The sequence below is a fragment of the Paenarthrobacter sp. Z7-10 genome, assembly GCF_026932795.1.
Taxonomy (GTDB): Bacteria; Actinomycetota; Actinomycetes; order Actinomycetales; family Micrococcaceae; genus Arthrobacter_M.
Genome location: NZ_JADPVH010000007.1, coordinates 1 through 57,671, shown reverse-complemented (window position 1 = coordinate 57,671; position 57,671 = coordinate 1). Strand labels below are relative to the sequence as shown.

General features: G+C 65.1%; 45 protein-coding genes, 1 tRNA gene and 2 pseudogenes (1 of these 48 running past the window's edge). 32 read left to right on the top strand and 16 right to left on the bottom strand.

The genetic code is table 11. The features are described from left to right. On the top strand, nucleotides 1–619 hold the 3' portion of the coding sequence (locus IV498_RS03730; protein WP_269045206.1) for an endonuclease domain-containing protein. It extends 212 nt beyond the left edge of the window; 619 of the gene's 831 nt are visible here — the last part of the coding sequence; its start codon lies off the left edge, out of view; it ends in the stop codon at nucleotides 617–619. 131 nt (nucleotides 620–750) lie between these two features. On the opposite strand, the gene IV498_RS03725 is transcribed toward IV498_RS03730, so the two are convergent. Further along, on the bottom strand, nucleotides 751–1,176 hold the full coding sequence (locus IV498_RS03725; protein ID WP_269045205.1) for a hypothetical protein: 426 nt from the start codon (nucleotides 1,174–1,176) through the stop codon (nucleotides 751–753). Nucleotides 1,177–1,214: 38 nt separating this feature from the next. Continuing rightward, nucleotides 1,215–1,859 (bottom strand): trimeric intracellular cation channel family protein, encoded by a 645-nt coding sequence (locus tag IV498_RS03720; RefSeq protein WP_269045204.1) that lies wholly within the window; start codon nucleotides 1,857–1,859, stop codon nucleotides 1,215–1,217. Between the two features lie 186 nt (nucleotides 1,860–2,045). Here IV498_RS03720 and IV498_RS03715 point away from each other — a divergent pair, with 186 nt between their 5' ends. The 13 genes and pseudogenes from IV498_RS03715 (at nucleotide 2,046) to IV498_RS03655 (ending at nucleotide 17,011) form a co-directional block, all read left to right on the top strand. Next, nucleotides 2,046–2,954 (top strand): ABC transporter ATP-binding protein, encoded by a 909-nt coding sequence (locus tag IV498_RS03715; protein WP_269045203.1) that lies wholly within the window; start codon nucleotides 2,046–2,048, stop codon nucleotides 2,952–2,954. 2 nt (nucleotides 2,955–2,956) lie between these two features. Next, a complete protein-coding gene (locus IV498_RS03710) occupies nucleotides 2,957–4,249 on the top strand; it encodes an ABC transporter permease (protein WP_269045202.1) in 1,293 nt (430 codons plus the stop codon). Beyond that, on the top strand, nucleotides 4,246–4,977 hold the full coding sequence (locus IV498_RS03705) for a sirohydrochlorin chelatase (RefSeq protein WP_269045201.1): 732 nt from the start codon (nucleotides 4,246–4,248) through the stop codon (nucleotides 4,975–4,977). The genes IV498_RS03710 and IV498_RS03705 overlap by 4 nt, the downstream gene beginning before the upstream one ends. Nucleotides 4,978–5,075: 98 nt before the next feature. Beyond that, nucleotides 5,076–5,756: a 4-carboxy-4-hydroxy-2-oxoadipate aldolase/oxaloacetate decarboxylase gene (gene ligK, locus IV498_RS03700; RefSeq protein ID WP_269045200.1), complete on the top strand. Its 681-nt coding sequence runs from the start codon at nucleotides 5,076–5,078 to the stop codon at nucleotides 5,754–5,756. A 124-nt stretch (nucleotides 5,757–5,880) separates the two neighbouring features. Next, on the top strand, nucleotides 5,881–7,677 hold the full coding sequence (locus IV498_RS03695; protein WP_330059152.1) for a nitrite/sulfite reductase: 1,797 nt from the start codon (nucleotides 5,881–5,883) through the stop codon (nucleotides 7,675–7,677). After that, nucleotides 7,641–8,437 (top strand): annotated as a pseudogene (locus tag IV498_RS03690) (phosphoadenylyl-sulfate reductase). The gene IV498_RS03695 and the pseudogene IV498_RS03690 overlap by 37 nt, the downstream one beginning before the upstream one ends. Further along, nucleotides 8,434–9,546, top strand: a complete 1,113-nt coding sequence (gene cysD, locus IV498_RS03685) for a sulfate adenylyltransferase subunit CysD (RefSeq protein WP_269045199.1) — start codon at nucleotides 8,434–8,436, stop codon at nucleotides 9,544–9,546. The pseudogene IV498_RS03690 and the gene cysD overlap by 4 nt, the downstream one beginning before the upstream one ends. Then, the gene (locus IV498_RS03680) at nucleotides 9,546–10,928 is read left to right on the top strand and encodes a sulfate adenylyltransferase subunit 1 (protein ID WP_269045198.1); all 1,383 of its coding nucleotides are present in this window, start codon (nucleotides 9,546–9,548) and stop codon (nucleotides 10,926–10,928) included. The genes cysD and IV498_RS03680 overlap by 1 nt, the downstream gene beginning before the upstream one ends. Before the next feature lie 168 nt (nucleotides 10,929–11,096). Beyond that, the gene (locus IV498_RS03675) at nucleotides 11,097–12,263 is read left to right on the top strand and encodes an ABC transporter substrate-binding protein (RefSeq protein WP_269045197.1); all 1,167 of its coding nucleotides are present in this window, start codon (nucleotides 11,097–11,099) and stop codon (nucleotides 12,261–12,263) included. 92 nt (nucleotides 12,264–12,355) lie between these two features. After that, entirely contained in the window at nucleotides 12,356–13,075 is a 720-nt protein-coding gene (locus IV498_RS03670) for an ABC transporter ATP-binding protein (RefSeq protein WP_442951272.1), read from the top strand. Further along, a complete protein-coding gene (locus IV498_RS03665; RefSeq protein WP_269045196.1) occupies nucleotides 13,065–13,967 on the top strand; it encodes an ABC transporter permease in 903 nt (300 codons plus the stop codon). The genes IV498_RS03670 and IV498_RS03665 overlap by 11 nt, the downstream gene beginning before the upstream one ends. A 161-nt stretch (nucleotides 13,968–14,128) precedes the next feature. Next, nucleotides 14,129–15,439: a uroporphyrinogen-III C-methyltransferase gene (cobA, locus tag IV498_RS03660; protein WP_269045195.1), complete on the top strand. Its 1,311-nt coding sequence runs from the start codon at nucleotides 14,129–14,131 to the stop codon at nucleotides 15,437–15,439. 81 nt (nucleotides 15,440–15,520) lie between these two features. Continuing rightward, nucleotides 15,521–17,011: an FAD-dependent oxidoreductase gene (locus tag IV498_RS03655; RefSeq protein WP_269045194.1), complete on the top strand. Its 1,491-nt coding sequence runs from the start codon at nucleotides 15,521–15,523 to the stop codon at nucleotides 17,009–17,011. A gap of 17 nt (nucleotides 17,012–17,028) precedes the next feature. On the opposite strand, the gene IV498_RS03650 is transcribed toward IV498_RS03655, so the two are convergent. Then, entirely contained in the window at nucleotides 17,029–17,565 is a 537-nt protein-coding gene (locus IV498_RS03650; RefSeq protein ID WP_269045193.1) for a GNAT family N-acetyltransferase, read from the bottom strand. 137 nt (nucleotides 17,566–17,702) lie between these two features. Between IV498_RS03650 and IV498_RS03645 the strand changes: the two genes are divergently transcribed. Further along, nucleotides 17,703–17,999 carry a hypothetical protein gene (locus tag IV498_RS03645; protein ID WP_269045192.1) on the top strand — a complete coding sequence of 99 codons (297 nt, stop codon included), beginning with the start codon at nucleotides 17,703–17,705 and terminating at the stop codon, nucleotides 17,997–17,999. Between the two features lie 114 nt (nucleotides 18,000–18,113). Further along, on the top strand, nucleotides 18,114–19,115 hold the full coding sequence (locus IV498_RS03640; RefSeq protein ID WP_269045191.1) for a DNA topoisomerase IB: 1,002 nt from the start codon (nucleotides 18,114–18,116) through the stop codon (nucleotides 19,113–19,115). 26 nt (nucleotides 19,116–19,141) lie between these two features. Here IV498_RS03640 and IV498_RS03635 read toward each other — a convergent pair whose 3' ends face one another. The 7 genes from IV498_RS03635 to IV498_RS03605 all read right to left on the bottom strand — a co-directional run bounded on the left by IV498_RS03635 (nucleotide 19,142) and on the right by IV498_RS03605 (nucleotide 33,415). Further along, nucleotides 19,142–19,975, bottom strand: coding sequence for a 4'-phosphopantetheinyl transferase family protein (locus IV498_RS03635; protein WP_269045190.1), 834 nt, complete (start codon nucleotides 19,973–19,975; stop codon nucleotides 19,142–19,144). Continuing rightward, nucleotides 19,972–20,772 carry an ABC transporter permease gene (locus tag IV498_RS03630; RefSeq protein ID WP_269045189.1) on the bottom strand — a complete coding sequence of 267 codons (801 nt, stop codon included), beginning with the start codon at nucleotides 20,770–20,772 and terminating at the stop codon, nucleotides 19,972–19,974. The genes IV498_RS03635 and IV498_RS03630 overlap by 4 nt, the downstream gene beginning before the upstream one ends. Then, nucleotides 20,769–21,767, bottom strand: coding sequence for an ATP-binding cassette domain-containing protein (locus IV498_RS03625; protein ID WP_269045188.1), 999 nt, complete (start codon nucleotides 21,765–21,767; stop codon nucleotides 20,769–20,771). Before IV498_RS03625 ends, IV498_RS03630 begins: the two co-directional genes overlap by 4 nt. Further along, nucleotides 21,767–21,976 carry an MbtH family protein gene (locus IV498_RS03620; RefSeq protein ID WP_269045187.1) on the bottom strand — a complete coding sequence of 70 codons (210 nt, stop codon included), beginning with the start codon at nucleotides 21,974–21,976 and terminating at the stop codon, nucleotides 21,767–21,769. The genes IV498_RS03625 and IV498_RS03620 overlap by 1 nt, the downstream gene beginning before the upstream one ends. Before the next feature lie 72 nt (nucleotides 21,977–22,048). After that, nucleotides 22,049–26,143: a non-ribosomal peptide synthetase gene (locus IV498_RS03615; protein ID WP_269045232.1), complete on the bottom strand. Its 4,095-nt coding sequence runs from the start codon at nucleotides 26,141–26,143 to the stop codon at nucleotides 22,049–22,051. Next, entirely contained in the window at nucleotides 26,122–32,880 is a 6,759-nt protein-coding gene (locus IV498_RS03610) for a non-ribosomal peptide synthetase (protein ID WP_269045186.1), read from the bottom strand. The genes IV498_RS03615 and IV498_RS03610 overlap by 22 nt, the downstream gene beginning before the upstream one ends. A gap of 211 nt (nucleotides 32,881–33,091) precedes the next feature. Next, nucleotides 33,092–33,415: a hypothetical protein gene (locus tag IV498_RS03605; RefSeq protein WP_269045185.1), complete on the bottom strand. Its 324-nt coding sequence runs from the start codon at nucleotides 33,413–33,415 to the stop codon at nucleotides 33,092–33,094. A gap of 325 nt (nucleotides 33,416–33,740) precedes the next feature. Here IV498_RS03605 and IV498_RS03600 point away from each other — a divergent pair, with 325 nt between their 5' ends. Genes IV498_RS03600 through IV498_RS03590 form a run of 3 tightly spaced genes read left to right on the top strand, consistent with a single transcriptional unit; the run spans nucleotide 33,741 to nucleotide 37,458 of the window. Then, nucleotides 33,741–34,748, top strand: a complete 1,008-nt coding sequence (locus IV498_RS03600; protein WP_269045184.1) for a nitrilase-related carbon-nitrogen hydrolase — start codon at nucleotides 33,741–33,743, stop codon at nucleotides 34,746–34,748. A gap of 11 nt (nucleotides 34,749–34,759) precedes the next feature. Next, nucleotides 34,760–35,791 carry an agmatine deiminase family protein gene (locus IV498_RS03595; protein WP_269045183.1) on the top strand — a complete coding sequence of 344 codons (1,032 nt, stop codon included), beginning with the start codon at nucleotides 34,760–34,762 and terminating at the stop codon, nucleotides 35,789–35,791. Nucleotides 35,792–35,817: 26 nt separating this feature from the next. Next, the gene (locus IV498_RS03590) at nucleotides 35,818–37,458 is read left to right on the top strand and encodes an APC family permease (RefSeq protein ID WP_269045182.1); all 1,641 of its coding nucleotides are present in this window, start codon (nucleotides 35,818–35,820) and stop codon (nucleotides 37,456–37,458) included. Between the two features lie 144 nt (nucleotides 37,459–37,602). On the opposite strand, the gene IV498_RS03585 is transcribed toward IV498_RS03590, so the two are convergent. Beyond that, nucleotides 37,603–39,198, bottom strand: coding sequence for a PucR family transcriptional regulator (locus IV498_RS03585; protein ID WP_269045181.1), 1,596 nt, complete (start codon nucleotides 39,196–39,198; stop codon nucleotides 37,603–37,605). Nucleotides 39,199–39,344: 146 nt separating this feature from the next. On the opposite strand from IV498_RS03585, the gene IV498_RS03580 reads away from it, so the two are divergent. From IV498_RS03580 to IV498_RS03565, 4 genes are all read left to right on the top strand, one after another. Next, complete coding sequence (locus IV498_RS03580) at nucleotides 39,345–40,775, top strand: aminobutyraldehyde dehydrogenase (RefSeq protein WP_269045180.1); 1,431 nt, start codon at nucleotides 39,345–39,347, stop codon at nucleotides 40,773–40,775. A 286-nt stretch (nucleotides 40,776–41,061) separates the two neighbouring features. Beyond that, the gene (gene gabT / locus IV498_RS03575; RefSeq protein WP_269045179.1) at nucleotides 41,062–42,423 is read left to right on the top strand and encodes a 4-aminobutyrate--2-oxoglutarate transaminase; all 1,362 of its coding nucleotides are present in this window, start codon (nucleotides 41,062–41,064) and stop codon (nucleotides 42,421–42,423) included. 139 nt (nucleotides 42,424–42,562) lie between these two features. After that, nucleotides 42,563–43,435, top strand: coding sequence for a universal stress protein (locus tag IV498_RS03570; RefSeq protein ID WP_269045178.1), 873 nt, complete (start codon nucleotides 42,563–42,565; stop codon nucleotides 43,433–43,435). A 279-nt stretch (nucleotides 43,436–43,714) separates the two neighbouring features. Continuing rightward, entirely contained in the window at nucleotides 43,715–45,046 is a 1,332-nt protein-coding gene (locus IV498_RS03565) for a hypothetical protein (protein ID WP_269045177.1), read from the top strand. A gap of 43 nt (nucleotides 45,047–45,089) precedes the next feature. Here IV498_RS03565 and rarD read toward each other — a convergent pair whose 3' ends face one another. Further along, a complete protein-coding gene (gene rarD, locus IV498_RS03560) occupies nucleotides 45,090–46,070 on the bottom strand; it encodes an EamA family transporter RarD (RefSeq protein ID WP_269045176.1) in 981 nt (326 codons plus the stop codon). A 339-nt stretch (nucleotides 46,071–46,409) separates the two neighbouring features. On the opposite strand from rarD, the gene IV498_RS03555 reads away from it, so the two are divergent. Continuing rightward, nucleotides 46,410–47,948: an FAD-dependent oxidoreductase gene (locus tag IV498_RS03555; protein WP_269045175.1), complete on the top strand. Its 1,539-nt coding sequence runs from the start codon at nucleotides 46,410–46,412 to the stop codon at nucleotides 47,946–47,948. A 200-nt stretch (nucleotides 47,949–48,148) separates the two neighbouring features. On the opposite strand, the gene IV498_RS03550 is transcribed toward IV498_RS03555, so the two are convergent. Then, on the bottom strand, nucleotides 48,149–49,627 hold the full coding sequence (locus IV498_RS03550; protein WP_269045174.1) for a catalase: 1,479 nt from the start codon (nucleotides 49,625–49,627) through the stop codon (nucleotides 48,149–48,151). Nucleotides 49,628–49,672: 45 nt separating this feature from the next. Further along, nucleotides 49,673–50,140 (bottom strand): Fur family transcriptional regulator, encoded by a 468-nt coding sequence (locus IV498_RS03545; protein WP_269045173.1) that lies wholly within the window; start codon nucleotides 50,138–50,140, stop codon nucleotides 49,673–49,675. 78 nt (nucleotides 50,141–50,218) lie between these two features. Between IV498_RS03545 and IV498_RS03540 the strand changes: the two genes are divergently transcribed. From IV498_RS03540 to IV498_RS03525, 4 genes are all read left to right on the top strand, one after another. Beyond that, complete coding sequence (locus tag IV498_RS03540) at nucleotides 50,219–51,490, top strand: MFS transporter (protein ID WP_269045172.1); 1,272 nt, start codon at nucleotides 50,219–50,221, stop codon at nucleotides 51,488–51,490. A gap of 82 nt (nucleotides 51,491–51,572) precedes the next feature. Further along, a complete protein-coding gene (locus IV498_RS03535; protein ID WP_269045171.1) occupies nucleotides 51,573–52,292 on the top strand; it encodes a histidine phosphatase family protein in 720 nt (239 codons plus the stop codon). Continuing rightward, nucleotides 52,279–53,556, top strand: a complete 1,278-nt coding sequence (locus IV498_RS03530) for a sensor histidine kinase (RefSeq protein ID WP_269045170.1) — start codon at nucleotides 52,279–52,281, stop codon at nucleotides 53,554–53,556. The genes IV498_RS03535 and IV498_RS03530 overlap by 14 nt, the downstream gene beginning before the upstream one ends. Then, complete coding sequence (locus IV498_RS03525; RefSeq protein ID WP_269045169.1) at nucleotides 53,553–54,296, top strand: response regulator; 744 nt, start codon at nucleotides 53,553–53,555, stop codon at nucleotides 54,294–54,296. Before IV498_RS03530 ends, IV498_RS03525 begins: the two co-directional genes overlap by 4 nt. A gap of 74 nt (nucleotides 54,297–54,370) precedes the next feature. Here the strand turns inward: IV498_RS03525 and IV498_RS03520 are convergent, their stop codons facing one another. Next, entirely contained in the window at nucleotides 54,371–55,153 is a 783-nt protein-coding gene (locus IV498_RS03520) for a VOC family protein (RefSeq protein WP_269045168.1), read from the bottom strand. Nucleotides 55,154–55,235: 82 nt separating this feature from the next. Beyond that, nucleotides 55,236–55,724, bottom strand: coding sequence for a YajQ family cyclic di-GMP-binding protein (locus IV498_RS03515; RefSeq protein ID WP_269045167.1), 489 nt, complete (start codon nucleotides 55,722–55,724; stop codon nucleotides 55,236–55,238). A gap of 206 nt (nucleotides 55,725–55,930) precedes the next feature. On the opposite strand from IV498_RS03515, the gene IV498_RS03510 reads away from it, so the two are divergent. From IV498_RS03510 to IV498_RS03495, 4 genes and pseudogenes are all read left to right on the top strand, one after another. Continuing rightward, on the top strand, nucleotides 55,931–56,197 hold the full coding sequence (locus tag IV498_RS03510) for a hypothetical protein (protein ID WP_269045166.1): 267 nt from the start codon (nucleotides 55,931–55,933) through the stop codon (nucleotides 56,195–56,197). 172 nt (nucleotides 56,198–56,369) lie between these two features. Continuing rightward, a tRNA-Tyr gene (locus tag IV498_RS03505) sits at nucleotides 56,370–56,451 on the top strand. Nucleotides 56,452–56,696: 245 nt separating this feature from the next. Next, complete coding sequence (locus IV498_RS03500; RefSeq protein WP_269045165.1) at nucleotides 56,697–57,320, top strand: sunset domain-containing protein; 624 nt, start codon at nucleotides 56,697–56,699, stop codon at nucleotides 57,318–57,320. Nucleotides 57,321–57,466: 146 nt separating this feature from the next. Continuing rightward, a pseudogene (locus tag IV498_RS03495) lies at nucleotides 57,467–57,671 on the top strand (hypothetical protein); the annotation flags it as partial.

Here is a 57,671-nt window from a genome sequence, read left to right as displayed (position 1 = left end):
GCCTTATTACCAGCTTTGGTGCCTGCACGGTCATGCCGAACTTCACCTTTCCTGCCGCAACGGCCTGCCCCGGCCTTCCGCGGTGACGCATCGAAAGCTCCTGTTGCCGCCGAACCGGATCCAGCCGATAGCCGCCCTGGCCGACGTTCTGCTCGATGCTCTGCATTGCCTGCCCCGCTTCGAAGCACTGGCCATGGTGCAGTGCGCCGTCGGACGCGGGGATATCAATAAAGCATTCCTGCGCGGCCATCTGGCAGGGAACCGGAATGGCGGCGCCCGTGCAGTGCTGGACCTTGTGGGGCGGCGTGCCGACTCTCTGCTGGAACCAATTGCCCGGGTGCTGTTCCGGGAGGCTGGCTTTTGGACCGAATGCTATGTGCGGATCGACGGGGTGGGGGAGGTCGATTTCCTGCTGGAGGGCTATCTGGTCGTGGAGATCGACGGCGGCACGCACTTTGAGCCCCGGAGCATTAAGAAGGACCGGCGGCGGGACAACATGGCGGTCGTCGGCGGCTACCTGGTCCTGCGCTATTTCTATGACGACGTTGTCCACCATCCGCAGCGGATGACGGCTGAGGTTGCCGCCGTGCTCCAAAGAGGCCGGGGATGGCGTCCGTGACCAATTGTGGGGTGAAGAACTTGGCTCTTGGAACTGACCATCTTTGGCCGCGGTGTGACTTATCCACGCGGCGTGTTGCCCGATTTGCCGGTGTGTCGCCAGGAAAACTGGTCAGAAGTTGGCTCGGGACGCTAGTCGTCGTCGTCGTCCGAGAAGACCCAATCGAACATGTCGAAGACGAACTCGCTGAACGTGCCCTCTTCGCTGACCCAGCTGCCCTTGGCATTGTTCCGCCGCCACACGATCGGATCCGGAACCGCGAGCTGATCAGCACGGAATCCCCAAGTGAAAGCCTCGTCCTCGTCCTCCAGGAACAGCAAATAACCGTCCTGAAGCTCCAGCTCCTCCGGGTCCCAGAAGTAGTGGTAGGCCTCCATCAGTTCCTCGCAGTTGCCCACGGCATGCAGAAACTCGCGCAGCACCTGCGGCACCCGCAGCTGGTGTTCGGCCAGGATTGCGTCCAGCTCCGCCAGCTCAATGCCGTCGGACTCCTGCCACGGTTCCTCAAGATATTCGGGCACGAGACCGCGGAATTTGTCCAGGAACATGTCGCTCATGCAGGGCTCCAAATCGGTGGGGGATCGCAAAGACAATCCTAGTCGCGGATGGCGGCGGTTCGTGTCCAGCCGCGCGCCGCCAGCGGAGCGTGCCAGCGCTGCCGCCACGCCAGCACGCGCAGGCCAAACACGACGACGGCGGTGGTTGTTCCGGTGAGCAGGTTTAGGGCACCGGCGCCCCACAAGAGCGTGGTCAGGCCGGCACCGAGAAAAGCCGGAATGGCGTAGAGGTCCTTCGAATCGAAGAGCTGCGGCACCTCGTTGGCGGTGATGTCCCGCAGCAGGCCCCCGCCTACCGCCGTGGTGACGCCGAGCAGGATGGCAGTGACAGGATTCATTCCGGCAGTCAGCGCTTTAAGCGTGCCGGTGACGCAGAACAGGGCAAGTCCGCCTGCGTCGAATAAGGTCAGCAGCCGGCCGCCGCGCTCGGCATACTGGAACAGGAAGTACACCAGCACCGCAGCCACGACGGGCGGCACCACGTAGAGCGGCTGCGAGAACGCGGCAGGCACCCCGGCATTGATAATGACGTCCCGGACCACGCCGCCGCCCAGGCCCACCATGGATCCAAGCAGCAGAGAGCCAATAATGTCGAAGCCGCGGCGTGCGGCCAGCAGGCTGCCGGACACGGCGAAAAAGAAGACGCCGAGAAGGTCCAGAGTCAGTGAGATATTCCAATCCATGGCCTGTGCTCCGATTCCTCCAGGGAACCGTGGTTGGTTCGCTGCAAGCCTACGGCGCGCGCCGGCTGCGGCGCAGATCCGGCGGCTTCCGGGTGCCCTCGCTAAGCTGGGCCAATGACATCGGTGCGGACAGGTACTTCGGTACAGACCCAGGGCGAACCACTGGTGCACATTGAAGGCTTCCGGATGGACTTTGGCGCTCAGACGGTTATCCGGGATTTGTCCTTCGATGTTCACCGCGGAGAGACGTTCGGCTTCCTGGGCAGCAACGGCTCGGGCAAGACGACGACGATCCGGGCACTGCTGGGCATCTATCGTCCCACCGCGGGCACTCTGCACATTGATGGCAGGGTCTTTTCGGATACCTATGGCGCCAGACTGGGGTATCTGCCGGAGGAACGCGGCCTGTACAAAAAGGAATCCGTCCTTGATGTCATGGTGTATTTCGGGCGGCTCAAGGGCCTGACGGCACAGGCAGCCAAGGAATATTCCTGTGGATATCTGGACCGGGTGGATCTCGCGGACAAGGCCACCGTGCGGCTCGACAAGCTCTCCGGCGGCCAGCAGCAAAAAATCCAGTTGGGCGTGACCATTATGAACGACCCAGAGCTGCTGATCCTGGATGAACCCACCAAGGGGTTTGATCCGGTGAACCGGAGGCTGCTGATGGACATCATCGAGGATCGGAAGAAAGCCGGCGCAACCGTGGTGATGGTGACACACCAGATGGAGGAGGTTGAGCGCCTCTGCGACCGCATCGTGCTGCTGAAGGACGGCGAGGCGGAGGCCTACGGCACCATCGACGAAGTCCAGAACCAGTATGGTGGGCGCACCGTGCGGCTGCGCTACGCCGGAACGGTTCCGCCGTCGTCGGCGTATGACGTGGTGCTGCGCGAAACGAATTACGCCGAGCTGGCCCTGCACGACGGCGTTGATGAGGCCGACGTCCTGCGCTCGCTGATTGAGGCCAGCGTCACGGTCCGCGGTTTTGTTGCCGCCAAAAGATCGCTCGAGGACATTTTCATCCAAGTTTACGGTGAGGCGGACCATGCGGCCGGATCCGCACCGGTTCCTGCCGGAACGAAAGGGAACTAGTCATGGGCCGGCACAATCTGCGCACCGTGGTGTCCTTCGAATTCCTGCGCACGGTCAAAAAGCGCCGGTTCTGGATTGCCACCCTGGCCATTCCGATCATCCTGGGCATCGTCTTTGGCCTGGTGTACCTGAGTAACTCCGCCACCAGCAGCACCGCCGACGCCCAGAAGAACGACAAGCTGGCATTCAGCTATTCGGACTCCTCGCACCTGATCAGCCCCGAGCTCGCCGCCTCCTTCGGCGGAACCGCGGCGCCGGATCCAGTGGCGGCCATCGCCGCCGTTAAGGACGGCAAACTCGACGCGTTCTTCGCCTATCCCCAGGACCCGACGCAGGACACCGTCGCCGTGTACGGCAAGGACAAGGGCATTTTCAAGAACGGCGCCTACGATGCCGTCGCCAAGCAGCTGCTGGTGCTGTCCGCGCAGCAGAAAGTCGGATCGCCGCAACTGGCGGCACTGATCCAAGGGGACTTCCAGACCGACACCAAAACCTACAAGGACGGTGCGGAGTCCGGTGGCCTGGGGACGGTGGTGCCGCCGCTGCTGTGCCTGGTGGTCTTTTATGTCACAATCATCCTGCTGGCCAACCAGATGCTCTCCTCCACGCTGGAGGAAAAGGAAAACAGGGTCACTGAAATGATCCTGACCACCCTCAATCCCACCACTTTGGTGGTGGGAAAGGTCATTTCGCTGTTCCTGGTGGGCCTGCTGCAGATGCTGGTTTTCAGCACACCGACGGTCCTCGGCTACCTGCTTTTCCGGAGCAAACTCAATATTCCGGACTTTGACCTGTCGCACCTGACGCTGCAGCCGGGACCGATGATTGTGGGCGTGCTGCTGCTGGTGGGGGGATTCATCCTGTTCACCGGGGTGCTGGTGGCGATCGGTGCCGTGATGCCCTCGGTCAAGGAGGCCGGAACCGTATTCGGACCCATCATGGCGCTGATCTTCGTACCGTTCTACATCGTCAGCCTGGTGATCAGCGATCCGCAGGCCATCATCGTGCAGATTTTTACCTATTTTCCGATGTCCGCACCTGTCACGGCCATGCTGCGCAATGCCTTTGGATCGCTGAGCCCGGTGGAATCAATCGTGGTGATCGTGGAGCTCTTTGTGCTGGGCTTCATCGCGCTGCGCCTTGCCGTGCATCTGTTCCGCTACGGCTCCATTGAATACTCGCGCAAGCTTTCGCTGCGGACGGCGTTTGGCAAGAACCGCCACGTTCCGGCGGCCGCTGCTGCAGCCGGTTCTGCCCGGATGGCCGCCAACAGCAACAGCCAGCCCGTCCGATGAGCCCGACGACGGCCCCGGTCCTCATTGCGTGCGCCCACGGCACCCGCAGCGGGGACGGCCAGCAGCGTCTCTTCCAACTCCGGGCGGCGGTTGCCGCCCAGCAGCCGGGTCTGAACGTGCTGGAGGCTTATGTTGACGTTCAGCACCCGGCATTGACCGAGGTGATCGCAGCCCTACCCGCGGGTACCCCCGCCGTCGTCGTGCCCTTGCTGCTCTCCGTCGGCTACCACGTTCAAGTGGACATCGCGCGCGCGGTCGCCAGCCGGCCAGAGCTGAAAGCGGCGGCGCCGCTGGGCCCGGATCCGCAGCTGGCGCGGCTGCTTCACGATCGCCTGCTGGCCGCTGGTTTGGAAGCGGACGACGGCGTCGTGCTGGCCGCCGCTGGATCTTCCGTCCCGGACGCGGATGAGGACGTCCGGGAGATGGCCCGACTGTTGGGCAGCCTCATTCCGAACCGGATCGGAATCGGGTACGGAGCCAGCGCCGAACCCGCTGTGCCGGACGCCGTTGCCGGGCTGCGGGCGGAAGGGTTCGCGCGGGTCGTTATTGCCAGCTACCTCCTTGCGCCGGGATTCTTCCACCAGCAGCTGCTCAAGGCCGGTGGGGACGCCGTTGCCGGGCCGCTGCTGCAGGCGGGCCAAAAAGGCCCAGACCAACCGGCCGGGGGCGGGTCGTCCGCTCTGGCGGAGTTGGTTGTGGAGCGCTACCGAGCAGCCCTGGCCCGGTAGGAACCGGCCGGCAGGGAAGTCCTCGGCTTAAGGAATCCTGCCTCGGCACGCTTTCTGAAGCAGCAGGGCCGCTGACCAACTAAAGGAGGAAGACGCTGATGCAGGAACTTGGAGTTGTCTACCGCAGTATTAACCGTCCCGCACGCGCGCACGTCGAAGCGCTGGCGGAGTTTGGCGTCAGCACCATTCATGAGGCAATGGGGCTGGGCCTGATGCGCCCCTACATTCGGCCGGTGTACTCTGGCGCCAGGTTCTGCGGCACCGCCGTGACAGTGCTGCTCCAGCCAGGAGATAACTGGATGCTGCATGTGGCAGCCGAGCAGCTGGAACCCGGCGACATCCTCGTCGCCGCCTGCACTACCGAGTGCGAGGACGGATTCTTCGGGGAGCTGCTGGCGACGTCGGTCAGCGCCCGCGGCGGCGTGGGTCTTGTCATCGACGGGGGGTGCCGCGACGTGACAGCACTGGAAGAGATGGACTTTCCGGTCTTCAGCCGCGCGATCAATGCCAAGGGAACCATCAAGGCGACGCTGGGATCGGTCAATGTTCCCGTCATTTGCGCGAACGCGCTGGTTAATCCTGGTGACGTGGTGATCGCGGACGTTGACGGCGTCGTCGTCGTGCCAGCCGACCGTGCCGGCACGGTGGCCGAGGCGGCACGCGTGCGGGCAGCCAATGAGGAGGGCAAGCGGCGCAGGTTCGCCGCGGGCGAGCTTGGCCTGGACATGTATTCCATGCGCGAACCGCTCGAGGCTGCGGGACTGCGGTACATCGATTAGGGAACAGCCCGGTCGGGTGACTGTCCGCGCGCGCCAGATGAGTCATGTGACGATTTGTTGCCGCAGGTGACCTTGGGTTTCGCTTCCGCCGCGGTGGACGCGCTGGCCGCCCTAGTCTCTAGACATGACGAAGACAGCTCTAGCCGGAGCGACCTCAGAGTCCATCCGAAACCATGTCACCGACGCCAGCGAAGCTGACCGGAACCCGGACCACATTCCGTCCCGGAACGCCGTGCGCGCCTCCCGGCCGGCGGCCAAGCCGCACGGTCAGTGGAAGGTGGACGGCACTGCCCCGCTGAACGCCAACGAGGTGTGGAAACAGGAGGACGGCGGACTTAGCTGCCGGACGCGGATCGAGACGATCTACGCGGAGCAGGGTTTTGACAGCATCAGCAGCGATGACCTGCACGGCCGGTTCCGCTGGTGGGGTCTGTACACGCAGCGCCGGCAGGGCATCGATGGCGGCAAAACCGCCACGCTGGAGCCGCACGACCTCGAGGACCGCTATTTCATGCTGCGGATCCGGATCGACGGCGGCGCGCTGAGGACGGAGCAGCTGCGTGTGATCGGCGGAATCTCCACCGACTTCGCCCGCGGTTCCGCGGACCTGACGGACCGGCAGAACATCCAGCTGCACTGGATTGAGATCGAGAACGTGCCGGAAATCTGGCGCCGGCTCGAATCCGTCGGACTGTCCACCACCGAGGCCTGCGGCGACGTTCCGCGCGTGATCCTGGGCAGCCCGGTGGCCGGCATCGCCAAGGACGAAATCCTTGACCCAACCGACCTGATCCGCGAATTGAGCGATCGGTTCATCGGTGATCCCGACTTTGCCAACCTGCCGCGCAAATACAAAACGGCCATCACCGGCCACCCGTCCCAGGATGTGGTGCACGAGATCAACGATGTGTCCCTGGTGGGCGTGGTCCACCCGGAACTGGGCGCCGGCTATGACCTCTGGGTGGGCGGTGCGCTGTCCACCAATCCGATGCTGGCGCAGCGGCTGGGGGCTTTCGTGGCCCCGGAGGTTGCCGCCGATGTCTGGGTAGGCGTGACCAGCATTTTCCGTGATTATGGGTACCGCCGGATGCGCAACAAGGCGCGGTTGAAATTCCTGCTGGCGGATTGGGGTCCCGGGAAGTTCCGCCAGGTGCTCGAAGATGAGTACCTCGGCCACAGGCTGCCCGACGGTCCAGCGGCGCCCAAGCCGTCCACTCCGGGGGACCATGTGGGCATCCATGAGCAGAAGGATGGCCGGTTCTTCATCGGCGCGACGCCAACGGTTGGCCGGCTGTCCGGAAGCACGCTGACCGCGCTCGCGGACATCCTGGAGGCGCACGGTTCCTACCGTCTGCGCACCACGCCGCACCAAAAAATTGTGGTGCTGGACGTGCAGGCCGATCGGGTGGAGCCGTTGGTGGCTGCACTGGACGAGCTGGGACTGAGCGCCAGGCCGTCCCTGTTCCGCCGCTCCACCATCGCCTGCACCGGCATCGAATTCTGCAAGCTCGCCATCGTCAACACCAAGGACACCGCCGCCGCCGCCATCACCGAACTGGAGCGGCGGCTGGCCGACCTGGTCGACAGCGGCCAGCTCACCCAGCCCATCGCACTGAACATCAACGGCTGCCCCAACTCCTGCGCCCGGATCCAGACGGCGGATATCGGGCTGAAGGGCATGATGCTGCCAACGCCCGACGGCGATCCCACCCCGGGTTTTCAGGTCCATCTGGGCGGCGGGCTGGCTTCGGTGGATCGCGGGGAAGCCGGGTTGGGCCGGACGGTGCGCGGACTGAAAGTGAGAGTGGAGGAGTTGCCGGGTTACGTGGAACGTGTCGTGCGCAGCTACATCGCCGGCCGTGCCGACGGCGAAACATTCGCCGAATGGGCCCTCGCGGCGGACGAAGGAGACCTGCAGTGAGTACGGGTTCGTTTCCGGTGCCGCCCCGTGAGCTCCTCCATGCTGCCCCGACCGCGTCGCCGCGCCGCAGCGACGATGAGCTGCGGGCACTGGCCGCGGCGGGCAGCGCTGAACTGGACTGGAATGCCTCCGCCGTCGACGTTATTGCCTGGGTGGCGCGCTTGTTCTCCGTCCGGAGCGCCGCCGTCGCGTGTTCCATGGCCGACGCGGTGCTGCCCGCCCTCGTCGCAGAACAACTGCCCGGCATCGACGTGCTCTTCCTCGAACCGGATACCACTTTCCGGAAACCCGTGCCACGCGGAACGCCGTCGCCGCGAACCTGCGCGTGAACGTCGTCGACGTCCTGCCGGCGAAGACCGTTGCCGAGCAGGATTCGCTCCTCGGCAAGGACCTCTTCGCCCGCGATCCCGGCCAGTGCTGTGCCCTGCGTAAGGTCGCACCGCTGAAAAGGTCCCTCGTCGGCTACGAAGTCTGGTTCACCGGCGTGCGCCGCGAAGAATCTCCCACCCGGACCGGCACCCCGCTGGTGTCGTGGGATGCCAACAACGGCCTCGTCAAGATTAATCCGCTGGTGACGTGGACCTTCGATGAGGTGGTCGACTACTCCGAGGCCAACCTCCTGCCCGTCAATCCGCTGCTGGGGCAGGGCTATCCGTCCATCGGCTGCGCTCCCTGCACAAAGAAAGTCGCCGCCGGCGAAGATCCCCGTTCCGGCCGCTGGGCCGGCACCTCCAAGACAGAATGCGGGCTCCACGTATGAGTACTTCCACGACGATCGTTTCGGCGGGGGCCACCTCCACCGCTGATGCCGCCCCCGCAGACGCCGCCGCAGCACCCAATGCCGCCCTGGGAGTGGCATCGGGCCTGACTGAGCCGCGCGCTGGGCTGATCGAAGATCAGCCGCGCGGCGAAGGTGCGGGGGCGGCATTCGGTGCGGAGGCGGCACCCGGGGCCGCACCAGCGGGGGCGGCACCGACGCGGCTGACCTCGCTGGACGTGCTGGAGTCCGAGGCGATCCATATTATCCGCGAGGTGGTGGCGGAGTTTGAGCGGCCGGCGCTGCTGTTTTCCGGGGGCAAGGATTCGGTGCTGATGCTGCATCTGGCCACGAAGGCTTTCTGGCCGGGGCGGGTGCCGTTCCCGGTGCTGCACGTGGATACCGGTCACAACTTCCCCGAAGTCATCGAGTTCCGCGACCGCACGGTGGAGCGGCTGGGTCTGCGGTTGGTGGTGGGCAGCGTGCAGGAGTACATCGACCGTGGCGAACTCGCCGAGCGTGCGGATGGCACCCGCAACCCGCTGCAGACGGTGCCGCTGCTGGACACGATCAAAATTAACCGGTTCGACGCCGTCTTCGGCGGCGGCCGCCGCGACGAGGACAAGGCGCGGGCCAAGGAACGCATCCTGAGCCTGCGCGACGAATTCGGCCAGTGGGACCCACGCAACCAGCGACCTGAATTGTGGAACCTGTACAACGGCCGGCACACGGTGGGACAGCACGTCCGGGCGTTCCCGATCAGCAACTGGACGGAACTGGACGTCTGGCGCTACATCGAGCGCGAGAGGATTGAGCTGCCCGGCCTGTACTACGCCCACGAACGCGAGGTCTTTGCCCGCGATGGCATGTGGAGGGCGGTCGGCGACGTGTCTCAGCCGCGCCCGGAGGAGCAGGTGGTGACCAAAACGGTGCGCTACCGGACGGTGGGGGACATGTCCTGCACCGGCGCCGTCGAGTCCGCGGCGGCCGATGCCGCCGCCGTCGTCGTCGAGGTCGCCGCTTCCACCCTGACCGAACGTGGCGCCACCCGGGCCGATGACCGCATCTCCGAGGCCGCCATGGAAGACCGCAAGAAAGACGGCTACTTCTGATGACCGCACAACTTCTCTCACCGCCGGCACTCGGCGAATCGACCCTGTTCCGCTTCGCCACGGCCGGCTCCGTCGACGACGGCAAATCCACCCTGGTGGGCCGGCTGCTGCACGACAGCAAGGCCATCCTGGCGGACCAGCTCGACGCCGTCGCCCGCACCTCCGCGGACCGCGGCTTTGGCGGCGCAAACGCCACCGGCATCCAGAAGATCGACCTGGCGCTGCTCACCGACGGGCTGCGCGCCGAGCGCGAGCAGGGCATCACCATCGACGTGGCCTACCGCTATTTCGCCACGGACCGCCGCTCCTTCGTGCTGGCCGACTGCCCCGGTCACGTTCAGTACACCAAGAACACCGTGACCGGCGCGTCCACCGCGGACGCCGTCGTCGTGCTCATCGACGCGCGCAAGGGCGTGCTGGAGCAGACCCGCCGGCACCTGTCCGTGCTGCGCCTGCTGCGGGTGCCGCACGTGCTGGTCGCGGTGAACAAGATTGACCTGGTGGACTACAGCGAGGATGTGTTCGCCGGCATCGAAGCCAACGTCCGTCAGGTTGGTGCCGAGCTGGGCCTGGCCGACGTGCTGGTAGTGCCGGTTTCGGCGCTGGAGGGGGACAACGTGGTGGCGGCGTCCCCGCGCACGCCCTGGTATGCAGGGCCCAGCCTGCTGGAAATCCTGGAAACGCTGGCGACGACGGATGACCTGGAGGGCGGGCTGGAGCCGTTCCGGTTCCCGGTCCAGTCCGTCATCCGGCCGCAGGGGGCGCTGGCGCCGGGGCTGGCGGACGACGACGGCGGCTTGGCCTTCCGTGATTACCGCGCCTATGCAGGGCAGGTGGCTTCCGGTGCCATCCAGGTGGGCGAGCGAGTGACGGTGCTGCCCTCCGGGCGGCCGACCGTCGTCGTCGGCATCGATTTTGCCGGCACCGAACTGCAGCGGGCGGTCGCGCCGCAGTCCGTGTCGCTGCGCCTCGCCGACGACATCGATGTTGCCCGCGGGGACCTGATCGCCGCCGCCGGCACCTTCGCGGAAACCAGCCAGGACCTCTACGGCGAACTGTGCTGGCTTTCGCCCAAACCCTTGCGAGAAGGCGCCAAGGTTCTGATCAAGCACGGCAGCCGCACGGTGCAGGCGCTGGTCCGTGTCATCAGCGGGAAACTGGATCTGGAAAATTTCCGGGAGCAGCCAGCATCCAGCCTGGAACTGAACGACATCGGCTCAGCCCAGCTGCGCCTGGCCTCGCCGCTGCCGGTTGAGGCCTACGCCCGCCACCGCCGCACCGGCGCGTTCCTGGTCATCGACCCCACGGACGGCAACACCCTGGCCGCCGGGCTGGTAAGGGAGCACCCGGGCGACCACGAGGGCGAGCGGTACAGCATTTAGTCCCCTTGCTGCGGCGACGTCAGGCGGTTCGGGCGCTGCGGCACCCGGGCCGTTTGGCCGCGCCTGTGAACAGCCTCGGTCCGTGCCAGTGTGACGCCGCGTGAACCCGCATGACCCCCGGTTTCCCCGGCACTTTTGGCAGCCCCCGTGCTTCCCTAGGGTTTAGCCATGGCTACAAAAAAACCGGCAGAAAGCGCCAAAGGACCCCGCACCAGGCGCATCGTCGCGGGTGAAAAGCGGCCGCGGCGCCGGGCCCTGGAAGGCGCGATGGCGGCCGGGCTGGCGCTGCTGATCGGCGCTGGCGCGGTGGTGGCGTCGGTCTCGGCAGAGCACCGCGGCAAAACGGTTCCGGTGGCCGAGATCCAACAGCGGACGCCCGCCGCAAAGCTGCGGCTGGGCTATTTCGGCAACGTCACTCACGCTCCCGCGTTGGTTGGCCTGCAGCAGGGCTTCTTCGCCAAAGAACTGGGCACCACCAAGCTCAGCAGCCAGGTTTTCAACGCCGGGCCGGCTGCCGTGGAGGCCTTGAACGCCGGTGCCATCGACGCCGCGTATCTGGGACCCAACCCGGCCATTAACTCTTATGCGACGAGCCGGGGGGCGTCACTGCGCATCATCGCGGGGGCTGCCTCGGGAGGGGCCGAGCTGGTGGTGAAGCCGGGCATCAACTCCGCCGCCGATCTGAAGGGCAAGGTGCTGGCGAGTCCGCAGCTGGGCGGCACGCAGGATGTTGCGCTGCGTTCCTGGCTAACCGGCCAGGGCCTGGAAACGCGCCCCGGGAGTGGCGGCGACGTGACCATCAATCCGACGGATAACGCGCAGACGCTCAAGCTTTTCCAGGACGGCCAGCTCGACGGCGCCTGGTTGCCTGAGCCGTGGGCGTCACGGCTGGTGCGCCAAGCCGGCGCTAAGGTACTGGTCGACGAGAAGGACCTGTGGGACGGTGGGCAATTCGCCAGCACCGTCCTGGTGGTCAGTGTTTCCTTCGTGCACGCCCACCCGCAAACGGTGGAGCAGCTGCTGAGGGGGCATGTTGAGTCGGTGAGCTGGCTGCAGGATCATCCCGGGCAGGCGGAGAGTGTGATCAATGCTGGACTGCAGGCGGCGGCCGGTTCGCCGCTGCCGCCGGAGGTGATCAAGCGGGCGTTGTCCAAGCTGGTTTTTACCGTTGATCCGCTGGCCAACACTTTTCACGAGCTGCTGCAGCATGGAGTCGATGCGGGCGTGACGAAACCCGCGGACATCAATGGCATCTTTGATCTCCGGCTGCTGAACAAGCTCCGCTCGGAGGCCGGTCAGCCGGATCTTTCACCGGCGGGGCTGGGACTCAAATGAGGACGGAGTTGTCGGTGCCAGATACGGTGCACGCCGTGGCCGGAGCCTCGTCCTCCACTGTCCCCGGTACCGGCGCCCCTGCCACAACGGTGATGATCTCGCTGGAAAAGCTGGGAAAACGATTCGGCACCGGGGCTCCGGTCCTGGCCAACGTCAACGTCACGATCCGCCAAGGTGAGTTCGTCGCGCTGCTGGGAGCCTCCGGCTGCGGCAAGTCCACGCTGCTGAACCTGATAGCAGGACTGGAGCCGCCGTCGTCGGGCGCCCTTGAAGTCCCCGCCGACGGTGCCGCCTTCATGTTCCAGGACGCCGCGCTCTTTCCCTGGCTGACGGCGAAAGGAAACGTGGAGCTGGCGCTGAAGTTGCGCGGGGTGGACCGGTCGGAACGGTCGAGCCGGGCCGATGACCTGCTGGAGCTGGTCCATCTCAGCGGTGCCGCGGGCAAGCGCCCGCATGAACTCTCCGGCGGGATGCGCCAGCGCGTGGCCCTGGCCCGGTCGCTGGCCCAGGAGCGGGACGTGCTGCTGATGGATGAACCATTTGCCGCCTTGGACGCCATCACCCGGGACCTGTTGCACGATGAGCTTGAGCGCGTTTGGCGGCGGACCGGCCGGACCATAGTTTTCGTCACGCACAACGTTCGCGAGGCGATCCGGCTGGGCCAGCGGGTGCTGCTGATGTCCTCACGGCCGGGGCGGGTTCTGAACGAATGGCAGGTTTCGCCGGAGCAGAAGAGCCCGGCCCGGGCGGCGGCACTGGCCGCGGAAATCACTGCCGAGCTGCGCGAGGAGATCCGGCGCCATGTCCACTGAACCAAAAGTCGCCGAACGTGCACGGACTCAGAGTCGTGACGTCGAAGCGGGGCTGGATGCTTTGCAGACCAGCCTCCCTTCTTCCGACGCGGCCCGGGCCGCCGCACGCCGCACTCTGGCGAAGATCCTCGCGCCGGTGGCCGCCGTCGTCGTGCTGGTGCTGTTGTGGCAGTTTTATGTCGTAATGGCGGATAAACGTGCCGACCTTGTGCCTGGGCCGCTGGACGTGCTCGGCTCGCTGTCCGGGCTGTGGCAGGAGGGCACGGTGCAGGAGGCTGTGTGGACCAGCCTGCAGCGTGGCGTTACCGGCTTCCTCATCAGCACCCTGATCGCTACCCCGATCGGCCTGCTTCTTTGTGCTGTGCGGCCGCTGAGGACGGCCTTGGGTCCGCTGGTTTCCGGCCTCCAGGTGCTGCCCTCGGTGGCTTGGGTGCCAGCGGCGGTGATCTGGTTCGGGCTCTCCGACGCCACGGTCTATTTTGTGCTGCTGATGGGCGCCATCCCCTCCATCATCAATGGGCTGGTGGCCGGGGTGGACCAAGTCCCCGATCAGTTCCGCCGGATGGGGACGGTGCTCGGCGCCGGCCGGCTGGAGATGACGCTGCAGATTGTGCTGCCGGCTGCACTGCCCGGCTATCTGGCGGGATTGAAGCAGGGCTGGGCGTTCTCCTGGCGCTCGCTGATGGCGGCGGAAATTATCGCGATGGGCGGGTCCATCGGCTTCGGCTTGGGATCGCTGCTGCAGCAGGGCAGGGATCTCTCCGAGATGGGAACCGTGATGAGCGCGATCCTGCTGATCCTGGCGGTTGGCATTGCCGTGGAGCTGCTGGTCTTTGCACCGCTGGAGCGCCGGTTGCTGCGCGGCCGTGGCCTGCTGGTCGGATCCGACTGAACCCGGTGCGCGCTGCACCACATTGCGGCGAAACCGAGCCAAAACCTCCGGCGTGTTGCCCGGGACACGGGGTTTGCGGTCTCAATGTGGTGCAGCGCGAATCGCGTGCCGAATAGTTCCTGAAAATTTTCCTCCCCACACTGCCTCCCGAAGGATCTCCTATGACTGTGCAGGATACTTACCCGATCGCGCTGCGGTTGCTGGGCCGGACCGTCCTGGTGGTGGGCGGTGGCCCGGTTGCTGCCCGTCGCGCCAAGGGGTTGCTGGACGCCGGTGCCGCGGTCACGCTGGTCGCGCCGCAGGCCTCACCGGAAGTGCTGGCGCTCGTGGACGCGGGTCTGCTGAACTGGCAGTGCCGGGAATACCGCTCCGGCGATATGGATGGTGTCTGGTTTGTCCAGACGGCCACCGGCGTACCGGAGGTTGATACCCAGGTAGCCGCCGACGCCGGGGTGCAGCGCATCTGGTGCGTGAACGCCTCGGATCATGAAGCCTCCGCGGCGTGGACACCTGCCGTCGCGAGGATTGACGATGTGCAGATTGCGGTCAACGCCGGGGGAGATCCACGCCGGGCGGTGGCACTGCGCAACGCGGTGGCTGCCGCGCTGGAATCGGGGGACCTGCCGCTGCGTCGGCATCGGCGACCCACCTTGCAGGGCTCGTCCGGGGCCGGTCGGGCGGACGCCGCTGGCGGGAACGACGACGGCGGTTCGGCTTTGGGCGCTGGCGGGGCCTACGGCGGCGGTTCGGTGGCGCTGGTCGGTGGTGGCCCCGGGGATCCGGGTCTGATCACCGTGCGCGGCCGCCGGTTGCTGGCGCAGGCCGACGTCGTGGTGGCGGACCGGTTGGGACCAAGGAGCCTGCTGGCTGAACTTGCCCCGGACGTTCGGATTCTTGAGGTGGGTAAAACCCCGGGGCATCATCCGGTTCCGCAATCCGAGATCAACTCGATGCTGGTCCGGGAAGCCAGGGCGGGCAACAGAGTGGTTCGGCTTAAGGGCGGCGACCCCTTCGTTCTGGGCCGCGGTGGTGAGGAACTGCTCTTTTGCCGGAAACACGGAGTAGACGTGGAGGTCGTGCCGGGGGTGACCTCAGCGATCTCCGTTCCCGCCGCGGCAGGCATCCCGGTCACACACCGCGGCCTGGCCAAGGCGTTCACCATGGTCAGCGGGCATGAGGAATTGGCCAACCTTCCCGCGGGCAGCGACCACACGGTGGTGCTGCTGATGGGCGTGGGAACGCTGCGGGAGTCCGCGGCTGCGCTCGCCGCCAACGGCCGGAGCAGCCACTGCCCGGTGGCGATCATCGAGAACGGCTATGCGCCGGACCAGCGGGTCACCATTGGGACGCTGGAGACCATTGCTGACCAAGCGCAGGCCGTCGGCGTCGCGAACCCGGCCGTCGTCGTCGTCGGCGATGTGGTCCGCGTCAGCCCGTTCGCCGCGGCCGCACTTCAAATCCCCATCCAGTGAGCACTCCGTGCGCGATGCAGCCCCGTATCGCGCACGAATTACTCACTCGATCCAAAAAGAAGATGACGAAGGAGCACGATCGTGTCGACAACCAAGCTGCGGGTAGCTGTGATCGGTGCAGGGCCTGCCGGTGTGTATGCCGCGGACCTGCTGACGAAGAGCGAGCCGGTGATCAGTGGCGCCGTGACGCTCAGCATTGATCTGTTTGACCGCTATCCCGCGCCGTATGGGCTGATCCGTTATGGCGTGGCGCCCGACCATCCGCGGATCAAGGGCATCGTGACTGCCCTGCACAAGGTGCTGGACCGCGGCGACATCCGGTTCTTCGGCAACGTGGACTACGGCACGGACCTCTCGCTGACCGATCTGCGCAGGCACTATGATGCCATCATCTTCGCGACCGGCGCCAGCAAGGGCGCGGACCTGAACATTCCGGGCGTCGAGTTGGAGGGCTCCTTCGGCGGCGCCGACTTTGTCTCCTGGTATGACGGGCATCCAGACGTGCCCCGGGAGTGGCCGCTGCACGCGGCGGAGGTTGCTGTCATCGGCAACGGCAATGTGGCCCTGGACGTGGCGCGGGTGCTCTCCAAGCACGCCGATGACCTGTTGGTAACCGAGATCCCCGACAACGTCTACCTGGCACTGAAGGACTCGGCGGTGACTGACGTGCACGTTTTTGGCCGCCGTGGACCGGCCCAGGTGAAGTTCACGCCGCTGGAACTGCGGGAGCTTGCGCACGCCAAGGATGTGGATATAGTGCTCTACCCGGAGGACTTCGAGTTCGACGCAGCCTCGGACGAGGCGATCCGCACCAACAACCAGACGCGGACCATGGTCAGCACGCTCACCAACTGGCTGGCGGAGGAGGACGACGACGATGCGAAGGGTCCTGCGGCGACGCGTCCCGGTGCGCCGCGGCGGCTGCACCTGCACTTCCTGCACAATCCGGTGGAAATTCTCCGGGGCGTCGGCGCGGACAGTGGTTGGGTGGCCGGGATCCGGTTTGAGCGCACCGAGCTGGATGGCACGGGCAACGCGCGTGGCACCGGCGCATTCGTGGACTATCCGGTCCAAGCCGTCTACCGGTCGGTGGGGTACTTCGGCTCCGCGCTTCCGGAGTTGGAGTTTGATCATCAGCGCGGTGTCATACCGAACGACGGCGGACGCGTGTTGGGTGCGGACGGGACGCCTGTGCAGGGGCTGTATGCCACCGGCTGGATTAAACGCGGACCCGTGGGCCTGATTGGGCATACCAAGGGCGACGCGCTCGAGACCATCACGGGCCTGCTCGAAGATCTGGACCAGCGGGCGGCCGTCGTGGCTCACGGGGCGCTGGACGCGCCGCGGCCCGGTGAGGTTGACCGCACCGAGGCTCCCGACACCGTCGTCGAACTGCTCGGCGGACGCGGCGTGGCTTACACAACCTGGCAAGGATGGCTGGAGCTGGATGCCCACGAACTCTCGCTCGGTGCTGCCGCTACCGCGGCTGGCCCGGTAGGACGCGAGCGGGTGAAAGTGGTTCCGCGGGAGAGCATGGTGGCCATTTCGTCTGGGACCGTGGTGGAAGTCTGAATGCGGGGAGCGGGGACTCAGGCGGCGGTCGACGCGGCGAGGTCTATCCAGTAGCGGCGTTTGCCATTGCGGCTGTCCTCCCAAATGCCCCCGTTCCCCTCGATCGTCGCGCGGGAGCCGATGTTGTCCTCATCGCAGGTGATCAGGACCCTTTCCATCCCGTGGCCGCGCGCCAGCGGCAGTGCCTGGCTAAGCGCCTGGCGTGCGTGGCCCCGACGCCTGGCGGAGGGTCGGACGGAGTAGCCGATGTGGCCGCCCTCTTCGAGCAGGAAGTCGTTGAGTTCGTGTCGGATCGCGAGCGAGCCCAGAAAAGTTTCGCCGTCGACGATCCAGCGGTAGGTGCAGGGAACGTAACCCGCGGGGCGTTTGGTTGCGGGCAGCGCGTCGGCCACCAGAGCGTCAACGAATTGACGAAAGGGCTCCGCGGCGCGCAAGGCATCGAGGGAATAGTCCTCGGCAAGTCCGGCACCGTCCAGATGGGCTCCGTCGAACTCCGAGGTGCCGGCCAGCCAGGAGGCATGGAATCGGGTGTGCGGGACGGCGAGTGAGGTCATCGGGTAACTATATCGGCCGCCGTTCGGTGGGGGCAGCCGAACCAGGATGAGTGGCAATGATTACTTCCGGGCCCGCGGCGCATAAAGCCGCCGCACCATTCGTCTGACGGGAAAAACGGTTGGGCTAGAGTATGACCATGGGCACGAATGACGAGCTGAACCGCGGGAGCATCAAGGGCAAACGGGTGGTCCGTATAGTGGTTCCCGTCGTCGCGGTTCTGCTCAGCGCACTGGGGCTTGGACTCATGTTTTCTGCCGGCCAGCAGGAATCATTTGGCTGGTTCGCCTATGCCCCGCTCACCGACGCGGCCTTCCTCTCCGGCGATCTGGTGTTTTTGCCCGGCTCCGCTCGGATCGGCATTGCCCTCACCGGGGTGGGCTTGCTGGTCTTGGCCTTCTGGTCGGGGTTTCGAACGGCCAGTCAACGACGCTGAGGGGGTCGCGCGGATCGCACTCCAATTGAACAGCAGGCTTACCATGGTCACAAGCAGTCGGCCGGCGGGGGGAGCGGTCCTCGCCAGCCGCCACCGAGAGCAAGGGGTCTGTCTATGAGGCTTCGACACAGCAACGCCTCCGGCCATGGCTATCGCCGCATCAAGGCCGGCAGCGGTTTCAGCTACCGGGATCTTGACGGGTCCACCCTGCCCCCCGGTCCGGTGCGCGAGCGTTTGGAGGGAGTCGGCATTCCGCCCGCATGGACGGATGTCTGGATTGCCCCCTATGACAACGGCCATATTCAGGCGATCGGAACCGACGCCGTGGGCCGCCGCCAATACATTTATCATCCGGGCTGGCGGGAGAAAAAGGACCGGCTGAAGTTCGACCGGGCACTGCAGCTCGCCGAATCGCTGCCCGCCGCACGGAGGCAGGTCACCCTGGATCTGCGCAGCGACGGGGTCAGCCGCGAGCGGGTGCTCGCCGCGGCCTTCCGGATGCTGGACAGCGGTTCGCTGCGGGTGGGGTCCGAACGGTATACGAACGAAAACGGCAGCCGCGGTCTGGCCACCTTGCTTGGCGCCCATGTCAAAATCCACGACGGCGAGCTGCAGCTGAGCTTTCCGGCCAAGAGCGGCAAGACCTGGTCCTCGCAGCTCAGCGACACCGACCTAGCAACCCTGGTGCGTGTCCTCAAACGCCGCGGCCCGCACGCACGGCTGCTGGCCTACAAGGATGGCCGGCGCTGGCATCCGGTAACCAGCGCGGACATCAACGACTATGTGAAGGAACGCACCGGCGGAGATTTCACCGCCAAGGATTTCCGCACCCTGCGGGGCACAGCCGCCGCGGCGGTGTCGCTGGCGCGCAGTGGGCCGCAGCACACGGTTGGGGCACGCAAAGCAGCGATCGCGGAGGCGATGCGGCAGACCGCGGCGGTGCTGGGCAACACTCCATCCATCGCGCGAAAAAGTTATGTGGATCCGCGCCTGCTGGACCATTTCAGCTCCGGCGAGACCATCGATCCGCGCCGGTCTGATTCGGTGGAGTCCGAACTGCGTGCCCTGTTGTACCGCGAGGGCGATGTGGTGGAGCTGCGCCGGGAAAGCGCCTGAGCCACTGTTACGTTAGGACGCCGGATTCAGCCGGCGCGCGTGAGCACCGGCATCAGCTCCGCCAAATCGAGACGTGTGACGGCAGGTGTTCCGGCCGTGGCCAGAGCCGCCAGATATCCGTCGGGTGCCGGAAGCCAAGCGATGTTTGTTCCGTCCAGTTCCTTCGTGGCAGTGCAGCGCACGACGGCGGTCCAGGGTTCCGGTGCGACGGTTGGCTCAGTGCCGGTTGCCTTAGCGACGGTTGGCTCAATGCCGGTCGGCAGGTGGCCGGTCAAAACGGTGCTGGCGGTCCCACAGCTTGTAGGTTCGATGCTGAGCGTGTGTGGATCCAGGGCCAAGCCATGGCTGGTGGCCTTCAGCGCGGCCTCCTTAGCCACCCACAAGCGGATTCGGCCGGAAATGTCGGAGTGGGACACGGATGCCAGCTCGGCGGTGCTGAGGGCAAAGTTATCGAAACCCGCGAAAAGCTCCGCTGGGATCCGTTCAAGATCCGCACCAATGGCACAACCAGCCGGGGCGGCGGCGACCATCACCGCATCGGAGGAGCGTGACAGGCTCAATTCAACGCCGTCGATCCTCGGTTTACCGTGCGCACCACCGCAGCTGCGGCAGTGCCGTTTCACCTCCAGCTCCGCTGCCCGCCCGGGATCAGTGCCCAGCCAGCGGGCGGCCATCAAACGGAACAGCACGTGTGCCGCGGTGTACGCCTGGCCGTCCCGGGCCTGCCGGAAGCGCGCCGCCGCGCTGTGTTCGGACTCCGGCAGCAGCGGCGCCAGGGTGGAAGCGGGAGCGGCAGCGTCGAACTTGGATACGGTTGTGATCAGGTACTCCACCCGGTGGCCGGCACCGGACGGGCTCACCGTTTGCTGATCCGGCGGTACTGGCCGATGGCCAGCGGCGCGAACACGGCGATGATGGCCAGGCAGCACAGGAACGCATAGAGCAGTGCATTGTCCGCCGGCCATCCAGTGGGGGCTGCGAATCCCTCCGGCGCCCGGTTACCGAAGAGCCGGCGGACGGAAGTGGCCACCGCTGTGACCGGGTTCCATTCCGCGATGGCGCGCAGCGGTCCGGGCATGGACTGCACCGAAACGAACGCCCCGGAGATGAAGGTGACAGGGAAGAGCCAGATCAGTCCCAGGCTTTGGGCCACCTCTACGCTGCGTGCGGTGAGGGCGATCACAGCGCCCACCCAGGAGACGGAAAAGGTGAACAGCAGCAGCAACCCCAGGGCCAGCAGGGCTGGACCCGGCCCGTTGCTGATCCGCCAACCAATGGCCAGGCCGCACAGCAGGGTCACCGCAATGGAGATCAGGCTTGTGGCCAGATCGGCGCAGACGCGTCCCAGGATCACTGCCCCGCGGGACATCGGCAACGAACGGAACCTGTCGATCAGTCCAAGTTGCAGGTCCTTGGCCAGGTAGACAGCGGTGAAGGAGGCGTTAAAGGTCAGGGTTTGGGCAAGGATGCCGCCGATGAGGAACATTCGATACTGGGCCCCGCCCAAGGTTCCGCCAAAAACGAAGGCAAGCAGCAGCACGAACATGATCGGCTGCACCAGGCTTGTGACCATGGCACCGGGGGTGCGGAGGACATTGCGCAGGTTGCGCCAGGCGATCACCGAGCTGTCACGGGCGGCCGCATTGATCGTACTCATGCGTTGATGGCCTCCTTCCGGGATGGCTCATGGGGGTCGCTGGGTGCGGGCGCGGGTTCGTCCGGCCGCTCCCCGGTCAGCTGCAGGAAGACATCGTCCAGGGTGGGCCGGCGGAGCGAGGCCTCAACCACCGGAAGGCCCGCTTCCTGGAGATCGGTGAGCGTGCGCACCAGCATCCGGTGCCCTTCGGGAGCCGCCGCGCTGATGCGCCGGGTTTGGTGGTTTATTTCCAGCCGGGCGCCGGGACCGGCGGTGGAGGAGACAAGCGCAGCGGCCGCCTGCATGTGGTCCGGGTTTGCCAGAACGACGTCGATGCGTTCCGATCCGACTTGGGCCTTGAGCTCATCGGCGGTGCCCTTGGCGATGACCCGTCCGGCGTCGATCACGGCAATGTTGTCCGCCAGTTGGTCCGCTTCCTCCAAATACTGGGTGGTCAACAGGACCGTGGTGCCGGAACTGACCAGCGAGGAAATGACTTCCCACGTATCCAGCCGGCCCCGCGGGTCCAGGCCCGTGGTCGGTTCGTCCAGCACCACCACCGGTGGCCGGGCAACGATGGCGCCCGCCAGATCCAGCCTGCGGCGCATGCCCCCGGAGTAGGCTCCGGCACGTTTTCCTGCCACCTCGCTGAGCCGGAACTGGTCCAGCAGTTCGGAGGCGCGTCCGGCGGAGGCTTTGCGGCTCATCCCGTAGAGCCGACCGACCATGTACAGATTCTCGTAACCTGTCAGTTTTTCGTCCACTGCGGCATATTGCCCGGAGAGTCCGATGGAACGCCGGACGCCGTCCGGATCGTCCAGCACCGAGTGCCCGGCCACGGTTGCCTCGCCCGCATCGGGCTGCAGCAGGGTGGTGAGAACCCGGACCGTGGTGGTCTTGCCGGCACCGTTGGGTCCCAGCAGTCCCAGCACCTGGCCCTCCGGAACGTCCAGATCGAGTCCGTCCAGTGCCTTGAATGCGCCGAAGCTCTTACTTAGTCCGCGTATCCGGATCATTAAGACGCGGCGAGTTCGGCCACGGTGCGCGGAGTCATGTCGGTCCAGTTGCTGGACACATACTTCAGGCACGCTTCCCGGCTATCCGGCCCATACACCAAAACCCAGCCCTGCGGCACGTCCGCGAAGGACGGCCACAGGGAATGCTGCTGCAGGTCGTTCACCAGGACCCGGAAAGTTCCTGTTGCGTCATCAAATGGATTAGTCACGAATTGTTCCCCAGACTGCTTGTTCACTTTTTACCCGAAGACCATTAACAGGTAAATGTTTGGTTTCAATATTTATTCGGTGCCGACGCTCAGTTGGATGGCGAGGACTGGTGAAATATCGTCCAATGCCCTTTCGCTGAGCATCTGCGAGTGCCGTTCCGCCACGGGTGTATCGATGATGCGCCCCGACACGTAAGGCTGCCAGGCATCGGCGGCAGGCCTACCCTGGGGCACCTGCTCGGTGGCGGAGAAAAAGTACAGGTCGCCGTCGAACTCCGTCAGCTCAGCGGTGCGGATCAGCCGCGCCAGAACCGAAAAATTGTCCACCATGGCCTGCACCGATGCCAACGGGATGTTACCCAGCGGGTTGTGGTTTTCGCGCAGGATCTCCAGTACGCGTGCAGCATCGAGGATACGCTCCTCCGCAGCCGGAGCCGGGTAGCCCACCGCTTGCAGATAGCTCGCCAGCAGGGCTGGTCCGGTACCAATGTCGCTGTTGCTCTCCTGATTGGTCGGGTAGGCATCCAGAATCGCCAGGAACGCCACCTCATCCCCGCATTCCTGCAGCCGCGTCGCCAGCCGCTGCACCAGGTTTCCACCAAAGGACCAACCGAGCAGATGATAGGGGCCCTGCGGCTGCACGCTCTTGAGCTGGGAAATGTAGTCATCGACGAACTCAGTCAACGTAGCAGCCTCGATACCTGCATCAGCCTCCGCAGACATTCCGGGCATCTGCAATCCGATTAGCGGACGTTCCTTGTCCAGTCGGCGCAGCATGGCGGCGTAACCCCAGCTGACACCCGAGGCAGGGTGCACTGCGAACAACGGCGCCTTGCTGCCCGTGCTGCGCAACGGCAACACCCGCTCCAGCGAAGCTGCCACGCTTTCGCCGGCGCCCTTGGACGCCTCGGCCACCAGCTGCTCCACGGTGGGTGCGCGGAACAGCGACTGCACCGGAAGATCAGTGCCCAACGCGTCATTTATACGGGAGATCAGCGGCTGGGCCAGGAAAGAGTGACCGCCCAAATCGAAGAACGACTCGTCCACGCCGACCACCGGCAAGGAGAGCACATCGGCAAAGATCTGGGCCACCGCCTTTTCCTTGGGGGTGCGTGGGGGGCGCCCGTCGCCGCCTTTCGAAGGCGCGGCGGCGGGAAGGGCGCGGATATCCAGCTTGCCGTGGGCCGTCAGTGGCATCTGAGGAATGGCCATCAGTGCGGACGGAACCATATACCCGGGCAGCACGGAGCGCAGCTGGGTGCGTGCCGCATCGATCACCCGCTGCTCAAGGGCCTTCTGCACGGCGGTGCGCGCTTCCGCGCCGGCGGCGCTGTTGTCGCCGTCATCGGGGTCCCCAGCGGTGCGCGGAGCATCGGCACCGGCGGCTTCCTCCGCCACCAGATACCCAACCAGCCGCGCGGGATCGGCGCCCGGAGCGCCATCCGTTCCGTTAGTGCCACCCGTTCCGTCGACGACGAGGACAGCGGCCTCGCGCACACCCGGCACTGACCTGAGGGCACTCTCGATTTCACCCAGCTCCACGCGGAAACCACGGATCTTGACCTGATCATCGTTGCGGCCGCGGAAAACGATGGCGCCATCGCGGTGCCGGGTGACAATGTCCCCGGTGCGGTACATCCGTTCCCCGCTGCGGCTGAACGGATCAGCTGCGAAACGTTCGGCGGTCAGGTCCGGCCGGCCGCGGTATCCCCGGGCCAATCCGCGGCCCGCCAAATACAGTTCTCCGCTGGCACCGGCTGGAACGTGCTGGAGGTGTTCGTCGAGCACATACGCCCTCGCGCTGCGCACGGGAGTTCCCAGAACCGGAACCTCGGACGCGCCGACCTCGGCCACTAACGAATCTACGGTGGCCTCGGTGGGGCCGTAAAGGTTCCAAGCACGGACCGAACTGCGCGATGCCAGGTCCTGCCACAACTCCGCGTCGAACGCCTCCCCGCCAATGGCGAGGTGAAGCGGCGCCTGTGTTCCCGCGGGCGTTCCTGTGCGCGTTGCGGCGGCTTCTCCCGCAGCTTCCCGGCCCTTGAGTATTTCGGCGAACACGGGTTCGCGCATCAGCTGGCGCAGATAACTGGGTGTCGTTTCCCAAGCACCAATGTTGTGTTCGGCGAAATAGCCGGCCAAGCCCTGCGGATTGCGGCGCAGCTCGTCGTCAATCAGATGCAGTTCGTGTCCGTCCACCATCCAGAGCATCGGATCCCAGGAGGCGTCAAAACCCACTCCGGTGGTGTGGGCCACCCTGGTGCGTCCGTGGCTTGGGCCTTCGGCAGCCTGCGGCAGTACCGTGGTCCGGTGCGATGCCAGCAGATTCGCCAGTGCGCCGTGGCTGATTTCCACCCCCTTGGGCCGCCCTGTGGAGCCCGAGGTGAACATGGCGTATGCCAAGTGCCGGGGCAAAATCGTCCCTGCACCGGCGGCGCCGGACCCCGCAGCCGGAAGATCTTCGAGGCAGACCACGTGCGGCGAATCGATCCCAGTCTCCGTCAGCGGACCATCCAGCCCGGCAGCGACCGCCCGGCTGGTCAGCACCACCTTTGGAGCGGCGTCAGTGAGTATCGCTGACACCCTTTCAGCCGGATAATCGACGTCGATCGGGTTGTAGGCAGCTCCGGATTTCAGTACACCGAACACCGCCGTGATCGTGGCCAGCGACCGGGGGAGGTAGACCGATACCAGGTCATCCGCCGTCACCCCTTCCACCAGCAGCCGGCGCGCTATGCGATCCGAATCGGCGTCCAGCTGGGCGAAGGTCAGCGATTCGGGGCCAAAGACCACAGCCGTATCGTCGCTTTGCTGCGCAACAGTGTGGGTAAAGGCGTCAAGAATTGTCTCCGGCGCCGGTGCGGCTGCTTCCGTGGCCGTCCCATCCGTGGCGCCAACCAGCTGCGCGAGCTCGGACTCCGGCAGGATGTCCAGCCGCGAGACCGGATGGTCCGGCGCGGCGACGGCCAGCTCGATAAAGGTTTCCAGCCGCTGCACCAGTTCCCGGACGGTGTCAGGGCTGAACATCGACGCGTTATAGTGCAGCGTGGCCGCCAGACCGTCGTCGCCACCAAGTTCACGGAAGGTGAAGGACAGGTCGAATTTCGCTTCACCCGTGGATGTCTCGGGTTCGACCATGGCTTGCACGCCTTGGAGTTCGACGGCGGCGCGCGGCGTGTTTTCGACGGTGAGCATGGTCTGGAACACCGGATGGCGGCCCAGCTTCCGCGGCGGATTCAGCGCTGAGACGAGCCGCTCAAAGGGCACATCGTCTTTGTCGAAGGCGTCGAGCACACTGGCCCGGGCCCGGAGCAGCAGCTCGCGGAAACTGGGATTGTTGGAGGCGTCGAGCCGGATGGGCACGGTATTGACGAAGAAGCCGATCAGGTCGGCCAGTGCGGGATCGTTCCTGCCTGCGGTGGGCGAGCCGATCACCACATCCTCACCTGCCCCGATCCGCTTCAGGAAGCCGGCGAGGGTGGCATGCAGCGCCATGAACAGGCTGGCATTGTGCTCCCCGGCCAAGCTTGCGAGGGCTTTGGCGCTGGCTCCGGGAATACTGAAGGAGTGCTGGCCACCTTGCTGGCGTGCGTCATCCGGGCGGGGAGCGTCGGCAGGCAGCGCTAATTCTGCCGGCAGCCCGGCCAAAACCTGGCGCCAGGCCTCCAACTTCGTATCCAGTACGCGAGCTTGCCCCGCCGCAGGGTTGTCCACGGCGAGCATCTCGCGCTGCCAGAGCGTGAAGTCCGCATACTGCAGGGCCAGCGGCCGCTGCAGGGCCCGGGCTCCGCCGGTCCGGGCGGAATATGCCGTGGAGATGTCGCGTGCCAGCGGTGCCAGCGAAGCGCCGTCGGTGGCGATGTGGTGCATCACAAGGTGCAGCACCCATTCGTCCGCATCCACACGGATCAGCATCGCCCGCAGCGGCAGATCGGTGCGGACATCGAAGCCCTGCTTCGCCCCGGCGGACACCAGCGCAGCCAACTCCTGCGCGGAGGAAGCGGCGGGGGTCTGCAGAATGCCGGTGACGTCCGACGCATTCAGGATGTGCTGCTCGGGAGTCCCGTCCGTGGCCGGATAGATGGTGCGCAGCACCTCATGCCGGTGCACCAAATCGTCAATGGCGGCGGCCAGGGCATCCGGTTTCAGGTCACCTGTGAGACGCACGGCAAGGGAGATGGCGGAATTGGCTTCGCCGGCTCTGAGGGCGCCGATGACCTGCTCCGCCCGGGTTCCGCGGACCTGAGCGATCGGCCGGACCGGCGGCTTTTGGCCCACTCGGCCAGGCTCAATGCGCCGCCGGAAGCTCGCTGGATCTTACCTTCACCCCCAGCGCCGCCGCCCTCGCCCTCGGCATCGCGATCGGCGCCGGCTTTGTGGTCACTGCCGCCGGGCACTCCGGCCGGTGCGTCGTCGTCCTTCCCGGACATCGCCCGCAGCAGGGCCGCTGGGGTCGGAGCCTCGAAGAGGGCGCGCAGCCCAAGCTCGACGCCGAAGGCCCCGCGGAGCTTGGCCATCAGGGTGACGGCCAGCAGCGAGTGGCCGCCGAGATCGAAAAAGTCATCGTCGAGGCCCACCTCGGACGCCCCCAACACGGTGCCGAAAAGGGTGCAGATGGTTCGCTCATCCCCGGTTTCCGGCGCCCGAGACGAGCGTCCTGCCACTTCCGGTTCGGGCAGCGCGCGCCGGTCCAGCTTGCCGTGGGCGGTCAGCGGAATATCCCGTACCGGCAGCAGGATCCGCGGCACCATGTAATCCGGCAGGCGACCGGCGGCATGCGCGCGCAGTTCATCTGCGGATACGTCCCCGACGTAGTAGCCGACAATCCGCCCGGCGGCAGCATCGACGACGACGGCGGCGTGCTCCACGTGTTGATGGGAGACCAGCGCATTCTCGATCTCGCCCAGCTCAATCCGGAAACCCCGGATCTTCACTTGGTCGTCCGCGCGCGAGAGGAAGGCCAGCGACCCGTCCGGCCGCCGCCGGACCAGATCGCCGGTGCGGTACATCCGTGCCCCCGAGGTGAACGGATCGGCTACGAAACGCGAGGCCGTCTCGGCTTCGCGGCCGGAATAGCCCATAGCACTGCCCATGCCGGCCAGGTACAGCTCGCCGACTATGCCCTGCGGCGCAAGGCCGAGGTATTCATCCAGGACGTAGGCCCGGACGTTTTGCACCGGTCGGCCGATGTTCGGCTCGGTCCCGGTGATCTCCGCGATGACAGAGTCAACGGTGAATTCGGTGGGGCCGTAGAAGTTGTAGCCGATGACGGACTTGCTGGCCGCAATCTCCTGCCACAGGTCATCAGGAACGGCTTCGCCGCCCAGCGCTATGGTCATGGGCCGCGTCGAATCCTCTCCACGTGCGGTCAGCAGGCCGGAATTGATCAACTGGCGAACATAGGACGGAGTGGTTTCGAGGACGTCGATGGCTTTTTCGGCGCAGAAGCGCACCAGCGCCTCGGCATCGGTGCGGACCTCGTCGGAGATCATGTGCAGCTGTGCGCCGGCCACCAGCCAGAGCAGCGGATCCCAGGAGGCGTCAAAGCCAAGACCTGCGATATGAGCCACAGCCACCTTCTCATTGGCGCCTCGGTCCTCGAAAGTCCTGGCAAAGATGGTGCGGCGGTGCTGGAAGTACAGATTAGCCAACGCACCATGCGCAACGGCAACCCCCTTAGGGCGGCCGGTGGATCCGGAGGTGTAAATGATGTAGGCCGGATCCGTGGGCGAGACGTGCGGGTAGCGGGCTGCGGCCGGATCGTTCGACTGACTGGTTCCGGCAGGATCATCGGCAGCGGCTCGGCCTGCTTCCAGCAGCGCAGCGATTTCGGTGACTTCGGTGCCACCATCCTGCGCTGCGTTCCGGATGCCGGTCCCGGTGATTACCAGACGTGGTGCACTGTCCTCGATAATCATCCGGATCCGCTCCGCCGGGTAACTCAGATCCACCGGGACGTAGACCGCCCCGGCCCGCAGCACCGCAAGGGCTGAAGCCACGGCATCAATGCTGCGGGGGAGGGCAACCAACACACGGTCCCCGGGCTCCACGCCGGAGGCCGCGAGCCCCAGCGCAAGCATTCCGACGCGGTCGTCGAGTTCACCGAACGACAGGTTCCGCCCGCTGTCGCTCAGCGCGGCGGCGTCGGGGTGCCGCACGGCCGTGGCAGCGAATTCATCCAGCAGCGTGCCGTTGTCGTCGTCGTGACTTTCTGCTTCAGCCTGCCCCAGCGCTAGCCGCGCTTCTTCCGGCCGCAGCACCGGAATCCGGGACAGCGGTGCCTCCGGCTGTCGGGCAAAGTGCTCCACGACCGCCACGAAGCGTCGGGCGAGATCGGTGGCGGTCGAGACCTTGAACAAGGCCGGATCGAAACTGAGCGAACCGCTGAGTCCGGCTGCGGTATTCTCCCCGCTGGTATCCGCAGAATCCACGTCCGGCGCCCGCTCGGTTAGATCCAACAGCAGGTCGAATTTCGCCCCACCGGGTTCGGGCGCCTGGTCCACCTCCGCCGTCATGCCCTGCAGCGCCAGCTGCGCCGGTGCCGTGGTCTGTAAAGTCAACATGACCTGGAACAGCGGATGACGGTCCTGGGAACGGGCGGGATTCAGTTCCTCCACCACGCGTTCAAAGGGCGCCTCCTGGTTGGCGTAAGCCCGCAGGTTGGTGAAACGGACAGCTTCGATCAAATCTGCCGCGCTCGGATTGCCCGAGGTATCGGTGCGCAGCACCAGGGTGTTGACGAAGAATCCCACCAGCTCATCCAGCTTGGTGTCCACCCGGCCAGCCACCGGTGTGCCGATCGGAATGTCCGTTCCGGCGCCGAGTTTGGTCAGCAATGCGGCCAAGGCCGCCTGCAGCACCATGAAGAGACTGGCATTGTGTGCCCGGCCCAGCGCCGCCAGCCGCTGGTGCGTCTGCGCCCCGATGTCCACGCGCACCGACTTACTGGCACCGATATCGAGGCCTTCAGCGTCGTCGCCAACCTTGTCGTCGTCGTCGTTCTTGGCTGTGGCCTGACCCGCGATCCGCGAACCGCGAGGATAATCGTAGGGCAGCCGAAGTTCCTCCGGGGCATCGGCGAGTTCAGCGGCCCAGAACTCCAACTGACGGGAGATGGGACTCCGCGGATCATCCTCGTTGCCCAACTCGGAACGCTGCCACAGTGTGTAGTCTGCGTACTGCACGGGCAGCGGCGGAAATTCGGGCACCGCGGCGCCGAGCCGGCTGTTGTAGGCCGCGGAGAGGTCACGCGCCAGCGGTGCCAGCGACCAGCCGTCGGAGGAGATGTGATGCAGGGTGATCAGCAGCACGTGCTCGCGGGCGTTGAGCTGGAGCAGGATGGCACGCAGCGGCAGATCTTTGCCGAGATTGAAGCCACGGGCGGACTCCGCCCGCAGCACGTGCCCCAGCCGCTCCGGGGTGGTTTGGATGGCGGTGAGTTCAACGCGGGCTTCGGCGGCAGACAGCAGCAGCTGCTCTGGGGTGTCGGAGCTGAACGGGAAGATGGTGCGCAGGCTTTCATGTCGGCCGACGACGTCGTTGATCGCCTGCTGCAGCGCCGGCACCGCCAGCGGACCGTTCAGCCGGACCACGATGGGGATGTTGTACGCCCCGGATGTTGGGTCGAATCGGTTCAGGAACCACAGCCGGCGCTGTGCGTAGGACAGCGGGATCCGTTCCGGCCGGGGCTGTGGCAGCAGGGGGTTGTCCGTGCTTTCGGCAGGCGTCAGCCGTTCCGCCAAGGCAGCGACAGTGGGAAATTCGAAAACCGTCCGCAGTGACGGTGCTGAACCGTGGCGCTCCCGCAGCACGGATACTAACCGGGTGGCCAGCAGGGAATGACCGCCGAGCTCAAAGAAGTCATCATCGATGCCGACGGCGGCGAGCCCCAGCACCTCCGTGAAGGCTCCGGCCACCAGGCGTTCGGCGTCATTACGGGGTTCCAGCGTCGGGGCGTTCTCTTCCGGTTGGGGCAGGGCTTTGCGCTCCAACTTCCCGTTCGGGGTCAACGGGATTCCAGCCAGCTGCACAATGGCGGAGGGCACCATGTAGTCCGGCAGCTTCCTTCGCGCCGCACTGCGCAGGGCGGCCGTGTTCAGTTTGCCGGGAGCGGTGACGTAGGCCAGCAACTGGTCATACCCCGCCCGATTTTTACCCACTGTCACCGCCGCGTGCTGCACTCCGTCCTCGGCGAGAAGCACTTCTTCGATTTCCGAAGGTTCAATGCGGAAGCCGCGGATCTTGACCTGCTCGTCCATCCGGCCCAGGAACTCGACAGTTCCGTCGGAAAGCCGGCGGACCACGTCTCCGGTGCGGTACATCCGGGACCCATCGGAGGCGAAGGGGTCCGCGACGAAACTTTTTGCGCTCAGCTGCGGCTTATCAAGATAGCCGCGCGCCACGTTGACGCCCGCAACATAGAGTTCACCGATGGCGTTGGCCGGAAGCGGATTCAGGCCGGCGTCCAGAATATAGTGCCGGCTGTTCAGGACCGAACTGCCCAAAGTGGGGCCGGTACCGGATTCGATCGCTGCGGTCATGGAGTCCACAGTGGTTTCGGTGGGTCCGTAGAAGTTGTAGGCGCTCACCCCCTCGATCCGGGCCAGCACGCCCCAGAGGCCGGCGTCGACAGCCTCCCCGCCCAGCGCAAGGACGCTCGGGTGTGTGGATGCTTCGAAGAGGCCCTGGGCCAGCAGCACTTTGGCAAAGGATGGCGTCGTCTCGACGCTGTCAATCTGCCGGGACAGCAGGTATTCCATCAGCGCCTCGGGGTCCCGCCGCGTCTGGTTATCCACCAGGTGCAGCTCATGGCCGGCGAACAGCCACAGCAGCGGATCCCAGGATGCGTCGAACGACAGACCCGCAGTGTGTGCAACTCGAAGCGTGCGGCCAAGCCTGCCCGCGGCAGGGGCGAAGATGTCCTGTTGGTGGCCTATCAAAAGGTTCAACAGTGCCAGGTGCTCAACGCCGACGGCCTTAGGACGTCCGGTGGAGCCGGAGGTGAAGATGATGTATGCCAGGTCGTGCTGGGACGCGGAGGGGGAGGAGGGATATCCAGCGGGTCTGGCCGCCAGCGCGGATGTGAGCAGTTCGGAGTCCAGTGCCAGCACCGGAATACTGGTCTGGATCCCGGAGTCGGCGTCTTCCGGATGGGCCAGCGCGGTGGAGCTAAGCAGCAGCAGTGGTGCCGCGTCTTCGAGCATTCCTTCGACCCGCCCGGCGGGGTAGTCCGGATCCAACGGCAGATAGGCAGCCCCGGATTTCAGGACCGCAAGGATGGCGATGGGCAGCAGCGTACTGCGGTCCAAGCGCACCGCGATGCTCGTGGCAGGTCCGGCTCCCTGGCTTCGCAGCAAATGTGCCAATTGATTTGACCGGCGGTCCAGCTCCTCGAAGTCCAGTTCGCCGTCAGGGGCGACGACGGCGCGGGCTTTCGGTGTGGCGGCGGCGCGCGCCCGGAACTCCTCCACGACGGTATGGCCGGGAAGCTCAGCAGTATCCGCTGCGCCCAGCTCCAGCAGTTCTCGTGCCTCCTCGTCGCTGGTCAGGGACACGCGGGCGACGGGAACATTGGGGGCGGACGTGAGCTCGGTCAACAGCCGAATGAACCGCTGCAGGTGATCGGATACCGTCCCGCGGCTGTACAGCGCGGCGTTGGCTTCGAATTGGATGGTGACTTCGGCAGCGCTCGGTTCAGCAGGGCTGCCGACACTGTTCAGTCCGTGGATCACAATGGATAGATCATCGATGGGACCGGTGGAGAGCACGTTCATGGTGCCGTTGGCCGGCCCGAACCGCAGATCATCCAGCACGGGCAGGATATTCACCGAAGGACCAACGTAGCTGGAGGCAGGATTGAGGCTTTCGTACCGGAAGCGTTGGTGGATCAGCGCGTTGCGCAGGGCGCCACCCATCGCGGCGACGGTTTCCTCCACCGTTTTCTCAGGGCTGATCCGCAGCCGGACGGGAAAGATATTGGAGAGCATCGATGGCACCGACTTGGCCAGTGCGCCGCGGCGGGCTGTCACCGGAAGGCCAACCGAAACTTCGCGTTCGCCGGTCATCTTGTGCAGGTAGATGGCGACGGCGGTCAAGAGTACCGCTGGAGCCGTGCCGGCCGCGGCGCCCAGTCCAGCTGCGAGCCCGGAGGGCATGTGGGCGCCGAGCCGGATCAGTTCGCTGGCGGTACCTGCGGGCCGGCCGGCAAGGCCGGAGACAGGCTCCGCGTCAGCTAAGTTGTTCTGCCAATAATCTCTGTCCGCGGCGGCGTGCCGGGAGTCGGCATAAGCGCTCTCATCGGCGAGCAGCTCGTCCAGGGATGGGAAGGGTGATTGCTCCGGCCCCAGATCCGGGGTCGGGTCCGAGCCGGCGTCATTGGTCAGCAGATGCTCATACAGTTGGGCCACCCGCTTGAGCACCAACACCGCGGAATAGCCGTCCAGCATCAGATGGTGCACGCGCTGGTAAAAGAAGCAGCGGTCTTCGCTGAGCCGGAAAATCTCGGTTCGCAGCAACTGATCGTGACCAACATCGCGGGCCGTGCCCAAGTCCAGCTCCATCAGCTGGTGGGCACGCTCTGCCGCCTTGTCGCCGGACCGGTCGCTCTGACTGCGGAGATCGGTCACCACCAGCCGTGTGCGGGAAGTGGCCGTGAGCTGGTAGGGCCCGTTCCCGTCCGCGTCGAAACGCACATTGAGGGCGTCAGTTTCTGCAACCGCCCCACGCACGGCCCGGCCCAGGACCTCCGTGTCCACGGCGCCCCGGATGTCGACGTACTGGGCAATCTGGTACATCAGGTTCTTGGGCGCCAGTTGCTGGGCGTACCAGATTCCCCGCTGTGCGGAAGTCAGTTCCCGCCGTCCGGGTACTTGCGGGGGGAGGGTGGAGGAGGCTTGCTGAGACATGGTCCTTCTCGGGTAGACCGGCAGCGCTGAAGCTGGACCGAAGTGGAGATGGTGCTTATCGGGAAGACGGCGGCGGCTGGAGGGTTGGCCAGCCGGGTCAGCTCAGTTCGAGGTCCAGTACCGGGGACGCTGCGCTAACCCGTTCGGGCGATCGTGGCCGCCCGAACGGGTTAGCGAGATCCGCGCCGGACGGAATTTCGGAGGAGCGTCCTTACTGGAACTGCCCGATTTGGATCGGCCCGATTGGGGCGTTGAGCAGTGGCCCATCAATAACAGAACCGCTGAGCACTGGTCCGTTGACCAGTGGTCCAGAGACGATCGGCCCCGAGATCAGCGCCTTGTTGCCCGTGACGCTGGAGCCAGTTCCATCGACCGAGGCCGGGGCAGCCGTCGAAACCGGTGCGTCCTGCACGGCTGATACGGGCGAAGCCGGCAGTGTTGCGGCGTTCGCCGGTACGCAGCTCAGTGCCAATGTACCGGCTGCCAGCGCAGCGGCCGCTGAAATATGGCCAAGGGTCTTCAAAGACTTCTTCACGTTGCGTCTCTTGGTGTTGTCGTCGAGTTTCCTGTTGCCGCAAAACGGAAGTGGCAACATGAGGCATTCGCTGCGGCCGCTGCTGAGGATGGGTGCGGCGTGCCAGGTGCGCACCCTCCACCGACGCGCAGCATCGCTCCCGGCCCAAACGGCAGCGTAATTTCCCGGCCCAACTAGGTGTCAGGTAATGCACTCATTCGGGCTTTTGAGTGCATTAGCTGCCACTCACTTGGGAAAGTGCGGTTGCCTCTTGCCAAATCCACGAGGCCACCTCCATACTAAATGAACGACGTTCGTTTAGTGATTCAGATCTCTTGGAGTTTCGATGATTGAAGTAGTGTCCGCGCAGGCGCCCCCGTCCCCCGCCCGCGCCGCAGACCCGCAGCGTCTGCCGCTGCGGGTTGGCCTCGTCCAGCACCGATGGCAGCCAGACTTGGCAGCCCTGACCGCCGAGCTGGAGGAGGGCATAGCCCGGGCTGCACGGCTCGGTGCCAGCGTGGTCTTCCTTCCCGAACTCACGCTCTCCCGTTATCCGGCCGACACGCTGCCCACCGCAGTCCCCGGTGAGGAGGCGGAAGACCTGCTCACCGGTCCAACCTTCGCCTTCGCGGCAAAGGCGGCCCGCGCCAGTAACGTCTGCGTCCACGCTTCGCTGTACCAGAAGGCCGACGCCGGCGACGGGCTGGGGCTCAACACCGCCATCTTGGTTTCACCGGCCGGAGAGCTGCTGGCCCGCACGCACAAGCTGCACATCCCGGTGACAGAGGGCTACTACGAGGACAAGTACTTCCGCCAGGGACCCGATACAGAGGACGCATATCAAATACATTCCCCCGATGAGCTTGGCGGTGCGCGGCTCGGGATGCCCACCTGTTGGGACGAATGGTTCCCCGAACTGGCGCGGCTGTATTCCCTCGGGGGTGCCGACTTGCTGGTCTATCCCACGGCCATCGGTTCCGAGCCGGCCTTCCCGGATTTCGACACCCGGCCGCTGTGGCAGCAGGTCATTGTGGGCAACGGCATCGCCAATGGGCTCTTCATGGTGGTTCCGAACCGCTGGGGTGATGAGGGAAACGTCTCTTTCTACGGTTCCTCGTTCATCTCCGACCCCTACGGGCGCATCCTCGTGCGGGCCCCACGCGACGCTTCCGCCGTACTGGTGGCGGATCTGGACCTTGATCAGCGGCGTGACTGGCTGGCATTGTTCCCCTTCCTGACCACCCGACGCCCGGAGACCTACGCGCGCCTGATCGAGCCGGTCCGCGTCGATGCGCCGTTCGGCGGCGAAGAAACGCCGTCCGAGCTGGCCAACGCGGTTGCAGGGCTGCGCTGATGGGCTGGACAATGCCGGCTGAAACGGCACCGCAGGCACGGATTTGGATGGCCTTCCCGCCGGGCGGGTACACGCTCGGAGACACCCCGGAGGAGGCGCACGCCGCCCGAATCACCTGGTCCGCCGTCGCCAATGCCGCCGTGGAGTTCGAGCCGGTCACCATGGTGGTGGACCCAAATGACGTCGAGGTGGCCCGCGGCTACCTCGCGGACACGGTGGAGTTGCTGGTGGCGCCGCTGGACGACGCGTGGATGCGGGACATCGGCCCCACTTTTGTGTTCGACGACGGCGTGGACGACGACGGCGGCGCCCGCCTGGGTGCGGTGGACTGGGTTTTTAACGGCTGGGGCCAGCAGGACTGGGCCAGCTGGGGTAACGACTCGCAGATCGGCTCCAAGGTGACCGGCTGGTCCGGCGCCGAACGGGTGGGATCCCAATTGGTCAACGAGGGCGGCGGCATCGCGGTGGACGGGGAGGGCACCGTGCTGGTGACTGAAACTGTCCAGCTGGACAGGTTCCGCAACCCGGGACTCAGCAAGGCCGATGTGGAGGCGGAGTTGGCCCGCACCATCGGCGCCCGAAAGGTGATCTGGCTGCCCCGGGGCCTGACCCGCGACGCGCAGCGCTACGGCACCCGCGGCCACGTAGACATCGTTGCGGCGATTCCCAGCCCGGGCACGCTGTTGGTGCACCGGCAGAACAATCCGGAGCACCCGGACTATGCCGTGTGCAACCAGATCATAGATTTCCTGGCCACCACCCGGGACGCCGCCGGCCGGAGCTGGAAAATCACCGACGTCCCGGCGCCGGAAACCGTCGCCGATGAGCAGGGGTATGTGGATTACAGCTACATCAACCACCTGGTCCTCAATGGGGGAGTCATCGCCTGCAATTTTGCGGATCCGATCGACGATAAGGCGCTGGCCATCCTCGCCGAAGCCTATCCCGGCCGCCGCGTCGTTCCTGTTGACGCGCGCGAGCTGTTTGCCCGCGGCGGAGGCATCCACTGCATCACCCAGCAGGAACCCCTGCTGCGCCAATAATTCTGCTCTTCCGGAAAGGCCTTACCATGAGCCAAATGACCAGCCAGGATCCGCCGTCGGGCGTTCCCGCCCCGGATCAGGACACCCCTGCCAAAACCGGGCCCGACCGGCATGCCCCGGACAGCGCCGGCCGCCGCCGTGAACCGCATGACGCCGCGAACACGAAGCACGGCATCAGCGGCAAGGGACTCAAGGGCGGTCAGCTCGGCCTGCTGGCCGTCGTCGTCCTTGGTATTTCCTCCGTGGCGCCCGCCTACAGCCTGACCAGCTCGCTGGGGCCAACCGTCAACGCGGTGGGCGTGCAGCTACCGGCGATTTTCATCATCGCGTTCATACCGATGATCCTGATCGCCTTCGCCTACCGCGAGCTCAATGCCGACTCGCCGGACAGCGGCACCACTTTCACTTGGGCCACCAAGGCGTTTGGACCGTTTGTGGGCTGGATGGGCGGCTGGGGCCTGCTCGCCGCGAACATCATTGTGCTCTCCAACCTGGCCGGCGTCGCCGTGGACTTCTTCTATCTCTTCCTGGCCCAGGTCTTCAACAATCCCGCGCTCGCGGACCTAACCGGCAACAAGGCGCTGAACATCGCCACCTGCCTGGCCTTCGTGGCGCTCGCCGTCTGGGTCAGCTACCGCGGCCTGCACGCCACAAAGCTCGTGCAGTACTCCATGGTCGGCTTCCAGGTCCTGGTACTGGGCCTGTTCATCGTGATGGCACTCACGCATGTTGCCTCCGGCGATACCTCCACCGCCATCGCCTTCAGCTGGGACTGGTTCAATCCGGCCAAAATCTCCGGCTTCGACCAGTTCGCCGCCGGCATGTCGCTGGCCGTCTTCGTGTACTGGGGCTGGGACGTGTGCCTGACCGTCAATGAGGAGACCAAGGGCGGCAAGGGCACCGCAGGCAAGGCCGGTACGACGACGGCGGTGGCAGTCCTCGGTCTGTACATCGCCGTGATTGTGGCCACCATGATGGTGGCTGGCGTGGGCGGGACGGGCATCGGCCTGAACAACCCGGACAACCAGTCGAACGTCTTCGCCGCGCTTGCGTCGCCGGTGATGGGACCGCTGGCCATCCTGATGTCGCTCGCCGTGCTCTCCGGCACCGCTTCCTCGCTGCAGTCCACCATGGCCTCGCCGGCGCGCAGCCTGTTGGCGATGGGCCACTATGGCGCGCTGCCGCCACGGTTTGCATCCGTGAGCAAGCGCTTCGGGTCACCGGGCTACGCCACCATCATTGCCGGCGCCATCTCGGGCGGCTTCTACGCGATCATGAAGGTGCTCAGCGAGAACGTCCTCAACGACACCATCCTGGCGCTGGGGCTGATGATCTGCTTTTACTACGCGCTGACCGCGTTCGCCTGTGCCTGGTACTTCCGGCACAGCGTGTTCGCCGGCGTACGGAACTGCTTTATGCGGCTGCTCTTCCCGGTGCTCGGCGGGCTGGTCCTCACTGTGGTCTTCATCCAGACCGCGGTGGACAGCTGGAACCCGGACTTCGGCAGCGGCTCGCAGTTGGGCGGGGTAGGCCTGGTCTTTATCCTCGGCGTCGGCCTGCTGGCACTTGGACTCCTGGTTATGGCCTGGATGTACTGGCGCCGGCCGGGTTTCTTCCGCAGCGAAACCCTGCGCAAGGACACCCCTGCGCTGGTGGTGCCGGAGTAAATCCAACAGACGAGTTCGTTCGGCGCGGTGACCGCTGGCGCCTCTCAGCCCCGCGGCGCTGTTCCTGTCGGTCCGGGGGTGCTGTGGCTGCCGTGCGTCGGCCCGCCCGGTCGCCCGGTCTGCTGCGGCTGCCGCACAGGCATTTTACAGTCCCGGTTTCGCCAGGCGGCGCACGGCGAGCGCCAGCCACAGCTGGACACGGTCCGCGGTGACGGCCGGATCGTAACCGGTGAGCTCCGCGATTTGGGTCAGCCGGTAACGGACGGTATTGCGGTGCAGCGCCAGAGCCTCGGCCACGGCCGCCACGGAACCGTTCAGACGCAGGTAGGAATCCAACGTGCTGATCAGCTCGGCTCCGTGTGCGGCGTCGAAGCTGAGCAGCGGGTCCAAGGCTTCCGCGGCCATATCGGCCATCGGCACGTCACCGCTGGCGAGCAGGAGCGAGGTCAGGCTGAGCCGCTCGGGTTCATTGACTTCCAGGCCCCGCCCGGCGGCCTCCTTCGCCTCGAAATAACTCCAGCGAAGTCCATTGGCCTGTGCATAGGCGCCGCCGATGCCCACCGGTGCCGTGATGCCAACATCGGCCAGCTGCCGGCTCAGCGCCCGGCCAAGTGCTGCGGCGCCGCCCGGAGGGCCAGCGGAGACCACCAGCAGTTCGTTGCTGTCCGCGCCCACCAGCGACGCCGCCACGGCGGCGTCCAGCTCCGGCGGCAGGGCCATCGAGGACAGTATCTGGAATTGGCCCGCCGGCACCCGCACCAGCAGGACAATGTTCCGGGCAGCAGGATTAATCCGCACACTCGAGAGCCTGGCGGCGGCGTCGGAGCCCTCCAGAGAACCCCGGATCACGTCCTGCAGCACCTGCCCCGCCATCTTTCGGGCGGCGTGCCGGCGTTCGCGGAGGTTGTTGAGTTCAACACTGATCAGGCTCTTGGCATAATCGACGATGCCGCCGTCATCGAACGGCTTGCGCAGCCATAACGTGGTGGCGTCGCGCTTTCCGGTGGGCACCACCACCGGAAACCAGTGTTCGTCGTCGACCACGATGCCGTGGACGCCGCCAGCGCTACCGCCGCCGGCATCGCCGTCCGCGCCCCTGCTTGCACCGCTACCGGCACCGCTACCCGCGGCACCGCTGCCCGCAGTTTCGCCCGAACGCCTGCCCGCAGTTTCGCCAGTGATCCTGTGCGCGGATGGAAGGCTGCTGAACAGGGTGCTGTTGTACTGGGTCAGCACCACCTCCGTCCGCACCATCGCCGCGAGTTTGTCCAGCAGCGCGCCAAGTCCGCCGCCGGACAGCAGCGACTGGGCCAGCACCTGATGCTGGGCCAGCAGCCGCTCCAATTTGGCGTAGTGATCCGTCGAACGCGAATCAGCCACCAGCTTGCCGATGGCGATGAACGGGGTGCCATAAGGCACTTCCACCACCGGCACGCCCCAGCGGTTCGCCTCCGCGATCAGGGCCTGCGGAACCTCGTCATGTCCCAGGCCGATGCCAAATCCCACACCCACCGCTCCCGCACGTTTGATCTGCCGCACGAAGGCCCGCTGTGTCGCGGCAGTGAGTTGGCGAACGCCGGTGGTCAGCACCAGTTCCCCACCGCTGAGGAATGGCTGAGGATTCTCCAGCTCGGTCACGGCCGCCCAGAGGATTGGCGCGCTGAGGGTGGACTCCGCGGAGCCGAGAAGGCGCAGATGCAGGGGTGGAACGGTCAGTAAGTCCGCCAAGGTGAGGGCCATAGGATAACTATACAAACGCACCAAGCTGCCGCGGACAATAGTGCAACCGGCCATTCCCCGCTGGGCGCCGCTTGCCCTAAGCTCAGCAGAGGTCCCGTAACCCTATTCCCGGTGCGTGGACATTCGATCGGAGAGGGTTGTACACCGTGGTCCAGACCTTGCAGAACTTCATCAACGGCGAATTTGTCCCGGTAAACGGGACCGAATCGCTGGCGATCATCAATCCCACCAATGGGCAGAACGTGGCCGAGGCCCCCGTATCCGTAAAAGCGGATGTGGATGCGGCCATGACGGCTGCCGCGGCGGCATTCCGTTCGTGGAAGCGGACCACCCCCGGACAGCGCCAGGGGATGCTGCTCAAATTGGCGGATGCCCTTGAGGCCCGCAGTGCTGAGCTGGTTGAGGCACAGCACCGAAATACCGGTCAGGTCCGGCAGATGATTGCTGACGAGGAAGTTGCGGTGGGCGCCGATCAACTGCGCTTCTTCGCCGGTGCTGCGCGCCTGTTGGAGGGAAAATCGGCCGGGGAGTACATGGAGGGCTTCACCTCGTACGTCCGGCGTGAGCCGGTGGGGGTCATTGCCCAGGTGACACCGTGGAATTATCCGCTGCTGATGGCCATTTGGAAGATTGGACCAGCTCTGGCGGCCGGAAATACGATAGTGCTCAAGCCCAGCGACACCACCCCCGAAAGCACCCTGGTGCTGGCGGACATCGCAAAGGACATCCTGCCCGCCGGCGTGCTGAACGTCATCCTCGGCAACGCCGCCACCGGAGCGGCAATGGTGGAGCATCGGGTCCCAGCCATGGTGTCCATCACCGGCTCGGTCAGGGCCGGCATTGCGGTGGCTGCCGGTGCCGCGGCCGGCCTGAAGCGGGCACACTTGGAGCTGGGAGGCAAGGCCCCGGCGGTCGTCTTTGCCGACGCAGATTTGGGTAAAACCGCCCAGTCCATCGCGGAGTTCGCCTTCTTTAATGCCGGCCAGGACTGCACGGCCATCACCCGCGTGCTGGTGGAGGAATCCGCCCACGATGAGCTGGTGGCCGCGCTGGCCACCGCGGCCAAGGGGCTGGAGACCGGCCACGAGGATGACAGCCGGAACTACTTCGGCCCGCTGAACAACGTCAACCACTTCAACGCCGTGTGCCACGTGGTGGACAATATTCCCGAATACGCCACGGTTGTCACCGGCGGAAAGCGCGTGGGGGACAAGGGTTTCTTCTTCGAGCCAACCGTCGTGGACGGGGTCCGGCAGACGGATGACATTGTGCAGAAAGAAACCTTCGGCCCGGTGCTCACGGTGCAGACGTTCAAGACTGAGGAAGAGGCCGTCGAGCTGGCCAACGACGTCGATTTTGCGCTGGCATCAAGTGTCTGGACCAGCAACCACGGCACCGCGATACGTGTCTCGCGGGACCTGGATTTTGGTGCCGTTTGGATCAACACGCACATTATGCTGACCGCGGAGATGCCGCACGGTGGTTTCAAGCAGTCCGGTTACGGCAAGGACCTCTCGATGTATGGGGTGGAGGACTACACCCGGATCAAGCATGTTATGAGTGCGCTGGACGCCTAGGACGGGTTAGGACGACGACGACGGCCGCTGGGTTGAGTGGGTTCGCCGCCGGACCGTTTTGCCGGCGCTTAGACACCTCCCGCCGCGACGCTTCGGTCGCCGAGCGACCTGCGCGGCGCTCTGGTCGGCGATGCGCGCCTACGCAAAACGGCCCGGCGGCTTGAGGGTTTGGCGGCTTCGACTTGCGGCGGTGCGCGTTTGCACAAATTGGCGCCGGCGCTTGGGAGTTTGGTCACCTTCGAGTTCGCGGGGCCAAAGGAATCAGAAACTTAGGAAGGAAGAGCGGATGGCAGATATCCAGTATCGGTTGGAACAGGTGCGGCGGGTTTCGGGGGAGTTCCCGGGACCTAAGTCGGTGGAGTTGGCGGAACGGCGCAAGGCTGTGGTGGCTGGCGGTGTGGCGTCCAGCGTTCCGGTGTATGTGGCGGATGCCGACGGCGGCGTTATCGTCGACGTGGACGGCAACTCGTTCATTGACCTGGGGTCCGGCATCGCCGTGACCAGCGTCGGCGCTTCCGACCCCGCCGTCGTCGGAGCCGTGCAGGAACAAGTCGAACACTTCACGCACACCTGCTTCATGGTTACCCCGTACGAGGGCTACATTGCCGTTGCCGAGGAGCTGGCCAAGCTCACGCCGGGGGATCATGAAAAGCGTTCGGTGCTCTTTAACTCCGGCGCCGAAGCCGTGGAAAATGCGGTCAAGGTCGCCCGCCTGGCGACCGGCCGGGACGCCATCGTAGCCTTCGACCACGCCTACCACGGCCGCACCAACCTGACCATGGCGCTGACTGCCAAGGCGATGCCGTACAAGACCAACTTCGGCCCGTTTGCACCGGAAATCTACCGGGTCCCGATGAGCTACCCGTACCGCGAGGAATCGGATATTAAGGGTGAGGAGGCTGCTCAGCGGGCCATCACCATGATCGAAAAGCAGATCGGCGCCGATTCGGTGGCCGCGCTGCTGATTGAACCGATCCAAGGCGAGGGCGGTTTCATTGTTCCGGCCGAAGGCTTTCTGCCGACGCTCGCCGCCTGGGCCAAAGACAAGGGGATCGTCTTTATCGCCGACGAGGTCCAGTCGGGGTTCTGCCGCACCGGTGCCTGGTTCGCCAGCCAGCACGAGGGTGTGGTGCCGGACATCATCACCATGGCCAAGGGCATCGCCGGCGGCCTCCCGCTCAGCGCCATCACCGGCCGTGCGGATCTGCTTGACGCCGTCCATCCGGGCGGACTCGGCGGAACCTACGGCGGAAACCCGGTCGCCTGCGCGGCAGCGCTGGCCGCAATCGGGTCTATGCGCGAGCATGACTTGAATGCCCGCGCGCAGCACATCGAGCACCTGGTGAAGCGTCGGCTGGAGGCGTTGATCACGGACCTGGGCGACGGCGGTATTGTCGGCGACCTGCGCGGCCGCGGCGCCATGCTCGCCGTCGAACTGGTCCGGCCGGGAACCGCCCGAACCACGAAGGAACCAAACCCGGAGGCCACCAAGGCGATTGCCGCAGCCTGCCTGGAGGCCGGAGTGATCATTCTGACCTGCGGCACCTATGGCAACGTGGTCCGGTTGCTCCCGCCGCTGGTGATCAGCGACGAGTTGCTCGAGGACGGGCTGGACGTGCTTGTGGGGGCGATCCGCGCCCACGCCTGAAGGCTTCTTCCCGGATAAACGGTCCCTGCCCCGCATAAACGTAGTTGCGCCTGCGTTTTATGTGGGGCAGCAACGTTTATGCGGCCGTACAGGTAAAGTCTGAGCCAAGGATATGCCCGGTTCAACGAGGGGAATTTAGATGCGGTACGTGGTCGGTTACACACCCAATGAACGCGGAGCGGACGCCCTTGCACTGGCCGCCGTGATTGCCCGCACGCAGGGTGCCACGCTGGATTTGGTGTACGTGGTCAACGAAGCAACCCCCTACGTGGCGTTGAATCCGGACGGCAACCGCGTCGACGCTTCGGAGCAGCGGGTGCTGACAGCACGGCGGAGCGCGCTCAAGCTTGTCCCCGCGGGGGTCACGGCCGAGTTCCACGTACGCGAGGCTGAGTCATTTGCAGCCGGTCTGATTGAAGCAGCGGTGGAGTATGGCGCGGGGCTGATCGTGGTGGGCGCGGCGGGCAACGGGCTGTTTAAGCGTTTCACCGTCGGCAGTGTGGCGAATTCACTGCTGCATGCCTCGCCGGTTCCGGTGGCTCTGGCACCGCGCGGTTATGGCCGGACGGAACCGCTGACCCGGCTGACGCTGACGGTCGGCACGAGAGAGGGCGCCGGCGCGGCCATCAACGTTGCGGTCAGTTCGGCCCGGCGCCGGAATCTGCCGCTGCGGCTGGTGTCACTGGTGGAGCTGGATGAACTTCGGCAGCAGGACTTCGACTTGGACAGCGCTCTCAGCCCGGCCCGGCGGCACGTGAATTCTGTCCTGACCGAGGCCGCTGCCCGGCTGCCGGAGGGCTCCACCACCCTGACGCTGGCGCATGGACGCTCCATTGAGGAAGCCGTCGACTCCCTGGGCTGGGAGGACGGCGAACTGGTCATCGTAGGTTCCAGCAGACTGGCCCAGCACCGGAAGCTGTTCCTTGGCAGCACCGCGAACAAGGTGCTGCGGGCCCTGCCGGTGCCGATGGTGGTGGTTCCCCGGGACTATGAGCGGATCGACAGCGTATAACGACGGTCGGGCAGCGACCACGGTACGCCGGTCGAGCCGCTCACAGGAACATGATTGACGGCGAATTGCCAGCTGATTCAGGGCAAATTCGCATTGACCGTGACCGTGGTTATCGGCGACTCTTAGCTTGAGCGAGCGCAGCGCAATTCCGTCCGAAATGCGGGCACGGCGTATCCCTGCGGGAAGGGTGCTTTGTGGGGTGACGTTTGTCGGCATTTTTGGGAACAACAAGAGAGTTAAATAGTGCGCGTTAAGGTCTCTGCGAAAAAGATTTTACTTGTGCTGCTGATCGCGGTCCTGCTGGTAGGAGCAGCCGCGCTGGCAGGCCGACACGCGCAGCCGGCTGCGCGTCCTGACCACGACGACGAAATCGTGGCGAATTACGGAGATCAGGCCGGGACCATGGTCCTGCACTGGCGGGGACCGGATGCCACTGTTTTCTTTGGCCGAGATGAATCGTACGGAGGCACGGCCACCGCCACCGCTCCGGTTATCACCCCAGTGGATATTGCTGGCCCATTTCGTGAGGCAAAAATCGATGGTCTCACCGCGGGCACGGTTTACCATTACAAAATCGGTGACGGTGCGGACCACACGTTCAAGACCTCTCCAACCGGAGACTTCACATGGGTGGATATTGGCGACGTCAGTTCCACTTTCAAGGACCCCGCGGCCGGTTCGGCGTGTGACACGCCGTGGGTGGCCGACCACTGGCGGCAGATTGCCCAGGAAAAGCCGGACTTCCTGACCTTTGGCGGTGACATCAGCTACGCCAACAAATGCGGCGCGGGTTCCGTCCACCAGTTTTTCAACGACATCAAGCCGGTCTCCACGATTGCCCCCATGGAATTCGCCTGGGGAAACCACGAGTACGGTGGGCCCACCTCTCCGCCCGCACCGAAGGGGACCCCTCGGGACAGGCTCGACAACTACAAGGGCCGCCTGACCATGCCGAACGCACAGACGTTGGCAAACGACACGCCGTCCCGGCTGAACCATCCCGGATGCCCGGCCGTAGCGCCCGCCACCACCAATTCTTGTCAGGGTGAGGATTGGGGCTGGTTCGACGCGAGTGGAATCCGGTTCTTCCTCTGGCCCGAAGGCGGAGAATACCAATCCACTGCCGACGCCAAGGCGAAGAGTGACCCCATCATGCAGGCGGCGCAGAACGATCCGAAGATTCGTATGATCGTAATCGTGGCCCATCGCCCGGTCTTCAGCAGTATTTCAGCCGAACACCCGCTGCGCGCAGAACTGCAGGATGCGGTGGACACTCTGCACGGTAAATATCCCAAACTCCGGCTCTACCTCGGCCACCACCTGCACGGTGCGGAGGCGATGACGCCCAAGAACGGGGTGACCTACCTGACTGATGGAGGCGGAGGCGTTGAAGAGGTCAGGTTTCCCACCAAACCCGGGGCCTTTACCTCCGCGGGATCGGTGTTCCATTCCTCCCATCCCTCGCACCTTCTCGGTACCGTGAGCGGGAACAAGATGACGCTGAAGTTCATCTGTGGGCCGGTCTACGGCCGCAATCCGACGAAGGATGCCTGCACTCAGGGTGACGTCATGTTCACGGTGAATATGGATCTGCCTGCCGCAACCGGATAGCCGCTGCGGTCCGGTGCCGGGTCAGCTCAGGTGCGGCCCCGGTTCAGCGGGCCGCGGCGGCGCGGCGCAAGGTCCGGTTCTGCCCGTAATTGCGCAGCATGTCCACCGTCAGCAGGATCAGGGCCAGCCAGACGATGCAGAACCCGATCCAGCGTTCAATTCCCATTTTTTCGCCGAGCACGGTGATGGCCAGCAAGAACTGCAGCACCGGGGCGAAGTACTGCAGCAGCCCGATGGTGGTCATCGGCAGCCGCCGGGCGGACGCGCCGAAGAGCAGCAGCGGCACGGCCGTGATCACACCCGAGGCAGCCATCCACCAGAAGTGGCCCGCTCCGTGGTTGCCCAACGTTGCCTGGCCGCTGACGCCCAGCACAATCATCACGGCTACCGCAATCGGAGTCAGCACCGCCGTTTCCACGCTGAGGCTCGATGCAGCGTCAACCTTCGGACCCACACGCTTCTTGACGAATCCGTACAGGCCAAAGCTGAAGGCCAGGATCAGTGCGATCCACGGCAGCCGTCCATAGGCGACGGTCAGTACGACGACGGCGGCGAAGCCGACGCCGACGGCGGCCCACTGCAGGCGGCGAAGTTTTTCCTTCAGTACGATGACTCCGAGCAGCACGGACACCAGTGGATTGATGAAGTATCCCAGCGAGGATTCGATCGCATGCCCGGTGGTGACACCGTAGGTGTAGGTCAGCCAGTTGACGGCGATCAGCACGGCTGCGGTGGCCAGCGTGCCCAGCACCCGGACGTCCCGGATGGCTGCGAGGAACTTTGGCCACGCCCGGGTGATGGTCAGCAGCAGGGCGCAGAAGGCCAGCGACCAGACCACCCGGTTGGCAACGATCTCCACCGCCCCAGCCGGGTTCAGCATCACGAAGTACAGCGGCAGCAGCCCCCAGAGGCTGTAGGCGGTGATGCCCAGCAGGACGCCGAGGCTGGCCTCGCTGCGCTGGGGCTTTCCGGCCCGCCGCCTGCGGCCACTGCGGGGAGCAGCTGCATCGGAGCGAGCTGTCACAGCTGGCGCGGCGGCGTCGGAAGCATTTGTGCGGCGCTGGGCCGGGACGGAAGTAACGGAATCGGGGGATGTTTTGCTGGCGGACACAAGGAAAACAACACCAGCTTTGGCCCGGCTATTCCAGAGCCACCCGGCTTAAGGTGGCCTGAAACCCGGACTGGTGCCCCGAAGCACCGGCCTACGGCAGCATTTGCGTGGCGTCCAGCCTGCGCTATTGCCTGGATCACGTCTTTAACCCAGGCCCAGGGTGCCAATTAGACTGGAGGCAGTGCCCCCGGCAAAAGCCGGCCGGCGGGCAGCCGCAATCGAGTATTGACCGAAGTTCGGAAGGACTCTGCAGTGTCTAACCTGGCAACCACCCGCCCCTTTCGGGTGGCCATTATCGGCGCCGGCCCGGCCGGGGTATATGCCGCCGATATCCTCACGAAGTCCCAGGAAGTCCGGGACGGACATCTGGAAGTCAGCATCGATCTCTTCGAAGCGCATCCCGCGCCGTATGGCTTGATTCGTTACGGTGTGGCGCCGGATCATCCGCGGATCAAAGGCATCGTGGGTGCCCTGCACAAAGTGCTGGACCGGGGGGACATCCGGTTCCTGGGCAACGTGACATATGGCCGGGATCTGACCCTGTCCGACTTTCGTGAGTTCTATGATGCCGTCATCTTTTCCACCGGGGCCATCAAGGACGCCGCCCTGCAGATTCCCGGCGTCGAACTGGAGGGCTCGTTCGGCGGGGCGGACTTCGTCTCCTGGTACGACGGACACCCCGATGTTCCCCGGGAATGGCCGCTGGAGGCCAAGGAAATCGCCGTCTTGGGCAATGGCAACGTGGCGCTGGATGTGGCCCGGATGCTCTCCAAGCACGCCGACGACCTGCTGGTGACCGAGATACCGGACAACGTCTATCAACGGTTGAAAACCTCCCCCGTGACGGATGTGCACATCTTTGGCCGCCGCGGCCCGGCGCAGGTGAAGTTCACGCCACTGGAACTGCGGGAGCTCTCGCACTCCAAGGATGTGGACATCGTGTTGTATCCAGAGGATTTCGAGTTCGACGCCGCCTCCGATGAAGCGGTCCGGACCAACAACCAGATTAAGACAATGGTTAACACCCTGACCAATTGGCTGGCCGAGGAGCCCGAGCACGCCCAGCATCCCGCCTCCCGCCGGCTGCACCTGCATTTCCTGCACAGCCCGGTGGAGATCACCGGCACGGACGGGAAGGTCAGCGGCATTACGTTTGAGCGGATGGAGCTGGACGGCACCGGCCGCGCCCGAGGTACCGGCAGCTTCGTCGAATATCCGGTGCAGGCCGTCTCTCGGGCCATTGGTTACTTCGGCTCGGAACTGCCCGAAGTGGGTTTTGACGAACAACGCGGTGTCATCCCCAATGAGGGTGGACGCGTCCTGGACGCCGACGGCACCGCAGTGCCCGGCGTGTACGCAACGGGATGGATCAAACGCGGCCCCGTCGGGCTGATCGGGAGCACCAAGGGCGATGCGCTGGAGACCATTGGGTACCTGCTGGAGGACCGGCTAAACCTGCCGAAGGCGCAGCATCCCGACGAGCAGGCCATTGTGGACCTGCTGGAGTCCCGCGGCGTGGAGTACACCACCTGGGAAGGCTGGCTGGCGCTGGACGCGCATGAAACGGCTCTCGGCGCCGCCTTTGTCTCGGACGCCGCACCCGGCAGGAAGGCCGCGGATGACGGCGGCACGGGCGACGGCGGCACGGGCGACGGCGGCACGGCAGCTTCGAATACGGCGGCTTCGGACCCGGCGGCGGAGGATGCGGCCCAGCGGGCGGCGGTGATACGGCAGCGGATTAAAGTGGTTCCCCGGGAGGAAATGGTGCACATTTCCCGCCGCCGGAGTTGAGCGGAGGGAGCCGTAGGAGCTGAGGGAGCCGCCGGAGATTTAGCTGACTTCAGCTAAATGACTTTGCCGTGCTGCAGGATCCGGAGGGCCACGATCCCCGGCGGCACGGACAGGACGGGCTGATGGCTGCCGCCAAATGGCCGCAGGCATCAGCCCGTCGTGTTTAGTCCGTGCTTTCCGGGGCCGGAAGCTGCCGGCAGTTAGTACTTGATGGCTGCTTCGGACTCGGAGCTGTCTTCGCTGCCCAGGTTGGCACGCAGCTTCGCACCCAGGTCGGCGTCGACGTTGGTCCAGTAGGCAATCGCGCGTTCCGCTATGCCTGCGTCCTGAACTCCGCCGACCGCGCCGGAGACCGTCTCCAGGAACCGTGCCCGGGCGGCGTCATCGAATACCTCGCGGTACATGGTCCCGGCCTGGCCGAAGTCGTCGTCGGCAGCGTGCAGCGAATGCGCGGCCAGCGTCAGCGCGCCGTCGTTCTCCCAGCCGCCACCCACCGTGGCGGGCTCCACCGCTGCCGGGCCACCCTTGGAGTTTGGTGCGTAATTGGGCACCGCGGGCGCGTTGAATTGGTACCGCGCGGAGCCGTTCTGGCTATAGTTGTGCACCTGGTTCTTCGGGGCGTTCACCGGCAGCTGGGCATGGTTCGTCCCAACCCGGTAACGGTGCGCATCCGGGTAGGAGAAAATCCGTGCCTGCAGCATTTTGTCCGGGCTGGAAGCAATACCGGGAACGAAATTCGCGGGCGAAAAGGCTGCCTGCTCAATCTGCGCGAAGTAGTTCTCCGGGTTGCGGTTCAGCGTCATCGTGCCCACTTTGATCAGCGGGTAGTCCGCATGCGGCCAGACCTTGGTCAAATCGAACGGATTGAAGCGGTAATCCGCCGCGTCGGCATAAGGCATGATCTGCACGTGCAGATCCCAGGACGGGTGGTTGCCCGCATCGATGTTCTCGTACAGGTCGCGGATGTAATAGTCCGCATCGGAGCCGGCCAGCCGCTCCGCCTCGTCCCCGCTCATGGCCTTGACCCCCTGCTGGGAATGGAAGTGGTACTTGACCCAGAACCGCTCGCCGGCGGCGTTGATCCACTGGTAGGTGTGCGAGCCGTAACCCTGCATTTCGCGCCAGGAGGCTGGCAGCCCGCGGTCACCCATGACCCAGGTGACCTGATGGGCTGACTCGGGGGAGAGCGTCCAGAAGTCCCACTGCATGTCCGCGTCGCGGAGGTTGGAGCCGGGCAGCCGCTTCTGCGAATGGATGAAGTCGGGGAACTTGATGCCGTCCCGGATAAAGAACACGGGAGTGTTGTTGCCCACCAGGTCGTAATTGCCTTCGGTGGTGTAGAACTTCGTCGAGAAGCCACGCGGGTCGCGCCAAGTGTCGGGAGACCCCGCTTCGCCGGCCACGGAGGAGAAGCGGGTCAGCGTCTCGGTTTCCACGCCCGGCTGGAACAGTGCGGCCTTGGTGTAGCGCGAGACGTCCTCAGTGGTCCGAAAGACGCCGAAGGCTCCGCCGCCCTTGGCATGCACCACGCGCTCCGGCACGCGCTCACGGTTGAACTGGGCCAGTTTCTCGACGAGGTAGTGGTCAGTCAACGCGATGGCGCCATCGGCACCGGTCGACTGGGCATGCGCATCCGAGATGACCGGAGCGCCGCTTTGCGTTGTGGAATGGTCAGTCATTATTCTCCTGGATTGGATTGGATTGGATTGGATTGGAGTTGGATTTCATTGACCAGGCGTTGGATGAACCGGGGCTACAGCCGGAACCGCGCAGTCGGCGCAGATGCCCTGATAAAGGACATCCGCCACCGCAATGGTCATGGAGCTGGAACTGGGAATCAGGCAGGGGGCATGGCCGACGGCGCAATCGACATCCTCGATTCGGCCGCACCGGGTGCAGATGGCGTGGTGGTGATTATCTCCGATCCGGGTTTCGTAGCGGGCCGGGGAATGCGGCGGCTCAATGCGGCGCAGCATTCCCAGCTCGGTCAGATCCGCCAGCACCACGTACACGGACTGCAGGGTCAGCTGCGGCAGTTCGGTTCGAGCCGCCTCAGCGACGGCCTCCGCCGTCGCGTGCGGGGATGATTCGACGGCGGCCAGGACGGCCAGGCGCTGCCTGGTCACCCGCCGGTCATGGGCATGAAGTTGGCCAGCCCATGACCTGCCCGAAATCCGGTCCTTTGTCGTCATGACTTCAGTCAATCACTTATTATGAGGAATTCGCAATAGCGGGATGTGTTCGCGTTGCCCCTCCACTAAGATTGGCCAGTGCGCAATCTCCTGGCTGACATCACCCCGCTGCGGGAGAACGCCGACTACCGGCGTTTGTGGCTGGGACTTGGACTGTCCTCGATCGGCACCCAGCTGACGGTGGTCGCCGTCAGCCTGCAGGTGTATGCGCTGAGCCAGTCGACCCTCGTCGTCGGCCTGCTGGGGATTTTCGCCCTGCTGCCCCTGGTCATCTCCGGTCTCTACGGCGGTTCAATCGTCGATGCCCACGACCGCCGCAAGGTGGCGCTGATCTCCTCCGCCGTGCTGTGGATCATCACAATCTGCATTGCCGTGCAGGCTTGGACCGGACTGCAGAACGTGCTGGTGCTCTACCTGCTGGTGGCGGCACAATCCGGCGCGGCCGGCATCAACCAGGCCGCCCGCAGCGCCATCATTCCGCGGCTGGTGCGGCCGGCCCTGCTGCCGGCCGCGAATGCGTTGAGCATGATTATTTTTGGCCTTGGCACCACCATTGGACCGCTGCTGGCGGGCGTGCTGGTTGCCGGCGTTGGCTACGCCTGGACCTATACCGTGGACGTGCTGACCTTCACCGCCGCTTTGTGGGCGCTGTTCAAACTCCCGTCGCTGCCGCCCGTGGGAGAGGTGCGCCGGGCCGGCATCAAATCCGTGCTGGAGGGGCTGCGATTCCTTGGCACCAAGCCCAATGTCCGGATGACCTTTTTGGTGGATCTGTGCGCCATGGTGTTTGCAATGCCCCGGGCGCTGCTTCCAGCCATCGGAGCGGTCTGGCTTGGCGGTGGCGCCACCACTGCCGGCGTCCTGCTGGCAGCCATTGCGGCCGGTTCCCTGCTCGCCGCCCTCTTCTCCGGCCCGCTGGGCCACATTCGGCGGCAGGGCCTCGCAGTGATCTGGTCCATCACCTTGTGGGGTGCCTCCATTTCCGGGATGGGTGCCGCCGTCGCGTTTGGCGGCCACCATGCCGGTGCCGGTACCTCACCGTGGATTGTCGCCGCCGTGGCAGCCCTGGTGGTGTCGGGGATCGCGGATTCGGTCAGCGGAGTGTTCCGTTCCACCATCCTGCAGTCAGCAACGCCGGACAACATGCGCGGCAGGCTGCAGGGCGTCTTCATCGTGGTGGTGGCCGGTGGACCTCGGCTCGGCGATCTCTTTGCCGGCGGAGCCGGCCAGGTCTTTGGCGAGGCCATGGCTGCCGTGATTGGAGGTATCCTGTGCATCGCGGCGGTATGGCTGATGGCCCGCTGGCAGCCGAGGTTCGTCCGCTACGACGCCCGTCACCCAGAGCCGTAGCGAGCGGGCATTCGGGACGCCAATATCGATGACCGGACCGCGGCGATATGTGGGCCCTGCGACTTTACGGAAGAATGGAGCTATGCGACTGATCCTGATCCGCCATGGCCAAACCTCGTCGAACGTCCTCAATCTGCTCGATACGTCTGTGCCGGGACCGGGACTCACTGACTTGGGAGCGCGGCAGGCACAGGCGCTGCTGGCCGCGCTCGCAGGGCTTACAGGCACGCAGCCCTCGGCGCTGTATGCTTCCACCCAGACCCGCGCACAGCAGACTGCCGCTCCACTCGCCGCAGCCTTGGGCCTGACGGTGCAGGTGCGGGACGGCCTGCGCGAGATCGCGGCCGGAGAGCTGGAGATGAAGGGTGACGTCCCCTCGATCATGGCCTATCTGAGCACCGTGCGGAATTGGCTGCTGGGAGATCTTGAGGTTCGGATGCCAGGGGGATCGACCGGGACCGAAGTGCTGCAGCGCTTCGATGCGGTGGTCCGGGAGGCTGAGAAGGGATCGGATGGTGGAACCGTGGCTATGGTCAGCCATGGTGCCATGATCCGGACGTGGGCCGGGTACCGGGCCAGCAATATCGATGCCGCCCATCCCGAAAACTACGACCTGAGCAACACTGGAATAGTGATCCTGGAGGGGTCCTTCGCGGACGATGCCGCGCAGAGCGGCTGGCGGGTGCTGAGCTGGACCAGCCAGGGAGCGGGCGCGGAGCTGGCTGACCCCGATACGGACGGACCTACGGCCGAGCTGGCCGACCCCGCGTCCACGGGACCGGGATCCCATGCCGGAAACTAAGCGGCCACCGGGTACGGCGGTGCCGGCACTGCGGGCATCGGCCGCAGCAGCGCTGCCCCGGCTGCAGTTGAAAAAGATCAGCTGGGCGTGGCTGGCGTTCGTCACCACCTGCTTTGCACTGCTGGCTGTCGGCGCCCCGTTGAATGTGAATCTGTACAAGATGGCGCTGCCGTTTGGTCTGGGCATGGCGATCTTCCACACCGCGACGCTGGCCTTGACAGTGGTCCGTCCACTGCCCGGGGCACTGCTTTCGCTGATTCCGCTGGGCGTACTGCCGCTGGTCACCGACTCCATGGTGCGCGCACCGATGCCGTTCTCCGTGGTGGCCATGCTCACCGAGGTCCTGGTGATCTGCGTGGCGGCTCTGCGCAGCCGCTGGTCCCTGCCGGCGGTGACCTGGCTGCTGAGCATCGGAGTCGGGGTTGCGGTGAATTACCGCGGCATGCCGGAGGTGGTTCCGCAGGCAGGGGCCACTAATGTGGTGGTCTACGCGTCGGTTTCGGGCGGGCTGCTGGTCGCTGCAGTCGTGACCAGGCAATGGCAGAACATCCGGAAGCAGCTGATGGCGGAAAAGACCCTCAGCGCGGAGGAGCAGTCGATGCGCCGGTTGGCGGAGGAGCGTGCCCGGATCGCCCGCGAGCTGCACGACGTCGTCGCCCATGGCATGTCCATCGTCGTGGTGCAGGCCACGACGGCGCAGTACCGCCATCCGGACCTCAGCGCGCCGCTGAAGAACGAGTTTGATGAGATTGCTGCCAACTCGCGCCGCGCCATGACGGAGATGCGCAGCATGCTCGGAGCCTTGCGCAGCGACCGGGGGGCCAGGGAATTGGCGCCGCAGCCAGGGGTTTCGGATATTCCCCAGCTGATGGCCGCAGCACGGACCGCCGGCATCACCGTGGAGGGTCCGACGGCGGAGTCCTTCGATGCCAGTGGTCTCAGTGAAGTCATCTCTCTGACGGCCTACCGGATCACCCAGGAGGCGCTCAGCAACGTCATTCGGCACTCTCCCGGTTCGCGGACCACTGTCTCGCTGCTGCTCACCGGACCGAATCTGCAGGTGGAAGTCTCCAACGGCCCATCCGGAATCGGTGCTGTACTGGCCCAATTGGACCGAGCCAACAGCGGCCAGGGCATCGTGGGCATGCGCGAAAGGGCCAATATTGTGGGCGGTTCACTGGTCTGCGTGCCCGTGGGTGGCGGCGGTTTTTCGGTCACGGCAACGCTGCCGCTGACACCGACGGAAGCGGGGAGCGGACGATGACGATACGTGTGTTGGTTGCCGATGACCAGGCGATGGTGCGGGCTGGCTTTGCCGCCCTGCTGGACGCACAGCCTGATATTGAGGTGGTGGGTCAGGCGCAGGATGGTGCCGAGGCGGTGGCCCTGTCGGCGCAGCTGGGTCCCGATGTGATCCTGATGGACGTTCGAATGCCGGTGATGGACGGGCTGGAGGCCGCGGCAAAAATCCTTGCAGTGGGTGCAGTGGGTGCAGTGGGTGCAGTGGGTGCAGTGGGTGCCGCCGGTGCCGCCGGTGCCGCCGGCGGCATCATTGAGCCGCAACGGGAGGCGGCGCCGCACGTGCTGATGCTGACCACTTTCGACGCCGATGACTACGTCTACGACGCACTGCGGATCGGTGCCAGCGGTTTTCTGCTCAAGGACGCCCTGGCGCATGAATTGGTTGCGGCTGTCCGGGTCGTGGCGGCGGGCGAAGCCCTCCTGGCACCCTCCGTCACCAAGCGGCTGATTGAGCAGTTCGCCCGGACGAAGCCGCGCGGGCAGTGTTCAGCTCGGCTGAACGGGCTGACCGAACGCGAGCGCGAAGTTCTCGTCCTGGTGGCCCGCGGATATTCCAACCAGGAGATCGCAGCGGAATTATTCATCGCCGAGCAGACCGTTAAAACGCATGTCAGCAAGATCCTGGCGAAGCTGTCCTTGCGGGACCGCGTCCAGGCCGTTGTGCTGGCCTATGACACCGGCCTGGTGGAGCCGGCAGGGTAGCGCCTGGACGAGCTTGAGCGCGCTGATGCCGAACGCTTGGCCGCTGCGGAGAGCGCCCGCCGCGGCCAAGTACATCAGCCGTTGTCAGTTGTTTCCTGGGAAATCTTGAACGTGGATCCGGTGGGGTCCGCCAAGGTAGCCAGCCGGCCAAAGGGTGTGTCCTCGGCGGGCTGCACCAGTTGGGCGCCAAGGGACAGCGCCCTTTCAATTGTCGCGTCCGTGTTTTTAACTCCGAAATACACCTGCCAGTTGGCTGGCACGCCCTCCGGCAGGAAAGCTGAGGAGTCCATCACGCCAGCTTTCGCGTCGCGTCCGGCTCCAAGGGTGGTGTAGCGGAATTCTGGTGTGTCGCTCATAACGTCCGTCTCCCAGCCAAAGACGTCCTGGTAGAACTTGACGGCCGCGGAGTAGTCGCGGGTGTGCAGTTCGTGCCAAACCGGTGTGCCCGGCTCGCCATGGATCTGGAATCCGGTATGGCCGCCAAATTGCCATACCCCGACGGCCGCCCCACCAGCATCCCCGATCATGGCCATGTGGCCCTGTTCCGGGACCTCCATCGGTGCCAGATAGACCTGGCCGCCCTGCGCCGTCGCCGACTCCACCGATGCTTCGATGTCATCAACGCGCAAGTAGGTTGTCCAGACGTCCGGCTGGCCGGACTGGCCGTCGTTCTTCATCATTCCGGCCACCTGCTGGCCATCCTTGAAGGCCGTGATGTAGCCGCCGTACTTCTCCTCGTCCCCTGCCTCGTAGGTCCAGCCGAACAGCTGGCCGTAGAAATCCTTGGCTTTGTCCGGATCAGAGGTCATCAGGTCTATCCAGCAGGGGGAGCCGGGCGTGATGTCAGGTTTGGGCATGTCGTGCTCCTGTGGGGGTGGAAAGGGTTATAAGCAGAACTCTATTCCCGGCCCCATGGTGCATCAATAGCCAGCCGGCCGGTCAGCGGAAATTGATGAACTGAAGGTCCGCGTCCTCGAAATTCTTCAACAGTGCCATGGTGGCTTGAAGGTCGTCGCGGCTCTTGGAGCTGACCCGCAGTTCATCGCCCTGGATCTGAGATTTGACGCCCTTGGGACCCTCATCGCGGATCAGCTTGTTAATCTTTTTGGCGATGTCCTGCTCAATGCCCTCCTTGATGGACGCCTCCAGCCGGTATTCCTTGCCGGAAGCGAAAGGTTCGCCGGCGTCAAGGGACTTCAGCGAGATCCCGCGCTTTATCAGTTTGCTTTCGAAAACGTCCAGCACAGCCTTGACCCGCTCCTCGGAGTTGGCCTTCAGCAGGATATTTTCGCCGCTGAAGTCTACTTCCGCGCCGACGCCCTTGAAATCGTAGCGTTGCGCGATTTCCTTCTGCGCCTGGTTCAGCGCGTTGGCGACTTCCTGCTTATCCACCTTGCTGACGACGTCGAATGTTGACTCACTGGCCATGGAATGCTCCTTACGGGTTGGTGGTCCGGTCGGAGCCGCCCCCGGACTCCCTGTTCAGATCCATCTTAACGATTTTGCCGCCACCGGAAGCCTCTTCCCGTCAGGGAGCCATTCACAGTTCGCTTCAAGCGAATGCAAAGCGGGATCACAATGCCCCGCGGCAGAGTTACATGAGTAGGGAATCGGGACGATCAAGGGAGTAGCACATGTCCACCGGGAAACCGCGGCGATACATAGTCCACAACGCCAGGCTGGCCGCAGGAACCGCCATGGCCGCTGCTGCGCTGGCGGCCGTGACAGCTTTCGCCCCCGCTGCCGCGCCGTCGTCGTCCGTTTCCGCCGCGTCCTCCGGATCAAGGATCGATGGCATCCATGCGGATCTGGCCCGGGCGGTGGCACTGGGCCAAGTCAGCGAAGAACAAGCCGGACGATTCGAAGAGCAGTTAGTCCGCCGTATTCAGTCCGATGCTTAGGACACGCAGACGCCGCAGTTCGCCCGGCCGCGGGTACGCGCATCGGCCAAACCGCCCGGAGGGCTTCGAGGATGGACCCCGATTCGATTCTGCGGGGAATCCCTTGTATTGTTTTATTGCTCCCACAAGTTGGGAATAACTGCTGGTTGCAGACACCGGACCGGCAGGCCGCGGCAGATTACCCGAGCGGCCAAAGGGGGCTGACTGTAAATCAGCTGGCAACGCCTACGGGGGTTCGAATCCCTCATCTGCCACGAACCAGCAATGGTGCGGAAAAAGACCCGTTCGAATCTCTTCGGAGCTTCGGACGGGTCTTTTTAGTGCCAGGGGCGCACCCTCTGCGGAGTTAAAAGGAATTATTGGCAGTTAGTCGACGCATCGCCTGAAGCTTCGCGTGCCTGCGTCAGGAAACCTGCCTGCCCGCGGCCTCTTCGACTATAGAGTGAGGGCTTATCACTCAATCGATGCGCTGAACCGCATCGATACCCCAGGAGAGCCCATGAACCAATTCCCCGGATTGCGCGTGCGTCGGGTGCCCCGATACGCCCTCGCCTTTACGGCTGCCCTTGCCCTCGCTTTGCCGATGTATGCCGCACCTGCAGCCCAGGCGGCCCCGACCGTGAGCACCCGCATTGCGGGCTACTCGGCCGGCCCGGCCAAGGTGGCCCTCCATGGGGCAGTCACCCTTCAGGGTCAGACCCAGCGGTTGACCGGACGGACTTGGGGAAAGGCCGCTGGGACGACAGTTACGGTTTACTTCGACCCGGATGGTGCAAGGCCCAATGCGGCAGTTCGAACTTTGAAGGCGAGTTCCACGGGCCAGTTCCGGACAGCTTTCAATGCGGCGGCCACTGGTCGATGGTCCGTCCGGCTGCCAGCCACCGGGACGCTCAAATCCTCGGGCACTGTGGCAGTCGTTGTGACGGTGGTGGTTCCGCGGCCGGTTTCCTCCAAGCCGGTGAGTCATTGGAACTGCCCATCGTGGGCACCCATAAAGGGCAATGCCTCCAGCCACATCTATCACCTGCCGGGCCAGCGCTTCTACACCCGGACGGCACCGGAGATCTGCTTTGCCACCGAGAGGGCGGCGCAGCAGGGCGGATACCGCCGGTCCAAAGTCTGAGTCGACCCTGCTCCCGTCTGGAGAAGCCTCGAAAAATATTTTCAGTCCGGACCCATCCGTGCTTTGTATCACTGCGAATTGTTCTATGTAATCAAGGGGGCGCAACCAGTGTTGGAGCGTCCAATGCATATAGGAGGATGTTTTCTATGAATATGAAATCTGCTTTGTTGGTGGCTCCGGTGTTGGCGCTGGGTGCTTTGGCTTTTTCGGGTGCTCCGGCGATGGCTGCCGGTGACGCGTCGTACCAGGCTAATTTGGGTGCGATCAATGGCAGTAATGCCAGTGGTTCGGTGATGGTGAGTGTTTCCGGTGATCAGGCGACGGTGACGGAGAAGGTTTCCGGTTTGGCCG

What these genes read in the sequence shown, in the direction of transcription:
- IV498_RS03725 (WP_269045205.1), bottom strand. Translation starts at nt 1,176, where the DNA reads ATGAGCGACATGTTCCTGGACAAATTCCGCGGTCTCGTGCCCGAATAT.
- IV498_RS03720 (WP_269045204.1), bottom strand. Translation starts at nt 1,859, where the DNA reads ATGGATTGGAATATCTCACTGACTCTGGACCTTCTCGGCGTCTTCTTT.
- IV498_RS03715 (WP_269045203.1), top strand. Translation starts at nt 2,046, where the DNA reads ATGGACTTTGGCGCTCAGACGGTTATCCGGGATTTGTCCTTCGATGTT.
- IV498_RS03710 (WP_269045202.1), top strand. Translation starts at nt 2,957, where the DNA reads ATGGGCCGGCACAATCTGCGCACCGTGGTGTCCTTCGAATTCCTGCGC.
- IV498_RS03705 (WP_269045201.1), top strand. Translation starts at nt 4,246, where the DNA reads ATGAGCCCGACGACGGCCCCGGTCCTCATTGCGTGCGCCCACGGCACC.
- ligK (WP_269045200.1), top strand. Translation starts at nt 5,076, where the DNA reads ATGCAGGAACTTGGAGTTGTCTACCGCAGTATTAACCGTCCCGCACGC.
- IV498_RS03695 (WP_330059152.1), top strand. Translation starts at nt 5,881, where the DNA reads ATGACGAAGACAGCTCTAGCCGGAGCGACCTCAGAGTCCATCCGAAAC.
- cysD (WP_269045199.1), top strand. Translation starts at nt 8,434, where the DNA reads ATGAGTACTTCCACGACGATCGTTTCGGCGGGGGCCACCTCCACCGCT.
- IV498_RS03680 (WP_269045198.1), top strand. Translation starts at nt 9,546, where the DNA reads ATGACCGCACAACTTCTCTCACCGCCGGCACTCGGCGAATCGACCCTG.
- IV498_RS03675 (WP_269045197.1), top strand. Translation starts at nt 11,097, where the DNA reads ATGGCTACAAAAAAACCGGCAGAAAGCGCCAAAGGACCCCGCACCAGG.
- IV498_RS03670 (WP_442951272.1), top strand. Translation starts at nt 12,356, where the DNA reads ATGATCTCGCTGGAAAAGCTGGGAAAACGATTCGGCACCGGGGCTCCG.
- IV498_RS03665 (WP_269045196.1), top strand. Translation starts at nt 13,065, where the DNA reads ATGTCCACTGAACCAAAAGTCGCCGAACGTGCACGGACTCAGAGTCGT.
- cobA (WP_269045195.1), top strand. Translation starts at nt 14,129, where the DNA reads ATGACTGTGCAGGATACTTACCCGATCGCGCTGCGGTTGCTGGGCCGG.
- IV498_RS03650 (WP_269045193.1), bottom strand. Translation starts at nt 17,565, where the DNA reads ATGACCTCACTCGCCGTCCCGCACACCCGATTCCATGCCTCCTGGCTG.
- IV498_RS03645 (WP_269045192.1), top strand. Translation starts at nt 17,703, where the DNA reads ATGGGCACGAATGACGAGCTGAACCGCGGGAGCATCAAGGGCAAACGG.
- IV498_RS03640 (WP_269045191.1), top strand. Translation starts at nt 18,114, where the DNA reads ATGAGGCTTCGACACAGCAACGCCTCCGGCCATGGCTATCGCCGCATC.
- IV498_RS03630 (WP_269045189.1), bottom strand. Translation starts at nt 20,772, where the DNA reads ATGAGTACGATCAATGCGGCCGCCCGTGACAGCTCGGTGATCGCCTGG.
- IV498_RS03625 (WP_269045188.1), bottom strand. Translation starts at nt 21,767, where the DNA reads ATGATCCGGATACGCGGACTAAGTAAGAGCTTCGGCGCATTCAAGGCA.
- IV498_RS03610 (WP_269045186.1), bottom strand. Translation starts at nt 32,880, where the DNA reads ATGTCTCAGCAAGCCTCCTCCACCCTCCCCCCGCAAGTACCCGGACGG.
- IV498_RS03600 (WP_269045184.1), top strand. Translation starts at nt 33,741, where the DNA reads ATGATTGAAGTAGTGTCCGCGCAGGCGCCCCCGTCCCCCGCCCGCGCC.
- IV498_RS03595 (WP_269045183.1), top strand. Translation starts at nt 34,760, where the DNA reads ATGCCGGCTGAAACGGCACCGCAGGCACGGATTTGGATGGCCTTCCCG.
- IV498_RS03590 (WP_269045182.1), top strand. Translation starts at nt 35,818, where the DNA reads ATGAGCCAAATGACCAGCCAGGATCCGCCGTCGGGCGTTCCCGCCCCG.
- IV498_RS03585 (WP_269045181.1), bottom strand. Translation starts at nt 39,198, where the DNA reads ATGGCCCTCACCTTGGCGGACTTACTGACCGTTCCACCCCTGCATCTG.
- gabT (WP_269045179.1), top strand. Translation starts at nt 41,062, where the DNA reads ATGGCAGATATCCAGTATCGGTTGGAACAGGTGCGGCGGGTTTCGGGG.
- IV498_RS03570 (WP_269045178.1), top strand. Translation starts at nt 42,563, where the DNA reads ATGCGGTACGTGGTCGGTTACACACCCAATGAACGCGGAGCGGACGCC.
- IV498_RS03550 (WP_269045174.1), bottom strand. Translation starts at nt 49,627, where the DNA reads ATGACTGACCATTCCACAACGCAAAGCGGCGCTCCGGTCATCTCGGAT.
- IV498_RS03545 (WP_269045173.1), bottom strand. Translation starts at nt 50,140, where the DNA reads ATGACGACAAAGGACCGGATTTCGGGCAGGTCATGGGCTGGCCAACTT.
- IV498_RS03535 (WP_269045171.1), top strand. Translation starts at nt 51,573, where the DNA reads ATGCGACTGATCCTGATCCGCCATGGCCAAACCTCGTCGAACGTCCTC.
- IV498_RS03530 (WP_269045170.1), top strand. Translation starts at nt 52,279, where the DNA reads ATGCCGGAAACTAAGCGGCCACCGGGTACGGCGGTGCCGGCACTGCGG.
- IV498_RS03525 (WP_269045169.1), top strand. Translation starts at nt 53,553, where the DNA reads ATGACGATACGTGTGTTGGTTGCCGATGACCAGGCGATGGTGCGGGCT.
- IV498_RS03520 (WP_269045168.1), bottom strand. Translation starts at nt 55,153, where the DNA reads ATGCCCAAACCTGACATCACGCCCGGCTCCCCCTGCTGGATAGACCTG.
- IV498_RS03515 (WP_269045167.1), bottom strand. Translation starts at nt 55,724, where the DNA reads ATGGCCAGTGAGTCAACATTCGACGTCGTCAGCAAGGTGGATAAGCAG.
- IV498_RS03510 (WP_269045166.1), top strand. Translation starts at nt 55,931, where the DNA reads ATGTCCACCGGGAAACCGCGGCGATACATAGTCCACAACGCCAGGCTG.
- IV498_RS03500 (WP_269045165.1), top strand. Translation starts at nt 56,697, where the DNA reads ATGAACCAATTCCCCGGATTGCGCGTGCGTCGGGTGCCCCGATACGCC.